51 protein-coding genes and 1 pseudogene (1 of these 52 cut by a window edge) are annotated in these 56,812 nt (G+C 61.2%); 29 read left to right on the forward strand and 23 right to left on the reverse strand.

What is annotated here, in order from left to right; genetic code table 11:
• Positions 1–298: 298 nt before the first annotated feature.
• The 6 genes from ICY20_RS25160 (at position 299) to ICY20_RS25185 (ending at position 5,950) form a co-directional block, all read left to right on the forward strand.
• Positions 299–1,114: an NAD-dependent epimerase/dehydratase family protein gene (locus ICY20_RS25160; protein ID WP_194938898.1), complete on the forward strand. Its 816-nt coding sequence runs from the start codon at positions 299–301 to the stop codon at positions 1,112–1,114.
• A 2-nt stretch (positions 1,115–1,116) separates the two neighbouring features.
• Positions 1,117–1,992, forward strand: a complete 876-nt coding sequence (locus ICY20_RS25165; RefSeq protein WP_194938899.1) for an SMP-30/gluconolactonase/LRE family protein — start codon at positions 1,117–1,119, stop codon at positions 1,990–1,992.
• A 51-nt stretch (positions 1,993–2,043) separates the two neighbouring features.
• Positions 2,044–3,006 carry a TRAP transporter substrate-binding protein gene (locus ICY20_RS25170; RefSeq protein ID WP_194938900.1) on the forward strand — a complete coding sequence of 321 codons (963 nt, stop codon included), beginning with the start codon at positions 2,044–2,046 and terminating at the stop codon, positions 3,004–3,006.
• Positions 3,007–3,081: 75 nt separating this feature from the next.
• Positions 3,082–3,609 carry a TRAP transporter small permease gene (locus ICY20_RS25175; RefSeq protein ID WP_159963360.1) on the forward strand — a complete coding sequence of 176 codons (528 nt, stop codon included), beginning with the start codon at positions 3,082–3,084 and terminating at the stop codon, positions 3,607–3,609.
• 1 nt (position 3,610) lies between these two features.
• Positions 3,611–4,891 (forward strand): TRAP transporter large permease, encoded by a 1,281-nt coding sequence (locus ICY20_RS25180; protein WP_078743481.1) that lies wholly within the window; start codon positions 3,611–3,613, stop codon positions 4,889–4,891.
• A 162-nt stretch (positions 4,892–5,053) separates the two neighbouring features.
• The gene (locus tag ICY20_RS25185; protein ID WP_194938901.1) at positions 5,054–5,950 is read left to right on the forward strand and encodes an aldose 1-epimerase; all 897 of its coding nucleotides are present in this window, start codon (positions 5,054–5,056) and stop codon (positions 5,948–5,950) included.
• A gap of 73 nt (positions 5,951–6,023) precedes the next feature.
• On the opposite strand, the gene ICY20_RS25190 is transcribed toward ICY20_RS25185, so the two are convergent.
• The 12 genes from ICY20_RS25190 to pedF all read right to left on the reverse strand — a co-directional run bounded on the left by ICY20_RS25190 (position 6,024) and on the right by pedF (position 20,178).
• Positions 6,024–7,169 carry an HlyD family secretion protein gene (locus ICY20_RS25190; protein ID WP_194938902.1) on the reverse strand — a complete coding sequence of 382 codons (1,146 nt, stop codon included), beginning with the start codon at positions 7,167–7,169 and terminating at the stop codon, positions 6,024–6,026.
• Positions 7,166–8,812: an MFS transporter gene (locus tag ICY20_RS25195; protein ID WP_159963444.1), complete on the reverse strand. Its 1,647-nt coding sequence runs from the start codon at positions 8,810–8,812 to the stop codon at positions 7,166–7,168. Before ICY20_RS25195 ends, ICY20_RS25190 begins: the two co-directional genes overlap by 4 nt.
• Positions 8,813–9,040: 228 nt before the next feature.
• Positions 9,041–10,504 (reverse strand): DASS family sodium-coupled anion symporter, encoded by a 1,464-nt coding sequence (locus ICY20_RS25200; protein ID WP_159962189.1) that lies wholly within the window; start codon positions 10,502–10,504, stop codon positions 9,041–9,043.
• Positions 10,505–10,701: 197 nt separating this feature from the next.
• Positions 10,702–12,030, reverse strand: coding sequence for an ATP-binding response regulator (locus ICY20_RS25205; protein WP_159962190.1), 1,329 nt, complete (start codon positions 12,028–12,030; stop codon positions 10,702–10,704).
• On the reverse strand, positions 12,014–13,177 hold the full coding sequence (ercA, locus tag ICY20_RS25210) for an alcohol dehydrogenase-like regulatory protein ErcA (RefSeq protein WP_194938903.1): 1,164 nt from the start codon (positions 13,175–13,177) through the stop codon (positions 12,014–12,016). Before ercA ends, ICY20_RS25205 begins: the two co-directional genes overlap by 17 nt.
• Before the next feature lie 128 nt (positions 13,178–13,305).
• The gene (gene pqqA, locus ICY20_RS25215; RefSeq protein ID WP_010209364.1) at positions 13,306–13,377 is read right to left on the reverse strand and encodes a pyrroloquinoline quinone precursor peptide PqqA; all 72 of its coding nucleotides are present in this window, start codon (positions 13,375–13,377) and stop codon (positions 13,306–13,308) included.
• A gap of 244 nt (positions 13,378–13,621) precedes the next feature.
• Positions 13,622–15,142, reverse strand: a complete 1,521-nt coding sequence (gene exaC, locus ICY20_RS25220; RefSeq protein ID WP_159962192.1) for an acetaldehyde dehydrogenase ExaC — start codon at positions 15,140–15,142, stop codon at positions 13,622–13,624.
• A 121-nt stretch (positions 15,143–15,263) separates the two neighbouring features.
• Entirely contained in the window at positions 15,264–17,039 is a 1,776-nt protein-coding gene (locus tag ICY20_RS25225) for a PQQ-dependent methanol/ethanol family dehydrogenase (RefSeq protein WP_194938904.1), read from the reverse strand.
• 106 nt (positions 17,040–17,145) lie between these two features.
• Positions 17,146–18,075: a quinoprotein relay system zinc metallohydrolase 1 gene (locus ICY20_RS25230; protein ID WP_194938905.1), complete on the reverse strand. Its 930-nt coding sequence runs from the start codon at positions 18,073–18,075 to the stop codon at positions 17,146–17,148.
• 16 nt (positions 18,076–18,091) lie between these two features.
• Positions 18,092–18,841: a quinoprotein dehydrogenase-associated SoxYZ-like carrier gene (locus ICY20_RS25235; protein ID WP_194938906.1), complete on the reverse strand. Its 750-nt coding sequence runs from the start codon at positions 18,839–18,841 to the stop codon at positions 18,092–18,094.
• Positions 18,838–19,713, reverse strand: coding sequence for a substrate-binding periplasmic protein (locus tag ICY20_RS25240; protein ID WP_194938907.1), 876 nt, complete (start codon positions 19,711–19,713; stop codon positions 18,838–18,840). Before ICY20_RS25240 ends, ICY20_RS25235 begins: the two co-directional genes overlap by 4 nt.
• Positions 19,714–19,716: 3 nt before the next feature.
• Positions 19,717–20,178: a cytochrome c-550 PedF gene (pedF, locus tag ICY20_RS25245; RefSeq protein WP_159962197.1), complete on the reverse strand. Its 462-nt coding sequence runs from the start codon at positions 20,176–20,178 to the stop codon at positions 19,717–19,719.
• Positions 20,179–20,435: 257 nt separating this feature from the next.
• Here pedF and exaA point away from each other — a divergent pair, with 257 nt between their 5' ends.
• The 3 genes from exaA to ICY20_RS25260 all read left to right on the forward strand — a co-directional run bounded on the left by exaA (position 20,436) and on the right by ICY20_RS25260 (position 24,677).
• Entirely contained in the window at positions 20,436–22,331 is a 1,896-nt protein-coding gene (gene exaA, locus ICY20_RS25250) for a quinoprotein ethanol dehydrogenase (RefSeq protein WP_159962198.1), read from the forward strand.
• Positions 22,332–22,491: 160 nt separating this feature from the next.
• Positions 22,492–23,130: a pentapeptide repeat-containing protein gene (locus tag ICY20_RS25255; RefSeq protein ID WP_159962199.1), complete on the forward strand. Its 639-nt coding sequence runs from the start codon at positions 22,492–22,494 to the stop codon at positions 23,128–23,130.
• A 944-nt stretch (positions 23,131–24,074) separates the two neighbouring features.
• Positions 24,075–24,677, forward strand: a complete 603-nt coding sequence (locus tag ICY20_RS25260; protein ID WP_194938908.1) for an ATP-dependent Clp protease proteolytic subunit — start codon at positions 24,075–24,077, stop codon at positions 24,675–24,677.
• 79 nt (positions 24,678–24,756) lie between these two features.
• Here the strand turns inward: ICY20_RS25260 and ICY20_RS25265 are convergent, their stop codons facing one another.
• Together ICY20_RS25265 and ICY20_RS25270 are read right to left on the reverse strand one after the other, a co-directional pair.
• A complete protein-coding gene (locus tag ICY20_RS25265; RefSeq protein WP_194938909.1) occupies positions 24,757–25,383 on the reverse strand; it encodes a response regulator transcription factor in 627 nt (208 codons plus the stop codon).
• On the reverse strand, positions 25,380–26,642 hold the full coding sequence (locus ICY20_RS25270) for a sensor histidine kinase (RefSeq protein WP_194938910.1): 1,263 nt from the start codon (positions 26,640–26,642) through the stop codon (positions 25,380–25,382). Before ICY20_RS25270 ends, ICY20_RS25265 begins: the two co-directional genes overlap by 4 nt.
• A gap of 152 nt (positions 26,643–26,794) precedes the next feature.
• On the opposite strand from ICY20_RS25270, the gene ICY20_RS25275 reads away from it, so the two are divergent.
• The 6 genes from ICY20_RS25275 (at position 26,795) to ICY20_RS25300 (ending at position 31,805) form a co-directional block, all read left to right on the forward strand.
• Positions 26,795–27,967 (forward strand): ABC transporter substrate-binding protein, encoded by a 1,173-nt coding sequence (locus ICY20_RS25275; protein WP_194938911.1) that lies wholly within the window; start codon positions 26,795–26,797, stop codon positions 27,965–27,967.
• Positions 27,968–27,996: 29 nt separating this feature from the next.
• Positions 27,997–28,956: a YVTN family beta-propeller repeat protein gene (locus ICY20_RS25280; RefSeq protein WP_194938912.1), complete on the forward strand. Its 960-nt coding sequence runs from the start codon at positions 27,997–27,999 to the stop codon at positions 28,954–28,956.
• Positions 28,953–29,684 (forward strand): ABC transporter ATP-binding protein, encoded by a 732-nt coding sequence (locus tag ICY20_RS25285; RefSeq protein ID WP_194938913.1) that lies wholly within the window; start codon positions 28,953–28,955, stop codon positions 29,682–29,684. The genes ICY20_RS25280 and ICY20_RS25285 overlap by 4 nt, the downstream gene beginning before the upstream one ends.
• Positions 29,681–30,472: an ABC transporter permease gene (locus ICY20_RS25290; RefSeq protein WP_159962206.1), complete on the forward strand. Its 792-nt coding sequence runs from the start codon at positions 29,681–29,683 to the stop codon at positions 30,470–30,472. Before ICY20_RS25285 ends, ICY20_RS25290 begins: the two co-directional genes overlap by 4 nt.
• A gap of 100 nt (positions 30,473–30,572) precedes the next feature.
• Positions 30,573–31,112, forward strand: a complete 540-nt coding sequence (locus ICY20_RS25295; RefSeq protein ID WP_194938914.1) for a PQQ-dependent catabolism-associated CXXCW motif protein — start codon at positions 30,573–30,575, stop codon at positions 31,110–31,112.
• Between the two features lie 27 nt (positions 31,113–31,139).
• Complete coding sequence (locus tag ICY20_RS25300) at positions 31,140–31,805, forward strand: response regulator transcription factor (protein ID WP_159962208.1); 666 nt, start codon at positions 31,140–31,142, stop codon at positions 31,803–31,805.
• 131 nt (positions 31,806–31,936) lie between these two features.
• Here ICY20_RS25300 and ICY20_RS25305 read toward each other — a convergent pair.
• The 4 genes and pseudogenes from ICY20_RS25305 to ICY20_RS25320 all read right to left on the reverse strand — a co-directional run.
• Positions 31,937–33,544 (reverse strand): annotated as a pseudogene (locus ICY20_RS25305) (PAS domain-containing hybrid sensor histidine kinase/response regulator); the annotation flags it as partial.
• Positions 33,545–33,821: 277 nt separating this feature from the next.
• On the reverse strand, positions 33,822–34,967 hold the full coding sequence (gene nosP, locus ICY20_RS25310) for a nitric oxide-sensing protein NosP (RefSeq protein ID WP_159962210.1): 1,146 nt from the start codon (positions 34,965–34,967) through the stop codon (positions 33,822–33,824).
• Between the two features lie 244 nt (positions 34,968–35,211).
• Positions 35,212–36,387 (reverse strand): porin, encoded by a 1,176-nt coding sequence (locus tag ICY20_RS25315; RefSeq protein ID WP_159962211.1) that lies wholly within the window; start codon positions 36,385–36,387, stop codon positions 35,212–35,214.
• A 145-nt stretch (positions 36,388–36,532) separates the two neighbouring features.
• Entirely contained in the window at positions 36,533–37,345 is an 813-nt protein-coding gene (locus tag ICY20_RS25320) for a sulfite exporter TauE/SafE family protein (protein ID WP_159962212.1), read from the reverse strand.
• 132 nt (positions 37,346–37,477) lie between these two features.
• Here ICY20_RS25320 and ICY20_RS25325 point away from each other — a divergent pair, with 132 nt between their 5' ends.
• Together ICY20_RS25325 and ICY20_RS25330 are read left to right on the forward strand one after the other, a co-directional pair.
• Complete coding sequence (locus tag ICY20_RS25325; protein ID WP_194938915.1) at positions 37,478–38,341, forward strand: MBL fold metallo-hydrolase; 864 nt, start codon at positions 37,478–37,480, stop codon at positions 38,339–38,341.
• 101 nt (positions 38,342–38,442) lie between these two features.
• Positions 38,443–39,318, forward strand: coding sequence for a tyrosinase family protein (locus ICY20_RS25330; RefSeq protein WP_228758584.1), 876 nt, complete (start codon positions 38,443–38,445; stop codon positions 39,316–39,318).
• 1 nt (position 39,319) lies between these two features.
• On the opposite strand, the gene bkdR is transcribed toward ICY20_RS25330, so the two are convergent.
• On the reverse strand, positions 39,320–39,808 hold the full coding sequence (bkdR, locus tag ICY20_RS25335; RefSeq protein ID WP_005789440.1) for a Bkd operon transcriptional regulator BkdR: 489 nt from the start codon (positions 39,806–39,808) through the stop codon (positions 39,320–39,322).
• A gap of 194 nt (positions 39,809–40,002) precedes the next feature.
• Between bkdR and ICY20_RS25340 the strand changes: the two genes are divergently transcribed.
• The 5 genes from ICY20_RS25340 to ICY20_RS25360 all read left to right on the forward strand — a co-directional run bounded on the left by ICY20_RS25340 (position 40,003) and on the right by ICY20_RS25360 (position 46,159).
• Positions 40,003–41,238: a 3-methyl-2-oxobutanoate dehydrogenase (2-methylpropanoyl-transferring) subunit alpha gene (locus tag ICY20_RS25340; protein ID WP_159962214.1), complete on the forward strand. Its 1,236-nt coding sequence runs from the start codon at positions 40,003–40,005 to the stop codon at positions 41,236–41,238.
• 1 nt (position 41,239) lies between these two features.
• Complete coding sequence (locus ICY20_RS25345; protein ID WP_010209333.1) at positions 41,240–42,298, forward strand: alpha-ketoacid dehydrogenase subunit beta; 1,059 nt, start codon at positions 41,240–41,242, stop codon at positions 42,296–42,298.
• Positions 42,299–43,552: a dihydrolipoamide acetyltransferase family protein gene (locus tag ICY20_RS25350; RefSeq protein ID WP_194938916.1), complete on the forward strand. Its 1,254-nt coding sequence runs from the start codon at positions 42,299–42,301 to the stop codon at positions 43,550–43,552. It begins immediately after the preceding gene.
• 3 nt (positions 43,553–43,555) lie between these two features.
• Positions 43,556–44,935, forward strand: coding sequence for a dihydrolipoyl dehydrogenase (gene lpdA / locus ICY20_RS25355; RefSeq protein WP_194938917.1), 1,380 nt, complete (start codon positions 43,556–43,558; stop codon positions 44,933–44,935).
• A gap of 204 nt (positions 44,936–45,139) precedes the next feature.
• Positions 45,140–46,159 (forward strand): branched-chain amino acid aminotransferase, encoded by a 1,020-nt coding sequence (locus ICY20_RS25360; protein WP_159962217.1) that lies wholly within the window; start codon positions 45,140–45,142, stop codon positions 46,157–46,159.
• 125 nt (positions 46,160–46,284) lie between these two features.
• On the opposite strand, the gene ICY20_RS25365 is transcribed toward ICY20_RS25360, so the two are convergent.
• Positions 46,285–47,169 carry a GNAT family acetyltransferase gene (locus ICY20_RS25365; RefSeq protein WP_194938918.1) on the reverse strand — a complete coding sequence of 295 codons (885 nt, stop codon included), beginning with the start codon at positions 47,167–47,169 and terminating at the stop codon, positions 46,285–46,287.
• 288 nt (positions 47,170–47,457) lie between these two features.
• On the opposite strand from ICY20_RS25365, the gene ctlX reads away from it, so the two are divergent.
• The 7 genes from ctlX to ICY20_RS25400 all read left to right on the forward strand — a co-directional run bounded on the left by ctlX (position 47,458) and on the right by ICY20_RS25400 (position 53,383).
• Positions 47,458–48,384, forward strand: coding sequence for a citrulline utilization hydrolase CtlX (gene ctlX / locus ICY20_RS25370; RefSeq protein ID WP_194938919.1), 927 nt, complete (start codon positions 47,458–47,460; stop codon positions 48,382–48,384).
• Between the two features lie 11 nt (positions 48,385–48,395).
• Positions 48,396–49,442, forward strand: coding sequence for an ornithine cyclodeaminase (locus tag ICY20_RS25375; protein ID WP_159962220.1), 1,047 nt, complete (start codon positions 48,396–48,398; stop codon positions 49,440–49,442).
• A 246-nt stretch (positions 49,443–49,688) separates the two neighbouring features.
• Positions 49,689–50,468 (forward strand): ABC transporter substrate-binding protein, encoded by a 780-nt coding sequence (locus ICY20_RS25380; protein WP_194938920.1) that lies wholly within the window; start codon positions 49,689–49,691, stop codon positions 50,466–50,468.
• Positions 50,469–50,635: 167 nt separating this feature from the next.
• Complete coding sequence (locus ICY20_RS25385) at positions 50,636–51,337, forward strand: ABC transporter permease (protein ID WP_159962221.1); 702 nt, start codon at positions 50,636–50,638, stop codon at positions 51,335–51,337.
• Positions 51,334–52,047 carry an ABC transporter permease gene (locus ICY20_RS25390; protein WP_159962222.1) on the forward strand — a complete coding sequence of 238 codons (714 nt, stop codon included), beginning with the start codon at positions 51,334–51,336 and terminating at the stop codon, positions 52,045–52,047. Before ICY20_RS25385 ends, ICY20_RS25390 begins: the two co-directional genes overlap by 4 nt.
• A 3-nt stretch (positions 52,048–52,050) precedes the next feature.
• Positions 52,051–52,881, forward strand: a complete 831-nt coding sequence (locus ICY20_RS25395; protein WP_200846558.1) for an ABC transporter ATP-binding protein — start codon at positions 52,051–52,053, stop codon at positions 52,879–52,881.
• A gap of 4 nt (positions 52,882–52,885) precedes the next feature.
• On the forward strand, positions 52,886–53,383 hold the full coding sequence (locus ICY20_RS25400) for an Lrp/AsnC family transcriptional regulator (RefSeq protein WP_016974875.1): 498 nt from the start codon (positions 52,886–52,888) through the stop codon (positions 53,381–53,383).
• 67 nt (positions 53,384–53,450) lie between these two features.
• On the opposite strand, the gene ICY20_RS25405 is transcribed toward ICY20_RS25400, so the two are convergent.
• The 3 genes from ICY20_RS25405 to ICY20_RS25415 all read right to left on the reverse strand — a co-directional run.
• A complete protein-coding gene (locus tag ICY20_RS25405) occupies positions 53,451–54,332 on the reverse strand; it encodes a TIGR03915 family putative DNA repair protein (protein WP_194938977.1) in 882 nt (293 codons plus the stop codon).
• Positions 54,329–55,549, reverse strand: coding sequence for a putative DNA modification/repair radical SAM protein (locus ICY20_RS25410; RefSeq protein ID WP_159962223.1), 1,221 nt, complete (start codon positions 55,547–55,549; stop codon positions 54,329–54,331). Before ICY20_RS25410 ends, ICY20_RS25405 begins: the two co-directional genes overlap by 4 nt.
• A 66-nt stretch (positions 55,550–55,615) precedes the next feature.
• On the reverse strand, positions 55,616–56,812 hold the 3' portion of the coding sequence (locus ICY20_RS25415) for a lysine N(6)-hydroxylase/L-ornithine N(5)-oxygenase family protein (RefSeq protein ID WP_194938921.1). 141 nt of this gene lie beyond the right edge of the window; 1,197 of the gene's 1,338 nt are visible here — the last part of the coding sequence; its start codon lies beyond the right edge, outside the window — the gene reads right to left on this strand; the stop codon is at positions 55,616–55,618.

Consider the following 56,812-nt stretch of genomic DNA (forward strand, 5'->3'; position numbering starts at 1 on the left):
TACTTATCGCGTTACAACACCGTTCGGCCGCATAGCTACAACGGCTACCGATCACCAGTCGCTCACGAGCGACTGGTGGGATAAACCGTAAATGGTGTCCAAGATTACTTGACCAGATCAGCTTGCCCCCGATGAGGGAGTGTCAGTTCATACATCTGCATCTGACACACCGCAATCGGGGGCAAGCCCCCTCCCACAGTTGATCTCATTTGTCTGGAGGGGCGTTGACAACCTGGGGAATCAATATCAATACTTCGGCATAGTCATACGACAACCTACAACAAAAATTGGAATCTCAATGACCACCACCACCCCTGCTCCCTTCAACCGCCTACTCCTCACCGGTGCCGCCGGCGGGCTGGGCAAAGTCCTGCGTGAGCGCCTGCGCCCCTACGCCCAGGTGCTGCGTCTTTCCGACATCGCCAACATGGCACCGGCCCAGGCCCACGAAGAAGTCCAACCCTGCGACCTCGCCGACAAACAAGCTGTGCACCACTTGGTGGAAGGCGTCGACGCCATCCTGCACTTTGGCGGTGTGTCGGTAGAGCGCTCCTTCGAAGAAGTGCTGGGCGCCAATATCAGCGGTATTTTCCATATCTACGAAGCCGCCCGCCGCCATGGCGTCAAACGGGTGATCTTCGCCAGCTCCAACCACGTGATCGGCTTCTATAAACAGGGCGAGCAACTCGACGCCCACTCCCCGCGCCGCCCCGACAGCTACTACGGTTTGTCCAAGTCCTACGGCGAAGACATGGCCAGCTTCTACTTCGACCGCTACGGCATCGAGACCGTGAGCATTCGCATCGGCTCCTCGTTCCCCGAACCACACAACCGCCGAATGATGCACACCTGGCTGAGCTTCGACGACCTCACCCAACTGCTGGAACGCGCGCTGTACACCCCCAATGTCGGCCACACCGTGGTCTACGGTATGTCGGACAACCTCGACACCTGGTGGGACAACCGCTACGCCGCGCATCTGGGTTTTTCCCCCAAAGACACTTCCGAAGTCTTCCGCGCCCAGGTAGAAACCCAGCCGCCAGTGGCTGCCGATGACCCGGCCAAGGTCTACCAGGGCGGTGCGTTCTGCGCCGCCGGCCCGTTCGGGGACTGACCATGGACGCTGAACTGATCGTCGACGCCCGCAATGCCGTGGGCGAATGCCCGGTGTGGGTGCCTGAGGAAAACGCCCTGTACTGGGTGGATATCCCCAACGGCGGCCTGCAACGCTGGAGCGCTACCAGCGGCCATGTTGCCGCCTGGACTGCCCCGCACATGCTCGCCTGTATCGCCCGCACCGATGCGGGCAACTGGGTCGCGGGCATGGAAACCGGGTTTTTCCAACTCACTCCGCACAACGACGGCAGCCTCGACACCACGCTTCTGGCCGGCATCGAGCACCCACGCGACGACATGCGCTTGAACGATGGCCGCTGTGATCGCCAAGGCCGTTTCTGGGCCGGCAGCATGGTGCTGAACATGGGCTTGAACGCGGCCGAGGGCACCCTTTACCGCTATGCATCCGGCACCGCGCCCCATGCCGAACTGGGCGGTTTCATTACCCTGAACGGCCTGGCCTTCAGCCCCGATGGCCGCACGATGTACGCCTCGGACTCCCACCCCCTGGTGCAGAAAATCTGGGCCTTCGACTACGACATCGACAGCGGCACGCCGTCCAACCGCCGCGTATTTGCAGACATGAACAACTACTTGGGTCGCCCCGACGGCGCAGCGGTAGACGCCGAAGGCTGCTACTGGATCTGCGCCAACGACGCAGGCCTCATCCACCGTTTCACCCCCGAGGGGCGCCTCGACCGCTCCCTCAGCGTTCCCGTGAAAAAGCCCACCATGTGCGCCTTTGGCGGCAGTCGGCTGGACACCCTGTTCGTCACCTCCATTCGTGATGACCACAGTGACCAGTCGCTCTCCGGCGGCGTATTCGCCCTCAACCCCGGCGTCCAAGGACTGCCCGAACCCCGCTTTACCGTCTAGCTGCATCGCTGTGCCTTGAATACAAAAATAACAAGACAGGAGACGCACCCCATGGACTTCAAACGCACCTTGCTCGCCGCTGCATTCATCACCCTCAGCAGCGCAGCCCATGCGCTGGAAATCAAATTCGCCGACATCCACCCCGCCGGCTACCCCACCGTTGTTGCCGAAGAAAACATGGGCAAAGCCCTGACCAAAGAGAGCAATGGCGAACTGACCTTCAAGTATTTCCCGGGCGGCGTGCTGGGGTCGGAGAAAGAGGTGGTCGAACAGGCCCAGGTCGGCGCCGTCCAGATGACCCGCGTCAGCCTCGGCATCGTCGGCCCGGTAGTACCGGACGTGAACGTGTTCAACCTGCCGTTTGTGTTCCGCGATCAGGCGCACATGCGCAAGGTCATCGACGGCGAAATCGGCGACGAGATTCTCGCCAAGATCACCGACTCCGAGTTCGGTCTGGTGGCCCTGGCCTGGATGGACGGCGGCACGCGCAACCTCTACACCAAAAAACCGGTACGCAAGATCGAAGACCTCAAGGGCATGAAGATTCGTGTGCAGGGCAACCCGCTGTTCATCGAAGCCTTCAATGAAATGGGCGCCAACGGCATTGCCATGGACACCGGCGAGATCTTCAGCGCCTTGCAGACCGGGGTCATCGACGGCGCTGAAAACAACCCGCCGACCCTGCTGGAACACAACCATTTCCAGAACGCCAAGTACTACACCCTCACCGAGCATTTGATTTTGCCCGAGCCCATCGTGATGTCGAAAATCACCTGGAACAAACTCACCCCTGCGCAGCAAGTCATGGTGAAAAACGCCGCCAAGGCCGCCCAGGCTGACGAGCGTGTGCTGTGGGATGCCAAGTCCGCCAGCAGCGAAGCCAAGTTGAAAGCTGCGGGTGTGGAGTTCATCACCGTCGACAAAAAACCCTTCTATGACGCCACCGCGCCGGTTCGCGCCAAATACGGTGCGGCGTACGCCGACATCATCCAGCGCATCGACGCCGTTCAGTAACGCCCTCCTTCCCTAGCAAGGCCCGGCGCGGTCGGCTGTTCTTGTAGAGCGCCGCGCCCGGTTACGGTGAACGCCATGAAGAATTTAGTGCTGCGCATCAACGACCGCATTTACATGACCTGCATCTGGGTCGCCGGCCTCTCGGTATTGGGAGTCGCGCTGATCATCCCCTGGGGCATCTTCGCCCGCTACATCCTCGGCACCGGCTCCAGCTGGCCGGAACCCACCGCTATTTTGCTGATGCTGGTGTTCACCTTTATCGGCGCCGCCGCCAGCTACCGCGCCGGTGCGCATATGTCGGTGGCAATGATCACCGACCGGTTGCCCCCCCAACAACGGCGCATCGTCGGGGTTTTCTCCCAACTGTTGATGGCGACCATCTGCCTATTCATGACCATCTGGGGCAGCAAATTGTGCCTGTCCACCTGGAACCAGTTCATGAGCGCCATCCCCACCCTGCGCGTCGGCATTACTTATATGCCGATCCCGATTGGCGGGCTGTTGACCCTGGTATTCGTGCTGGAAAAACTCTTGCTCGGCGACCAAAGCCAACGCCGCGTGGTGCGTTTCGACCTGGTTGAAGAAAGCGAAGGGGCTGCCTGATATGGACGCATTGATTCTGTTGGGCAGCTTTATCGCCTTGATCCTTATTGGCATGCCGGTGGCCTACGCCCTGGGCTTGTCGGCGCTGATTGGCGCGTGGTGGATCGACATTCCGTTCCAGGCCCTGATGATTCAGGTGGCCGGCGGGGTGAACAAGTTTTCGCTGATGGCGATACCGTTCTTTGTATTGGCCGGGGCAATCATGGCCGAGGGCGGCATGTCGCGGCGGTTGGTGGCGTTTGCCGGGGTGCTGGTGGGTTTTGTGCGCGGCGGGCTGTCGCTGGTCAACATCATGGCCTCGACGTTCTTTGGCGCAATCTCTGGCTCCTCGGTGGCCGACACGGCCTCGGTGGGCTCGGTGCTGATCCCGGAAATGGAACGACGCGGCTACCCACGGGAATTCGCCACGGCGGTGACCATCAGTGGCTCGGTACAGGCGCTGCTGACCCCGCCCAGCCATAACTCGGTGCTCTACTCCCTGGCAGCCGGCGGCACTGTGTCCATCGCCTCGCTGTTCATGGCCGGCGTGGTGCCGGGCTTGCTGATGAGCGCGTGCCTGATGGTGCTGTGCCTGATCTTCGCGAAAAAGCGCGACTACCCCAAGGGCGAAGTCATTCCCCTCAAGCAGGCGCTGAAAATCTGCGCCGACGCGCTCTGGGGCCTGATGGCCATGGTGATCATCCTCGGCGGCATCCTGTCGGGCATCTTCACGGCTACCGAGTCTGCTGCGATTGCGGTGCTGTGGGCGTTCTTTGTGACCATGTTCATCTACCGCGACTACAAATGGAGTGAGCTGCCCAAGCTGATGCACCGCACGGTGCGCACCATTTCCATCGTGATGATCCTGATCGCTTTTGCCGCCAGCTTTGGCTACATCATGACCTTGATGCAGATCCCGGCGAAGATCACCACGATGTTCCTGACGCTGTCAGACAACCGCTACGTGATTCTGATGTGCATCAACGCCATGTTGCTGCTGCTGGGCACGGTGATGGACATGGCGCCGCTGATCTTGATCCTGACGCCGATTTTGTTGCCGGTGGTGCTGGGTATCGGCGTCGACCCGGTGCACTTTGGCATGATCATGCTGGTGAACCTGGGGATCGGGTTGATTACCCCGCCTGTGGGCGCGGTGCTGTTCGTGGGCGCGGCGGTGGGCAAGGTGAGTATCGAGAAGACCGTGAAGGCGTTGCTGCCGTTTTATGGGGTGCTGTTTCTGGTGTTGATGGCGGTGACTTATATTCCGGCATTGTCGCTGTGGCTACCGGGTGTGGTCCTGTAAACCCACTTCATCCGGCAAATGTAGATCCACTGTGGGAGGGGGCTTGCTCCCGATTGCGGTGTGTCAGTGAAGTATGTATTGACTGACACACTGCAATCGGGAGCAAGCCCCCTCCCACATTTTGATCTTCTGTGTTTGTTCTAATTCATATGGCGGGACACCATGCCTTCAGACCTCATTGAACTGCGCGATCACCTCACCCACCTAACCCTCGCCCCCGCCGTGGGTGGCAGCATCGCCAACTGGCACGTCCTCGCCACCGGCCAACCGCTGTTGCGCCATAACGATGAACACGCCCAGCTCCCCGGGAAACTGGGGTGCTATCCGCTGGCCCCCTGGTCCAACCGGATCGGCGAAGGCGGTTTCGACAACCCCGACGGCTGGCTGGCGTTGGCGCCTAATAGCCTGACCGATCCATTGCCGATCCACGGCTCGGCCTGGCAACAGGCATGGCACGTGGTCAGCCAATCGGCGAATGAAGTGGTGCTTGAGGTGGTGTGTGATACCCCGTTTTCCTATCGTGCCGAGCAACGATTCAGGTTGGATAACGGTGAGCTGAGCATCACCTTGCGGGTTACCCATCTGGCAGAAAAGCCCGCCTGGCATGGGTTGGGTTTGCACCCCTATTTCCCACGTACAGCCGGCACCCGCTTACAAGCCAAGGCGTCTGAGGTGTGGCTGAGCGATGCGTCCAAGCTGCCCACCGGCAGGGTGCCTGTGCCGGATGAGTGGAATTTCGAGCAGCTCAAACCGTTGCCGGAAGGCTTGGTGGACAATGGGTTTTGCCAGTGGGATGGGCACTGTCTGATCGAACAACCGGAGTTGGGATACACGCTGGAATGCCAGGCCAGCGGCGCGGATTACTTCCTGTTGTTCTGCCCGCCGGGGTTGGGGTTCTTTTGTGTTGAGCCGGTGAGTCATCCGGTGAATGCGCATCATCTTCCAGCAAGACCGGGGTTGAGATTGCTGGAGCAGGGCCAGTCAGCCCACCTCGAATTTACTTTGAAATACCTTCCAAATGTGGGAGCTGGCTTGCCTGCGATAGCGGTACATCAGTAAAAGATGCATCAACTGACACATAGCTATCGCAGGCAAGCCAGCTCCCACATTTTTGATCACTGTTGTGTCAGTGTCAGGGCGGGCTGTTTTTAAGGCGCCCTGCGGTATCAATACTCACCACCACCGACAACCCCGGCCGCAAACGCTCGCTCTCGGCCTGATCCGGGTCCACCGTAATCCGCACCGGCACCCGCTGGGCAATTTTCACAAAGTTGCCCGTGGCGTTGTCCGCCTGCAACAAGCTGAACTCCGACCCGGTGGCCGGCGAAATATGCTGCACCGTGCCGTGAAACTTGCGGTGGTTCAGCGCATCCACAGTGAACGTCACCGGCTGCCCCACCTGCACGTTATCCATCTGGGTTTCCTTCATATTGGCGATCACCCAAAGCTGCGGCGGCACCAGTGCCATCAACTGCGCGCCGGAGTTGACGTAGGCCCCCAGGCGCACACCAATCTGCCCCAACTGGCCGTCGCGGGGCGCGGTGATGCGGGTGTTGGAGAGGTCAATACGCGCCAGTTCCACCGCCGCATCGGCACTCGCCACCGCCGCTTCCAGGGAGCCACGGTTGACGATCACCGTTTGCAAATCCTGACGGGCGATTTCCAGGCTGGCCTGGGCCTGAGCTACCGCAGCGATAGTCTGCGCATTCGCCGCCCGGGTCACGTCCAGCTCGCGCTTGGACACCGACCCATCGCTGATCAGCTCTTCGTTGCGGCGTAAGTCGGCCAGGCTTTTACGCGCCTGGGCCTGGCTGTCCGCCAATGCCGCCTGACGCAGCTTGATGGTGGCTTCGGCACTGTTGCGCTGTTGCACCACATTGGCCAATGACGCCTTCTGCACAGCCAGTTGCGCCAGGGCTTGGTCCAGGCGCTGCTTGTAGATACGGTCATCAAGGCGCACCAACAGGTCGCCGGCCTTCACGTATTGGAAGTCCTGCACCGGCACTTCAAACACGTAGCCCGCCAGTTGCGGCCCGATGATCGTGACCTGCCCGCGAACCAACGCGTTTTCAGTGGTTTCTACCGCACTGCTGAAGGGCGGCAGTTGCCAGGCATACAGCACGATCAGCACACCGACGATGGCGATCGCGGCAAAGCCCAGGGACGAGATAATCCGCACCCGCAAGGGCCGCAGCTCGGTTGGCACGGCGCCCGGCGGAGTGCTGCCTTCGGGGGTGGAGGCGATGGCGGTGGTGGTGGTGGTTGAAGGTTCGGTCATTGAGGTGCGCCGCTGGGTTGAACGGGAGTGGCTGCTGCTTTGGTGGTGCTCATCAGCCACAGACTGCGGATAAAGATCCAGATCATGGTCAGCATCGCGATGATCGCGATCAGCATGAATACATCGTTGTAGGCCATGACATTCGCCTCACGGGTGGCCGCCGTGGCCAGGCTGCGAATGCCCATCAAGTTGCGCAGCTCGGGGTCGGCGATAACGCCACCGTAGGCCGAGCCGCCACTGCTCACCCGCGCCGCCACACGCGGGTCGAGCAAGGTCAGGTGTTCGACGATCATGCTGGAATGAAACTTCTCCCGCACGATCTGGAACGTGCCCAGAAGCGCGGCGCCAATCAGGCCGCCGAGGTTCTGGCAGATGCCGAACATCACCGAAAAACTCACCAGGTTGCGTGGGTTGGCCAGCACGTTCTTGGTGCCCAACACCATGGTCGGCCCCAGGAAGAACGTACCGCCGAAGCCTAGCAGGAACTGGCTGATGTACAGGTTTTCAGGCCGGGTCAGGTTGCTGGAAAAGCTGTCCATCACCGACCCCGTGGCCATCAACGCCAGGGAAATAACCAAGGGCATCAACAGGTGCGCCGGGTTGATAGTCAAGGCACTCACCACCAACCCGGCAATCGCCCCGGCCAGCATCACCACATACAGCGTGTGCATCTGCTGGTAGCTCATATTAAGCACCTGCATGAACCCCACGGCGCCGGTGGACTGCTCCGACAGCACCATGCGAATCAGGATCACCGCCAGCGCTAGGCGAATCATCACGCCGCTGCCCAGCCAGCGAGTCATCAGCATCGGGTTGGTGCGGTTATGCTCGATGGCCAGGCCGGCCATGATCAGCACCAGGGAACAGGCCGAGGCTACGCCGATCCACGGAGCTTCGAGCCACCAGTCGATACGGCCCAGGGACAACACCGCGCACAGTAACGCAACGCCGGTGGCAAGGATCGCGAAGGTGAGAAAGTCGAGTTTTTCAAAGGTCTTGAAGCGGTCGCCCGGCGGCAACTTGAGCAGGAACACGCAGCCCAGGCAGATCAGTGCCATCCCCAGTTCAAACAGGTACAAGCCTCGCCATTCGGCAATTTGCAGCAAATCTTCTGAGAACAACCGCGCCAGCGGCAACGCCAACTGCGCCGTGCCCAAGCCCAACACCAGCGCCTTCAAACGCCACTTTGCCGGGAATGCCTGGATCATGTAGTACAAACCCAACGAACTCAGCGCCGCGCCCACCATGCCGTGGGCCGCCCGCACCGCAATGGCCGAGCTGAGGTCGTTGACGAACAAATGCCCGAAGGTCACCAGCGCATACAGCACCAGGAACACCTCGGTGAACGCCCGCAGGCCGAACTGTTGGCGAAACTTCACCAGCAGCAGGTTCATGCACACGTTGGTCATCACGTAGGCGGCTGGCAGCCAGGCCATTTCGGCAGTGGTCGCGCCGAGTGCGCCTTGCAGGTATTGCAGGTTGGCGATCACCAGCGCATTGCCCAGGCCGCCGGTGATTGCCACCAACACGCCGACCATCGCAAACAGCCAGCGCTTGTACGTGGGGTGCAAAGGCGTCGACGGCGAACCGGGCAGGTTCGGGCGCTCGTGGGGTTCCCAGGTGCGGGGGGTGTATTTGTTCATTCGATGACTCAGGTAAACCAGTACTCAGAGACAGTAAACCTGAGCGGAGTTCATCTTGCCATCGTGGGGGTACAAATGATTTCTCTGCTGGACACAGTCCAAATGCGGGAGGGGGCTTGCCCCCGATGGCAGTGGGTCAGTCAGAATATTTGTTACTGACCCACCGCTATCGGGGGCAAGCCCCCTCCCACATGGGATCTCCTTTGTATTCAGACGACTCATTCCAGGTCAGATCCAGCCGAGCCAGCTCCAGTAGGTGGCGGCAAACACCAGCATCAGCCCATAGCCAATCAGCGTCACCAGAATCCCCACCTTGGCAAACTGCCGCGCCGTGAACGTCCCGGTCCCCAAACACACCATATTTTGTGGCGCATTGATCGGCAGGATAAACCCGTAGCTCATCACAAACCCCAGCAACATCGTCATGCCCAAGCGGCTGAACTCTCCCGGCAAGGTCTGCAACACCGCGATCAAAATCGGCAATAACGCCGAGGTCAACGCCGTGGCGCTGGCAAACCCCAGGTGAATCAGGATCAGGAACGCGCCCAAAATCGCAAACACGCCCAACGGCCCGACCTGATCCAACCCGGTGTGCGCCACCACGGCAGAACCCAGCCATTGCCCGGCCTGAGTGGTCAGCAGCGCCGTGCCCAAACTGATCCCCACCCCAAACACAATCACCGTGCCCCACGGAATGCGCGACTGCACATCCTTCCAGGTCATCACACCGATACCCGGCATCAACAGGATCACCAAGCCTGCGTAGGTGGTCGAGGTGGTATCGAAGTTGTGCAAGCGCCCTTCTGTTGCCCACGCCAGCAGCAGCAACACCGACACGGTCAGCAAGCGTTTCTGCGGCCCGGTCATGGGGCCTATGTCCACCAGCGACTGGGCCACCGCCTCTTTACCGCCAGGAATGCTGTCGGTCTCTGGTGGCAGCAGCTTGAGCACCAAAAACAACAATACCGCCGACATGATCAGCGCCCACGGCGCCCCCGCGATCAGCCAGTCGATCCACGACACGCGCTGGCCGAGCATCTTGTCCATAAAGCCGACGGTCAGCAGGTTTTGCGCGGCGGCGGTCTGGATGCCGACGTTCCAGATGCTGGTGCCCTGGGCCACCACAATCATGATCCCTGCGGCGATGTTGGAGCGTTTGTCCACGCCAAACGCGGCAATCACCCCCATCATGATCGGCACCACACAGGCACTGCGCGCCGTGGCGCTGGGCACCACCAGGCTGAGCAGGATGGTTACCGCAATCGCCCCCAGCAGAATGCGCCGGGTGCTGGTGCCGACCCGGCTCAAGGTCACCAGCGCGATACGCCGGTCCAGCCCGGTGTGGGTCATGGCCGCCGCGATAAACAACGCACCTGCAACCAGCGCCAACGCCGGGTTGGAGAACCCCGTGAGCGCCATGCTGATGGCCGGGCTGGTGCCGATCAGGTGTGTGGGGTCTTGCAGCGATGGCGCGGTGCCCAGCAAAAAAGCCATCAAGGAGGTGATCATGATCGCGCTGGCCTCATAGGAGACAGCCTCGGTGATCCATACCACCACGGCAAACGCGAGGATCGCCAGCATGCGATGCCCGGCCACCGGCAAATCGACGGGCAGCGGCAACAGCAGCACGCCGGCCATCATCAGCACGGCGATGAACAGGCCCAGGGGTAGTTTGAAGGAGGCTGCGCTCATGGGGGTGCTCCAAGGCTCTAAATCAAGCTTTGAGCATGGGGCAAAAGCGTCTGCGACGTGTTGACTAGTATCAATCGGCTTGAATGTGGGAGGGGGCTTGCTCCCGATGGCGGTGTGTCAGCTACAGATATAGTCACTGACACACTGCCATCGGGAGCAAGCCCCCTCCCACATTGGATTGGGTTTACAGGGCACGTTCAGCCGAGCAACTGGCTCAACACCGCCCGCAACTTCCCGGGCTTGACCGGTTTATTCAGCAACGGTGCTTCCAGGCGGCGCAACGCGCGGCGGCACTGGTCGGTGCGATCGGCCGTGATGATCACCGCCGGGATCTTGCAGGCAAAATGCTCGCGCAAATGCTTGATCACCTCACAGCCCACCACCCCATGGTCCAGGTGATAGTCCGCCAGAATCAGTTCCGGCGCCCTGCCCTGCAACGCGTCCATGGCGCCAGCTTCATCGGTGGCCGTGAGCACTTCGCAGCCCCACTGTTCAAGCAGGGCACTCATGCTTTCAAGGATGCTGGTTTCATTGTCGATCACCAGCAAACGCCGCCCCGGCAACGGATTGCCAGTGGTCGGCTGCACCGGCAGTTGACTGATCGGCAGCGGCATTTCGGCGCTCAGGGGCACTTCGATGCTGAACATCGAGCCCCGCCCCGGCCAGGAACGCACGGCAATCGGGTAGCCAAGGATCTCGGCGATGCGCTCCACAATCGCCAACCCCAGCCCCACGCCCTTGCGGTCCGCCGCACGGCCGACGTCCAGCTGGTTGAACTCCAGAAAGATCGCCTCCAGCCGGTCCGCCGCAATCCCGCGCCCGGTGTCCCACACTTCAAGGCGCAGGCAATCGCCCCGACGTCGCGCGCCCAACAAGACGCAACCCTCGTCGGTGTAGCGGCAGGCATTGCTCAAGAAGTTACGCAGAATCCGCGTCAACAACCGCAAATCGGTACGCACCGCATACCGTCCCATATGCACCCGCAGGTTCAACCCAGCCGCCTGGGCCACCGATTGAAACTCCGACAGCAGCGGCGCAAACACTTCATCCAGGCGGTACAGGGCCACGTCCGGCTTGACCGCCGCCTGGTCGAGCCGCGAAATATCCAGCAAATCGGTGAGCAAATCCTCGGCGCCTTCCAGCGCTTGGTGCGTACGCTCCACCAGTACCTGCTCGACCTCGGGCAATTGTCGCTCGCGCAACGTGGCGATCAACAGGCGTGCAGCGTTGAGCGGTTGCAGAAGATCATGGCTGGCGGCGGCGAGGTATTTATCCTTGCTGCGGTTGGCCGCCTCGGCGGCATCGCGGGCGGCGCGCAGGTTGAGGTTGGCTTCCAGCAATTCATCGGTGCGGGCGGCAACGCGCTGCTCCAGCTCGTCGTTGAGGCGGATATAACGCTTGCGCTCGGCCTCCAGCTCATCGAGTCGTGCGGTCAGCTCCGGGTAGTGGCTTTTGCGTGCCGACTGGTCCCCCAGCCCCAACAGGGCCGACAGCGCACGCTGCTGGTCGTCAGAGTGCTTCGCCATAGACGACCTCGACGTCACGCTGGCTCGACTCCCGAGGGTTGGTGAGGATGCACGGGTCATCCATCGCATGCTCGGACAAAAACGGAATATCCGCCACGCGCACGCCGTGCAGGCCGAGGGTCTCGTGAAAGCCGATCGCATGTTTGAGCGCGATCAAGTGGTCCACCAAGCGCCCGCAGATCTGCCGATGATTCAGGCCGCGACAGTCGATACCAAACGTCTCGGCAATCACCTGGAAGCGCTCCGGCGCCGAGTTGTAGTTGAACGCCACCACATGCTCCACCAGCACCGCGTTGCACAAGCCGTGGGGCAAGTCGAGAAAGCCGCCAAGGCTGTGGGACATCGCGTGCACCGCACCCAGGATCGCATTGGAAAACGCCAACCCGGCCTGCATGCTGCCCAGCATGATCTTCTCGCGCAGGGCAATGTCGGTGGGGTTGGCGATCATCTGCACCAGGTTGCCGTTGATCAGCCGCATGGCCTCCAACGCATGGGGGTCGGTCAGCGGGCCATGGCCGGTGGAGACAAACGCCTCAATGGCATGCACCAGCGCATCGATACCGGTACAGGCCGACAGGAACGGGTCCATGCTGGCGGTGGTTTCCGGGTCGATCAACGACACATCCGGCACCACCGCCTTGCTGACGATGGAGAATTTCATACGTTCCTGCTGGTTGGAGATGATCACGAACTGCGACACATCCGCCGACGTGCCAGCGGTGGTAGGGATCAGGATCAACGGCGGGCTGGGCACGCGAATGGTGTCCACCCCTTCGAACTCAAGGATGCTGCGCCCATGGGCCACCACGATGCCAATAGCCTTGCCGCAGTCCATGGGGCTGCCGCCGCCAATGGCCACGATCACGTCACAGTGGTTTTCGCGGTACACCTCAGCACCGGTCATGACTTCTTCAACGCGAGGGTTGGGCGAGACGGCGCTGTACAGGCAGTAGTCGATACCAATGGCTTGCAGGCTGGCTTCCACATCGGCGACCCAACCGGCGGCGATCACGCCGGGGTCGCTGACCACCAGCACCTTGCGTGCACCAAAGGTCTTCGCGTAATTGCCGACGTTGTGCCGGCAACCGGCACCAAAGATGATTTCAGGAGAAACGAATTTACGCAGGAGGCTCAGGTTTGGGCTCATCGGAAAGCCTGTTTTTATTATTTTGGAAGAATGCGCTCCACACTAACCGATCCGAGGGCGAATGCAATCAGACCAAAGGGGCATCTCCCAAACGGTCCCGGCCAGCGCGCGGCTGGCCGGGGGGTGCATCAACGGCTGGCGAAGTACATGGTCACTTCAAAGCCGATACGCAGGTCGGTAAACGCGGGTTTAGTCCACATGGGGCGTTCCTCTTGTTGTGCCGGTAGATTCCGGTTTGGTCATTAATGCATGGGGGGTGCGGGGGGGTGAATGGTACTTTCGAAGGAGTTGGCTGTATGCATTAGTCTCAGGCACACAGAGATCAAAATGTGGGAGGGGGCTTGCTCCCGATTGCAGTGTGTCAGCCAACCCATGTGTGGCTGACACACTGCAATCGGGAGCAAGCCCCCTCCCACAATGGACTGCATTTCAAGTCTGGGGGGGTTAGAAGAAACCCAGCGGATTGATGTCGTAGCTCACCAGCAAATTCTTGGTCTGCTGGTAGTGATCCAACATCATCTTGTGGTTCTCACGCCCCACACCCGACTTCTTGTACCCACCAAACGCCGCATGCGCCGGGTACAGGTGATAACAGTTGGTCCACACCCGGCCCGCCTTGATCGCCCGGCCCATGCGGTACGCACGGTTGATGTCGCGGGTCCACAAGCCAGCCCCGAGGCCGAATTCGCTGTCGTTCGCAATGGCCAGGGCTTCGGCTTCGTCCTTGAAGGTGGTCACGCCCACCACCGGGCCGAAGATTTCTTCCTGGAACACGCGCATCTTGTTGTGGCCCTTGAGCAGGGTCGGCTGGATGTAATAGCCGCTGGACAGGTCGCCCTCCAAACGCTCGGCCGCGCCGCCGGTGAGCAGCACCGCGCCCTCTTCCTGGGCGATTTTGAGGTACGAGAGGATCTTGTCGAACTGCTGTTCAGACGCCTGGGCGCCGACCATGGTCTCGGTGTCCAGCGGGTTGCCGCGCTTGATCTTGACGATCTTCTGCATCACCACCTTCATGAAGTCGTCGTAGATCGACTCCTGCACCAGCGCCCGCGACGGGCAGGTGCACACTTCGCCCTGGTTGAAAAACGCCAATACCAAGCCTTCGGCAGCCTTTTCGATGAACTGCGGCTCGGCCTGCATGATGTCTTCGAAGAAGATGTTCGGCGACTTGCCGCCCAGCTCCACGGTGGACGGAATGATGTTTTCGGCAGCGGCATGCATGATGTGCGCGCCTACCGGGGTGGAGCCGGTAAAGGCGATCTTGGCGATGCGCTTGCTGGTGGCCAAGGCCTCCCCCGCTTCGCGACCAAAGCCTTGCACGATGTTGAGCACGCCCGGCGGCAGCAGATCATTGATCAGCTCGGCAAACACCATGATCGACAGCGGCGTCTGCTCAGCCGGCTTGAGCACGATGCAGTTACCGGCCGCCAATGCAGGCGCGAGTTTCCAGGCGGCCATCAGCAGCGGAAAGTTCCACGGGATAATCTGCCCGACCACGCCCAGCGGCTCATGGAAGTGATAGGCGGCGGTCAGTTCGTTGATTTCGGCGGCGCCGCCTTCCTGGGCGCGGATGCAACCGGCGAAATAACGGAAGTGGTCAGCCGCCAGGGGCACGTCGGCGTTAAGGGTTTCGCGCACGGCCTTGCCGTTGTCCCAGGTCTCGGCCACGGCCAGTACTTCAAGGTTCTGCTCGATGCGGTCGGCGATTTTCAGCAGCACCAGGGAACGGTCCTGGGCGCTGGTTTTGCCCCAGGCATCGGCAGCAGCATGGGCAGCGTCGAGGGCTTTTTCGATATCGGCGGCGCTGGAACGCGGGAACTCGGCGATGACTTCGCCGGTGACCGGCGAGGTGTTGGTGAAGTAGTTGCCATCGACGGGCGCGACAAATTCACCGCCGATGTAATTGCCATAGCGCGCCTTGAAGCTGACGACGGCGCCAGGGGTGCCGGGTTGTGCGTAGATCATGGTGAGGCCTCTGTCGGGGTCCGGGCCTGTCGGTCAACAGGCGATGACCCGATAGTAAAGAGCCCCCGCTGCCGGGCGAATGCGCCGTTGGCAGGGGGGTTGTTGTCATTTGGTCGTAGAACTAGTGCTTGGCCACCAGCTCCTTGGGCAACTTGAAGGTCCAAAGCATGCCGCCCTGGTTGAAGTCCTTCACGCGCTTGGCCACTTCACCGCCCCACAGCGGCACCGCGCCGCCCCAGCCGGAGACCACCGAGACGTACTGCTCGCCGTCCATGTCCCAGGTCACCGGCGAGCCGAGCACGCCGGAGCCGGTCTGGAACTCCCAGACCTTCTCGCCGGTCTTGGCGTTGAACGCTTGCAGGAAACCTTCCGGCGTCCCGGTGAACACCAGGTTGCCCTTGGTGGTCAGCACCCCGCCCCACAGCGGCGCGAAGTTTTTGTGGCGCCACACTTCCTTGCCGGTTTTCGGGTCGATGGCGCGCAGCACGCCGATGTAGTCCTCGTTCAACGGTTTGATGGTGAAGCCCGCGCCGAGGAATGCCGCGCCTTTTTTATAGGCGATGCCTTCGTTCCAGATGTCCATGCCCCATTCGTTGGACGGCACGTAGAACAGCCCAGTGTCGCGGTTGTAGGCCATCGGCATCCAGTTCTTTGCACCGAGGAACGCGGGTGCGACGAAAACCGACGTGCCCTTGGTTTCACTGCCCGGCGCGCCGGGGCGGCTGGCCTCGTTGTAGATCGGCCGACCGTTCTTATCCAGGCCGGTGGCCCAGGTGATTTTGTCCACGAACGGGAAACCGCGGATGAACTTGCCGTTGGTGCGGTCCAGCACGTAGAAGAACCCGTTGCGGTCGGCGGTGGCTGCCGCTTTGATTTCCTTGCCGCCTTCGGTGTAGTTGAACGAGATCAGCTCGTTCACGCCGTCAAAGTCCCAGCCATCGTGGGGGGTGCTCTGGAAGTGCCATTTGATGGTGCCGTCGTCCGGGTTCAGCGCCAGGCGCGAGGAGGAATAGAGGTTGTCGCCAGGGCGCAGGTGGGAGTTCCACGGTGCCGGGTTGCCGGTGCCGAACAGCAGCAGGTTGGTTTCCGGGTCGTAGTAGCCGCCCAGCCACGGCGCGGCGCCGCCGGTTTTCCACAAATCGCCCGGCCAGGTCTTGCCTGCTTCGCCGCCGGAGATGCCGTTTTCCACCGCCTTGCCGTCTTTATAGACATAGCCCATATGGCCTTCGACAGTCGGACGACTCCACAGCAGGTCGCCGTTTTTCGGGTCGTAGGCTTCGATCTTGCCCACCACGCCGAACTCGCCGCCGGCCACGCCGGTGATCAGCTTGCCGTTGATCACCAGGGGCGCGGCGCTGATGGAGTAGCCTTCCTTGTGGTCGGCGACCTTCTTGCTCCACACCACTTTGCCGGTGTCTTTGTTCAGGGCCACGAGTTTGGCGTCGAGGGTGCCGAAGAACACCAGGTCGCCGTACAACGCCACGCCACGGTTGATCACGTCACAGCACGGGCGGATGTCATCGGGCAGGCGCGCGTCGTATTGCCAGAGTTTCTTGCCGGTGCGCGCATCCACTGCGAACACCCGCGAGTAGGAACCGGTGAGGTACATCACCCCGTCCTTGACCATCGGTTGCGCCTGCTGGCCGCGCTGTTTCTCACCGCCAAACGAAAACGCCCAGATCGGGCGCAGTTCCTTGACGTTGTCCACGTTCAGCGTGTCCAGCGGGCTGTAGCGCTGGCCCTGCACACCGAGGCCGTTGGTGACGATCTGCTCGGGGTTTTTCGGGTCCTGGAGAATGTCCTGGTCGGTGACAGCGGCCAGGGCCTGGCCGGACAACAGGATGGCACCGAGCAACACACTCAAGGCGAAGGGTTGGCGACGTGCGGGTTGGGTCATGACGGCTACCTCTGCGGTTTTTGTTATACCCGGGAAATTTTCCCGGTCTGGTGCAGATTCTTGGCCGCAGGGGCGCTTGTCACAATTGACCGCAGTATCGAGTTTGCTAGTTCCTTAGTAGCGGGTGCATATGCTCGCGCTCGTAGCGCGGGTACAGGTGGCTGACACTGCGGATCAATTCATAGCGGCTCAGGCTGATCGTGGCGAAGCGTTCAGGGATGGAGCTGCGGATCATCTCGGTCATGTCATTGCCGTGGGCGGCGCCGTCGCGCAACAGTTGATCGAGCCAGGTCAGGTAGTCGCGCATTTGTTCGAAGGGTTGCGCATCGGTGGCAATCGGACCATGGCCGGGCACCACCAGGGTCCAGGGCAGGTTTTGCAAGGTGGCAATGTCGGCCAACCACGCAGCGAGTCCGGGGCTATTGGGCGTGGTCAAGGCGCGCTGGTAAAACACCAGGTCGCCAGCGAACAGCACGCCGGTGTTCTGGTCGAATATCGCCAAGTCCGCGCCGGTATGCCCGGTAAGCGCCAGCAGACGCAAATCGTGGTTGCCGAAGCTGCGCACGCCGGGTTCCAGCGTCTGTGTCGGCAGCACCACTTCGGTGCCGCGCATCCAGTCGCCGACCATGCGATAGAGGTTTTCGGCCATGCTTTCGCCCTGCTCATGCAGCAGCTTTGTGGTGTCGGCCAGGGCGCCGATGGGCACGTCCTTGAACGCTTGGTTGCCCAGGGCATGGTCGGGGTGATGATGGGTCAGCAACACCTGGATCACCGGTTTGGGGGTGACGCTGGCGATGGCCTGGCGCAGCGCTTCGCCGTAGCGTTTGGACGGCCCGGTGTCGATCACCACCACGCCCGCCTGGGTGACGATAAAGGCCACATTGACGATATTGCCGCCGTTGGCCTTGGCGAAATTGTCGGTGCTGCCTTCCAGCAGCCAGGTGTCCTCGGCGATCTTCCGGGGTTTGAGGGCGTAGTCCAGGTCGGCCACGGCGGGCAGGCTCAGGGCCAGGCAGAACAACAGTATCCAGCGCATGCCGCGCTCCTTTGGGTCAGGGGATGGCTGCGTCGAACTCGTTGCCGCTGTTGTCACGCAATACCAGACGGGTTTGCCCGGTGCCTTCGATATCAAAGGCCAGGTTGGGGTTCTCGCTGACTGCCGGGAACAGCTCCAGCTCGGCCATCACCTGGCCTTTGTCGCCCAGCAATTGCGCGTGGTTGAGGTAAAACTCAGGGATGCCGCTGACCATGCCGTTGTCCATCGGGTGCGCCACCTGCACCCGCACGCGGCTGTACTCGCCACGGGGGTAACGCCCGCCAAGCACCTCGCCGATATGCTCTTCCCAGCCCGGCTGGGTGCGCACCACGCTCGGCGCAGTACAACCGCCGCCCGCCGCATCGATCAGGGTGGAACCCACATGCCACACGCCGTCATCGGTGAGCACCGCCGCCCGCAACGGCGTGGCCTGCTCGATGCGAATGCGCAGCGACAACCACGGCAACACCCCAGCCTTGGGTTGGAAGTCGACGATTTTCGGCAACGGGTTCAATTCGGCCCAAGCGAAGATGCGCACCACACGGCCCTTGAATGCCCGTGCGTCGATCTCCAGCGGCACCTGGCGCGCATCCTCGGCGAACGGTGGCGCCAGCAGCTTGACCTGATCATCGAACACAAACGGCGCGTTATTGAGCAATTGCTTGTGATAGAACGCCCACATCACCGACGGCACTGGGTCTACCTCGGTGGCCTGCACCGTCCACGGCAACAGGCAAGCCAGCAGGCAGATCAGGCGCCCGTTCATTGGTACATCTCGGGCACTTCGTAGCGCAGGCCGTAGTGGCTGTAGATGGCTTGCAGGCTGCCGTCGCGGATCAGGCCTTCCAGCGCCTCTTCCACCGCATAGGCCAGTTGCCGATTGCTTTCGTGCACCGCCATGCCGATCTCCCAACGTTGTCGGCCCATGTTCGGGTAAGCGTTTTCCGCCAGGGCCAGTTGCGGGTCGTGGGCCTGATGCACCTGCCAATCGATTTCGCCGCGCATGGCCATCACCGCGTCGACCTGCCCGGCTTTCATCGCCGCGAAGGCCTGGGGCACGTTGGGGTAGTGGCGGGTCTTGGCGGCAAGCATGCCGTTGAACACCGAGGTGAGATAGAACGAGGGCACGCTGTCGACTTCGACGCCAATCGGGTGTTCCTGGAACACCGCCACACTGGCCACGGAGTCCAGGCGACGGCGGTCATAGGCGACCTGCCATTGTTCGTTCTGGTACGGCCCGAACATCACCACATGGCCGTTTTCCAGCTCGCCCTGGTCGTTGCGCTTTTGCGTGTATTTGTGATCGTAGGGCGCGCGCATCATCAGGTCGGCCAGTTGCTGGTTATGCAGCTGGCTGCCGCGCCAGATGTAGTCGCGCAGGTCGTCGTCGAGCTTCTCGCCGGCAGGTGCCCAGATCAGTTGCAACTGCACCCCCAGGGCCTTGGCCAGGGCCTGGGCCAGTTCCACGTCCACCCCGCGCGGGGTGCCGCCGTCTTCAAAGCTGTAGGGGGCAAAATCGTTGTACACCGCCACCTTCAACTCACCGGCGGCGATCATCTGGTCATAGCTGCGCACCTGCGCCTGTGCCGCCTGGCAGCACAGCAAGGCCAGGCTTAACACCAGGCTGATCAGGCGCATGGCTTACTCCTCGACGCGCACGGAATCCAGATACGTACGCACCGCCCACAGGGCTTCCTGGCTCAGGTAGTCGGCCATTTTTGGCATGTAGACCCGACCGTCGCGCACTGCGCCGTGGCGCACACGCTCAACGAACCACTCATCCCCGGCGTCGCCTTCATCGAGCATGCGCAGGTCAGGCGCGATGCCGCCGGACTTGGCTTCCAGCCCGTGGCACGCGGCGCAGTTCTGGTTGTACGCGGAGGAACCGATTTCAACGGCTTTGTCGTGCTCGGGGGACTTGCGATAGGGGTTGTTGGCTGCCCACCCATCGGCGTCCAGCGGCACGCCCGCGTCCTTGATCGGGGTCAGGCCCTTGGTCTCCACCGCTTGGGGCACCACGTTGCCATGGGCCCAGACGTTACTCACACCGATTGCACCCATCAGCAGGCCGGCCACCAGCAAGGCGTTGCGTTTTGTTGTCATTATTTTTGTCCTCTCAGATTGCACGCAAACCCCATGGTTCGAGGTTATGGCAACCATCTTAGGAAGCCCCGTGGCCGGGCCGTATGCTGCTTTGGTGGCCGCGCCCTCCTCCCTTGGTAGTAGGGCTTGTGGGGCAGGGCCAAATCAGATGCGGTTCGGGAAGTCTTCCCGGCAACAGCGGGAAGTTTTCCGTATCCAGCCACCGCCCCGGCGCACCACCCTGTGCAGGCCAAAACCTCCACTGGGAACTGCAAACCATGACAATAAGATCGCTCCCCTCCCGCTCCCCCCTAAGCCTTGCCGTGCAAGCCTTTTTGCTGGTGGGCAGCCTGTCCTTCAGTGCGGCAAGCTTTGCCGCCGCCGAGCCTGCTACCAAGCCAACTCGCAACGTCACCTGGGAAGACATCGCCAACGACCACCTGACCACCAAGGACGTGCTGCAATACGGCATGGGCACCAACGCCCAGCGCTGGAGCCCGTTGGCCCAGGTCAATGACAAGAACGTGTTCAAGCTCACGCCGGCCTGGTCCTATTCCTTCGGCGACGAGAAACAACGCGGCCAGGAATCCCAGGCCATCGTCAGCGACGGCGTGGTCTACGTCACCGGCTCCTACTCCCGCGTGTTCGCCCTGGATGCGAAGACCGGCAAACGCCTGTGGACCTACAACCACCGCCTGCCCGACAACATTCGCCCGTGCTGCGACGTGGTCAACCGGGGCGCGGCGATCTTCGGCGACAAGATCTACTTCGGCACCCTCGACGCACGCCTGATCGCCCTCGACAAAAACACCGGCAAAGTGGTGTGGAACAAAAAATTCGGCGACCACGCCGCCGGCTACACCATGACCGGCGCCCCGGTGCTGATCAAAGATAAAGTCAGCGGCAAAGTGCTGTTGATCCACGGCAGCTCCGGCGATGAGTTCGGCGTGGTCGGCCAGCTGTATGCCCGCGACCCGGACACCGGCGAAGAAGTGTGGATGCGCCCGTTCGTCGAAGGCCACATGGGCCGCCTCAACGGCAAGGACAGCACCCCTACCGGCGACGTCAAAGCCCCTTCGTGGCCGGATGACCCCACCACCGAAACCGGCAAGGTCGAGGCCTGGAGCCACGGCGGCGGCGCGCCTTGGCAGAGCGCAAGTTTTGATGCCGAGACCAACACCATCATCGTCGGCGCCGGCAACCCCGGCCCGTGGAACACCTGGGCGCGCACCTCCAAGGACGGCAACCCCCACGATTTCGACAGCCTCTACACCTCGGGCCAGGTCGGCGTCGACCCCAGCACCGGCGAAGTGAAGTGGTTCTATCAGCACACGCCAAACGACGCCTGGGACTTCTCCGGCAACAACGAGCTGGTGCTGTTCGACTACAAGGACAAAGACGGCAAGGTCACCAAGGCCACCGGCCACGCCGACCGCAACGGCTTCTTCTATGTAGTGGACCGCAACAACGGCAAGTTGCAAAACGCCTTCCCCTTCGTCGACAACATCACCTGGGCCAGCCACATCGACCTGAAAACCGGCCGCCCCGTGGAGAACGAAGGCCAGCGCCCGGCCAAGCCGTTGCCGGGTGAAACCAAGGGCAAGCCGGTGGAAGTGTCGCCGCCGTTCCTCGGGGGCAAGAACTGGAACCCTATGGCCTACAGCCAGGACACCGGCCTGTTCTACATCCCGGGCAACCAGTGGAAAGAGGAATACTGGACCGAAGAGGTCAACTACAAAAAAGGCTCGGCGTACCTGGGCATGGGTTTCCGCATCAAGCGTATGTATGACGACCACGTCGGCACCCTACGGGCGATGAACCCGACCACCGGCAAGGTGGTGTGGGAGCACAAGGAACACCTGCCGCTGTGGGCCGGCGTGCTGGCGACCAAGGGCAACCTGGTGTTCACCGGCACCGGCGACGGTTTCTTCAAGGCCTTCGACGCCAAAACCGGCAAGGAGCTGTGGAAGTTCCAGACCGGCAGCGGCATCGTCTCCCCGCCGATCACCTGGGAGCAGGATGGCGAGCAGTACATCGGCGTCACCGTCGGCTACGGCGGCGCGGTGCCGTTGTGGGGCGGCGACATGGCTGAGTTGACCAAGCCGGTGGCACAGGGCGGGTCGTTCTGGGTGTTCAAGATCCCGAGTTGGGATCAGAAAACCGCCCAAAAATAACCATTAGATGATGCGGGGGCTGCCGTTTGTGGCGAGGGAGCTTGCTCCCGCTGGGCTGCGAAGCGGCCCCCGCTTTTCCTCCAGCAACACTGTGCAGCCAGGTTTTGCGCCGGCTGCGCCGTCGAGCGGGAGCAAGCTCCCTCGCCACAGAGGTTTTGCGATGAACTACCTGCCTTTATTACTCCTGCTATCCCTACCCCTCGCCCATGCCGACGACGACACCCTCGTCATCAACGGCTGCACCATCACCGAACACAGCCAATGCCCCGGCGCAAACCTCAAGGGCGCCAACCTACGCAACCAGAACCTCAGCGGAATGAACCTCGCCGGCGCCGACCTGCGCGATGCCGACCTGCGCCACGCCAACCTGGACCTGGCCAACCTGGAAAAAGCCCAACTGCAAGGCGCCAACCTCACCCGCGCCAGCCTGCAACAAGCCAACCTGCGGCTAGCGGACTTCACGAATGCAAACCTGATGGCCGTACAAGGCTGGGGCCTGTTTGCCCAGGGCGCACAATTTGAAAACGCCAACCTCAGCGCTGCGTACCTGCAATTTGCGCGGCTGTCGGGGGCGAAGATGCACAAGGTCAATCTCCGTGCTGCGGACCTGGAAATGACCTGGTTGAGCAAGGCGGACCTGCAAGGGGCAGATTTGAGTGATGCAAATCTGCAAGAAGCCAAGTTCGGTGAAAGCAACCTGGAAAAGGCCACGCTGACGGGCAGCAGGCAGCATTATGCGAATTTTCAGGATGCGAATATGGAGGGGTGTAAGGATTGTCCGACGACGTGGGATCGCTGAAAACACCGCATATCCATGGTGATGACCAGACAGCCATTTGAGCATTGCGCAGGGCCTGTGGCGAGGGAGCTTGCTCCCGTGACGGCCTGGCAGTCGAGCGGGTTTTACCGGGTGTACTCGGGCCAAATGTGGGAGGGGGCTTGCTCCCGATGGCGGTTTTTCGGTGTGCATATCCGTTATTTGGGTAACGGCGGCTATGGGTTCCGCCCTTACGGCGGGTCACTTTGGAAAAGAGCCCCAAAGTAACCAAAGGGCTCTTGCCCCACCACTCGGTGTCTCGCCTAGGCTCGACATGCCCTCACTCCGGCTTGAATCCGTGGGCCGCCGCAATGGGCCATCCATGGCCCAGTGCGGCTAACCCGGCGTCCTGCCGGGTTGCCCACGGATTCAAGCCTGCGTTCGGCCAGCGTGGTTAACGGGGCGCCTAAGATCAAGATCAAAAGCCAAATCAAAAGCCAGAGCCAGAGCCAGAGCCAGAGCCAGAGCCAGAGCCAGAGCCAGAGCCAGAGCCAGAGCCAGAGCCAGCGCAGATCAAGATCTATCAGAAAATGGAGAGCAATTATGGGAAGAGCGGCGTTTGTCCTGTTACCCCGCCACCCCGTATCAATCCCCACATGCACTTACTCGACATGGGAGCTGACCTGCGACTTGCTCTTAAGTGAATAAAACGATGCTATAAGCCGAAACCATCCTAATCCAAACTAAGTGCAAGAATAGTATGAATGCCATTTCCGCCCCACAGGTAGGAAAATTCGGCAGAAGTAGGAAGCATCCTTCAAAAATATAAAACTCCTAGGAATTTTCGGAAAACATCAAAGCTCTTTGACCGACAGGGAGATTGCGATTATAAATTGACAGCACAGCACAACCCAAACAAAGAAACACAGGAGATACGTTATGCGCAATGAAAATGCAATTAACTAAGTCACTCGAGGCCATCTTCCATGACTATAAAAACAAGCTGTGAAAATAATGAACAAAGCCAATACCTTGCAGGCAATACATCCTCAAAAATAGAGGACAGCTTAATTGCTTCAAGGAAAATATTTATAACCGGCGAGATCAATCATATGCTTGCCCGCGAAGTCATAAGACAGCTTCACGCGCTTGCGTATATAAACAACGACCCCATAGTTATCTTTATAAGCTCACCGGGCGGACATGTGGAATCGGGAGACATGATTTATGACGCGATAAAATTTGTTAAGCCCAAAATTATTACAATAGGATCTGGATGGGTCGCGAGTGCTGGCGCGCTAATTTTTGTAGCTGCTGAAAAAGAAAACAGATATTCCCTGCCTAATACACGATTCCTTCTTCATCAACCCTCTGGCGGTTTCCATGGAAGAGCGGAAGACTTTGATGCTTATTCAAAAGAAATCAACTGGATGAAGGAACGCCTAAACAAAATATTTTCTGACGCTACAGGCCAACCCATCGAAACGATCGAACTCAATACCGAGCGTGACTTTTGGTTAAGCGCTCAAGAATCCGTGGAGTATGGTCTTGTTCATAAAATAGTGACTTCAGAACATGAAATCCAATAAAGCACAACAACCCCGCCCCCATCTAGTAAGTGCCCCAATTACCGTCTCAGTCCTAAAGAGGTTGTCTGAAACCGCACTATCACCCCGCCACCCGCACCACCCCCATATCAATCCCCACATGCACCAATTCCGCATGGGAACTCACCTGCAACTTGCTCTTGAGCAAAGTCAGGTGGTTGGACACGGTCTTGCTGCTGATACTCAACTGCTCAGCAATCTGCCTGGCCGGGGTGCCTTTGGCGAGCATCAGGAAGATCTCCATTTCTCGCGGGGTCATGCTGTGCAGGCGGGGGTCGGTGGGTTGGCAGGCCAGTTGGGTGGCCAGGGGTTGTTCGATGTAGGCGTGGCCGTCGAGGATGCGCCGTACGGCTTCGATCAGCACCTGGGGCGCGGAGCTTTTGGTCAGGTAGCCTGAGGCGCCGGCGTCGAGGGCCTGGCGCACCAGGGGCAGTTCGTCGTGCATGCTGAAAAACAATACCCGCAGTTGGGGCAAGCGTTGGCGCAGGCGGCGGGTGGTTTCCAGGCCGCTGATGCCGGGCAGGCCGAAGTCCATGATTACCAGGTTGGGCACCGCTTCTTGCACGCGGGCCAGGGCTTCTTCGCCGCTGGCGGCTTCGCGCACTTCAATCGCCGGTAGCAGCGCGCGCAGCAGGCTGGCGTAGCCCTGGCGCACCACGGCGTGGTCGTCCACCAACAGAATATTCATAGGGCCTCCACAGGCATGTTCAACGCCAGCGCCCAGCCTCTGCCGGGGTGGCTGATGATGGTCAATTCGCCGCCCAGACAGCGGGCGCGTTCGTACATTGAGTACAGGCCCACGCCGGGGCGCTGGGGTTGTTGGGCGCCGTGGCCGTTGTCGCGCACCCACAGGCGCAGACGCGAGCCGCGATGTTGCAGGCGTACGCGTACCTGGCTGGCGTCGGCGTGGCGCACGATGTTGGTCAGGGCTTCCTGGAGCAAGCGATACAGGTGGGTCTTGTTGGCCGGGGACAACGGCGGCATTGCTGCGCTGACCTGGAGTTGGCAGTCGATGCCATGGCTGGCGCGCCATTGCGCTACCAGCATGGCGAAGGCTTCGGACATCGGCAGGTGTTGCAGGGCCACCGGGTACAGGTCGTGGACCAGCACACGAAAGCCCTGCTGCAAGTGTTCGCAGTGTTCTTCCAACAGGCCCACGGTGCGCGCCAGTGTGTCGGGTTGATGAGCGATCAGCGGCAGCAGGCACACTTGGGCGCGAATCCCCGCGAGGTATTGGCCAAGGTCGTCGTGCAGGGTCTGGGCCAGGTGGGTGCGCTCTTGCTCCTGCACCGCCAGCAGGGTTTGGGTCAGCCGGGTGTTGTCGGTGCGGGCCTGTTCGAGGGCAGCGGTCATGCGGTTGAAATGCAGCGCCAATTGCTGGGCTTCCGGCACATCGGCACTGCGCAGACGCACATTGAGGCGGCCGCTGCACACCTGTTGCAGGGCCAGCAGCAGTTCGTCCAGAACGCCCATGCCCCGGCGCACGGCCCAGCGGATGGTCAGCAAGCTCAGGGCCAGCGCCAGGGCACAGAGGCCCAGCAGTTGTTGCAGGGAGTCCCAGACTTCATCGATCTCATCACGCGGGTCAACGGCGATGGACACGCGGCGGCCATCGGCCAAGTCAAGCACTTGGGCACTGTGACGCGCCTGGGCAAATAGCAGGCGCCCTAGCCACGCGTCGAGGCCGTCCTGCTGCGGCGCTTGCGCGGTTTCGCCGGGGGCCAGCCAATGCACGCGCACATGGCGCAGGCTGGCGGTGAGGCGCGGTTGCAGGCTGGCCGGGTCACGCTCGGCGGTTTCGCTGAGGTAATGCACCACCGCTTCGGCCGATTGCAGTTCGCGTTCCACATCCGCCAGGGCCTGGTGCATCAGCAGCGCCGTGCAGGCGCAGGTCACCAGGGCGAAGAAGCCGCAGACCCACAGGTTGATCCGCCACAGCGCCGACATGTCCCACCCCCGAACAGCCTATTGAGGCTCCATGCTAAGACCCAATCGCACGCAGCGAGCTACTACCTTGGTACTGCCCCAGCGCTACTTTCTGCATATTTGCAGGGGTAGCGGGGCTTTATATGCTGACGCCTCCTGTCGTGGAGTGCCTTATGCGCAAGCTGCCCCCTTACGCCGTGATCTGCCTGTTGGCAATCGCCTGGGCCTGCGCCGGCCAGGCGGCCGAGGCACCGTTGCAGGTGCAGATCGGCTACCTGGGCTATCGGCCTGACCCAGGGCCGCTGCTGTCCAACGTCATTCCTGAACCGGCGGATGCCGGGTTGCGCGGGGCTGAGCTTGCGATCATCGACAGCAACAGCACCGGCGCCTTTCTCAACCAGCGCTACAGCCTGATCGACGCCACGGTGGACACACCTGAAGCGTTGCTCGCCGCCGCAAAAAACCAACACGACCAGGGCCTGCGTCTGTTCGTGGTCAACGCCCCCGCCGCCAGCCTGCGCCAACTCAGCGCTGCAATGCCCGACAGCCTGCTGTTCAACGCCGGCAGCCCCGACGACAGCCTGCGCAGCACCGACTGCCTGGGCAACGTGCTGCACAGCCTGCCCAGCCGCGCCATGCTGGCCGATGCGCTGGCGCAGTTTCTGGTGCTGCGCAAATGGCAAAAAGCGCTGCTGATCGTGGGCCCCACCGAAGACGACCAAGCCTACGCCGCCGCCCTGCGCCGCGCCGCCAAGCGCTTTGGCGTGCAACTGGTGGCCGAGAAGCAATGGCGCTTCGACAACGACCAACGCCGCAGCGCCCAAGCAGATATGCCGCTGTTCACCCAAACCGCCGAATACGATGTGGTGCTGGTGGCCGACGAGCGCGGCGACTTCGGCGAGTACGTGCCCTACCAGACCTGGTACCCGCGCCCAGTCGCCGGCACCCAGGGCCTGACCCCCACCGGCTGGCACAAAACCGTGGAAACCTACGGCGCCGCACAACTGCAAAAACGCTTCGAGGCCCGGGCCGGGCGCTGGATGAACGACCGCGACTTCGCCGCCTGGATGGCGGTGCGCAGCGTGGCCAGCGCCGTGAGCAAGCTGCGTCAGGTGGACCCGATGAGCATCCGCCAATTGGCGATAAGCGAGCGGTTGCCCCTCGACGGTTTCAAGGGTCGCAAACTCAGCTATCGCCCGTGGAATGGCGAGCTGCGCCAACCGATCCCCATCGTGCAACCCCGCGCCCTGGTCAGCACCTCGCCCCAGGAAGGTTTTCTGCACCCCTTCAACGAAATGGACAGCCTGGGCTACGACAAACCCGAGGTCACTTGCCGCTTTCCCTAAACACGCACAACAACAATAAGGAATACGCCATGCGCCGCACCCTGCTCTCCTGCGCCCTGCTGCTTGCCGCCGGACACGCCGTGGCCGCCACGGCCTGGGTCTCCAACGAAAAAGACAACAGCCTGAGCCTGATCGACATGCAGACCCTGCAAGTCACCGACACGCTTAAAGTCGGCCAGCGCCCCCGTGGCCTGCTGCTGTCCCATGACAACAAGCTGCTGTACATCTGCGCCAGCGACTCGGACCGGGTGCAGGTGATGGACGTGGCCACGCGCAAGATCATTAAGGAACTGCCCTCGGGCAAAGACCCCGAGCAATTTGCCCTGCACCCCAATAACCGCTGGCTGTACGTCTCCAACGAGGACGATGCGCTGGTCACCGTGATCGATACCGAAACCTCCAAGGTGCTCGGCCAGATCAACGTCGGCGTCGAGCCCGAAGGTATGGCGGTAAGCCCGGATGGCAAGTGGGCGGTCAACACCAGCGAAACCACCAACATGCTGCACTGGATCGACACCAGCACCCAGACCCTGGCCGACAGTACCCTGGTGGACCAGCGCCCGCGTTTCGTCGAGTTCAACCACGATGGCACACAGCTGTGGGCCTCGGCGGAAATCGGCGGCACCGTGACCATCCTCGATGTGGCCAGCCGCGCCATCCTCAAGACCCTGACCTTCAAGATCAAAGGTGTACACCCCGACAAAGTGCAGCCGGTGGGCATCAAGCTCAGCGCCGATGGCAAATACGGTTTTGTCGCCCTGGGCCCGGCCAACCACGTAGCGGTGATCGACGCCAAGACCTACGAGATTCTCGACTACCTGCTGGTGGGTCGCCGCGTGTGGCAGCTGGCATTTACCCCGGATGAGAAACAACTGCTGGCCACCAACGGCGTGAGCGGCGACGTGTCGGTGATCGACGTGGACAGCCTCAAGGTGATCAAGTCGGTCAAGGTCGGGCGCTACCCGTGGGGCGTGGTGGTTACGCCATGAACGCCCTGGACGCCAGCGCCATCAGCTTTGCCTACGGTGCGCGCAAAGCTTTGGTGGATGTGAATTTCAGCCTGGCGCCCGGGCGGTTTGCGGCATTGCTGGGGCCCAATGGCGCGGGCAAATCGACGTTGATTGCCTTGCTCACGCGCCTGTATGACTTGCAAAGCGGCGACATCCGCGTGGGCGGCCATTCACTGCGCGAAAAACCCCGCGAAGCCCTGCGACAGCTGGGCGTGGTGTTCCAGCAAAGCACCCTGGACCTGGACTTGAGCGTCGAACAAAACCTGCGCTACCACGCTGCGCTGCATGGCCTTTCACGTCGCCAGACCGGCCTACGGGTAGACGCCGAATTGGCGCGCCAGGCCCTGGGCGAGCGACGCAGGGAAAAGGTCCGCGACCTCAACGGCGGCCACCGTCGCCGCGTGGAAATCGCCCGCGCCTTGCTGCATGAACCGCGCCTGCTGCTGCTCGATGAAGCCAGCGTCGGCCTCGACCCGGCCAGCCGCCTGGCGCTGAACCAACATGTGCGCACGCTGTGCCTGGAACAAGGCATCGGCGTGTTGTGGACCACTCACCTGCTGGATGAAGTACAACCCGACGACGCCTTGATGATTCTGCATCAGGGCCGCCTGGTGGCCAGCGGGCAACTCGACAGCCTGCTGCTGGAGCAAGGCGGCGATCTGGGTGGTTTGTTTGCGCGATTGACCCGAACAGGAGCCCTGGCATGAACGCCTACTGGCAATGCTTCAACGGCATCGTACTGCGCGAATGGCTGCGCTTTGTGCTGCAACGCACACGTTTTCTCAGCGCCCTGGTGCGCCCGTTGCTGTGGCTGTTGGTGTTCGCCGCAGGCTTTCGGGCGGCGTTGGGCATTTCGGTGATCGAACCCTACGACACCTACATTCCCTACGAGGTCTACATCATTCCGGGGCTGGCCTGCATGATCCTGCTGTTCAATGGCATGCAGGGCTCGCTGTCGATGGTCTATGACCGCGAGATGGGCAGCATGCGCGTGCTGCTCACCAGCCCGTTGCCGCGCACCTTTCTGCTGTGCAGCAAGTTGTTGGCGACCTCGTTGATCTCGTTGTTGCAGGTCTACGGTTTTCTGGCGATTGCCTGGGTGTACGGCGTGCAACCGCCAGCCATGGGCTTGTTGGTGGCGTTGCCGGCGTTGTTGCTGGTGGCGTTGATGCTCAGTGCCCTGGGGTTGTTGCTGTCCAACGCGATCCGGCAACTGGAGAACTTCGCCGGAGTGATGAATTTCGTGATCTTCCCGCTGTTCTTCATGTCGTCGGCGCTCTACCCGCTGTGGAAGATGCGCGACTCCAGCGAGTGGCTGTATTGGCTGTGTGCGATCAACCCGTTCACCCATGCCGTCGAGCTGGTGCGCTTTGCCCTGTACGAACGTTTCGCCGGCCTGGCGTTGGCGGTGTGCCTGGGGCTGACCCTGGTGTTTAGCGTACTGGCGGTGCTGACCTTCAACCCGCAGCACGCCGCACTGCGCAAAAAAGGCTGAAAACCTACTACTTTGGTACTGGTTTTCCTGTCTATCGTCGCATTCCCAAGGCAGCAGGACTGGCGTGTAATGGGCGCATAACGATAAGGATTGCCCCACCATGCTGCCCGTCCGACTGCCCTTGCTGGCCTTGCTGTGCCTGCTCTGCCTCAACGCCCAGGCTGACACGCCGTTGTTTTCTGCCGATGGCTACCGCATCAGCCTGTACCGCAGCCCCACGCCCGACCAAGTGAGCGGCGCGACCATCATCGACACCCCTGCCCTGCAAGCCCTGCTCAACCAGGCGACCACACCGGTATTGATCGACGTGTACCGCCGCCAATACCTGCAAGGCCGCTTCATCGAAGACCAGCCCCACGCCAACTTGCCCGGCAGCCATTGGCTGGCCAATACCGGCGACGGCGACCTCACGCCCGAGTGGCAAAGCTACTTGGTGCGCCACCTGTACAAGTTCACCGGCGGTCAGCTCGCGCGCCCGCTGGTCTTCTATTGCCGCTCCGATTGCTGGCTGAGTTGGAACGCGGTAAAACGAGCCACCCAATTGGGCTATACCTCTGTGTATTGGTATCGCGACGGGCTGGATGCATGGGAAGCGGCAAAACTGCCAGTGACGGCTGCAACACCCGAACCCTTTGAATAAAAAACCACAACAAGAAGGTGAACGGCCATGTACAAAATCCTGATCGCCGACGATCACCCGCTGTTTCGCGAAGCGATCCACAATGTGATAAGCGACGGTTTCCCCGGCAGTGATGTGATGGAAACCGCCGACCTGGACAGCGCCCTCGCCCTGACCCAGGACCACGACGACCTCGACTTGATCCTGCTGGACCTGAACATGCCCGGCATGCACGGCCTCAACGGGCTGATCAACCTGCGCAACGAGTCACCGACTATCCCCGTGGTGATCGTCTCGGCCGAGCAAGACAAGCAGATCGTGCTGCAAGCCATCACCTATGGTGCCGTGGGCTTTATCACCAAGTCTTCGCCACGCCTGCAAATGACCGAGGCGATCCAGCAGATTCTCAACGGCAACGTGTACCTGCCGCCAGACATCATCCGCACCCAGAAGAGCACCAGCCAACGCCGCCTCAACGACAGCCCGGGCTTTGCGCCGGAGCTGTTGCAGGCGCTGACCCGCAAGCAATTGCTGGTGCTGGAGCGCATGACCAAGGGGGAGTCGAACAAGCAGATTGCCTATACGTTGGAGATTGCCGAGACCACGGTGAAAGCGCATGTGTCGGCGATATTGCGAAAGTTGAATGTGCATAATCGGGTGCAGGCAATTCTCAGTGCTGGGGACATTGATTTCGGCTCGTACCTGCGCCGCTGACCTCTCAGACATAGGGAGATCAAAATGTGGGAGGGGGCTTGCCCCCGATTGCTGAGTGTCAGTCAACATCTACTTGGCTGACACACTGCCATCGGGGGCAAGCCCCCTCCCACATTTTATTCGGTGTTTTGTCAGGGGCGTCCGAGCAGGTGGCTCATCGCTGTTTTCAACTTCATCGGCCGCACCGGCTTATGCATCAACGTATGCCCCAACTCCCGAATCTGCTGTTTTAGCTCATTGCTGTAGTTGGCGGTAATCATCAACGCCGGCACCGCACTCCCTCGCCGGGCGTTGATGCGGGCCACGGCATCCACACCGTTCTGGTCATCATCGAGGTGGTAGTCGGCAATCAATAAATCCGCCTCGGCATGATAGTTGTCTACCTGCCGCGCCAAATCCTGCTCTGACAACGCGGTGATCACCTGGCAACCCCAGCCCTCCAGCAACGTACGCATACCGGCGCAGATCGCCGCGTCGTTATCCAGCACCCACACCCGCGCGCCTTGCAGGCGCTCAAGCAAGACTTCGCTCATGCATGGCATGGGCAGTGACTTGGGCGCGGTGGCGCTCAGGGGCACTTCCACGCAAAACATCGAGCCCTTGCCCGGCCAGGATTTGACGGTGATGCGGTGGCCGAGAATCCCGGCGATTTTTTCGACAATGGCCAGGCCCAACCCCAGCCCGCGATCCTGGTCGGGGCGCTGCACATCGCCGCGCTTGAACTCCTGGAAAATCTCTTCCAAACGGTCTTCGGCAATGCCCATGCCGCTGTCCCACACTTGGATCAGCAGCCGCTGGTTCTGACGCCGGCAACCCAACACCACCCGGCCCTTGTAGGTGTAGCGCAGTGCATTGCTCAACAGGTTGCGCAGAATGCGCGCCAGCAGCTGGATATCGCTGCGCACCAGCGCCGAGCAACCGACAAAGTGCAATTGCAGGCCTTCGGCGCGTGCCAGTTCGGTGTATTCGGCGGCGAGGTTGTCCAGCAGTTCGCTGAGGGCGAACGGGGCGATATCGGCCTTGATCACGCCGGCGTCGAGCTTGGAAATATCCACCAGGGTGCCCAGCAAATTCTCCACGTCTTCCAGGGAGTTGCTCACGTTGCGCACCAGGGTTTCGCTGGGGCGTTCGAGCAAGGCGCTGGTAAACAGGCGGGCGGCGTTCAGCGGTTGCAGCAGGTCGTGGCTGACGGCGGCGAGGAATTTGGTTTTTGACAGGTTGGCCTGTTCGGCTTCCTGCTTGGCTTCGCGCAGGCGGGTTTCCATGCGGCGACGTTCGTCGATTTCCTTGAGCAGTTGGTCGTTGAGGGCGGTGAGCTCTGAGGTGCGCTGGGCCACGCGCTGTTCCAGGTGCTGATAGGCCTGGTGCAGGGCTTCGGCGGTGCGGCGGCGTTCAGTAATATCGCGGATCAGCACAAAGATGCCCACCACTTCGCCCGTCGCCAGCAGGTTGGGCACGTAGGAGCGCAGCATGTAGCGCTCCTGGTTGTTGATATTGGTTTCGGCAAACTCAAAGGTCACGCTCTCGCCCGCCAAGGCGCGGGTGACGTAGGCATCCAGGCGCTGGCAGTGCTGCTCGCTGTGCACTTCCCGCAGGCTCTGGCCGAGCATCATGCCGCGCGGCCAGCAGTACCATTCTTCATAGACCTTGTTGGTGAATTCGTAGACCAGGTCGGCATTCAGGTAGCCGATCAGGGCCGGTACGTTGTCGGTGATCAGGCGGATCCAGCGTTCGCTTTCCTGGGCTTTTTGTGCGGCGGCCTGTTCGCCCCGCAGGGTTTCGGCGCGCAGGCGGGCGTTGATCAGCAGGTGGTTGCTGGCCTTGAGTTCGGCCATCGCCTGGTTGAGCGCATCAGTGCGTTCGCGCACTTGCTCGGCGAGCACCACCGAATGCTGGAAGGTGGTGTAAGGGTTGTTGCCTTGGGTCATGCCGGATTCGATGCGCTCGATCAGCGCCGCGTTGATCCGCGTCAGCTTCTGGTTGGCCTGTTGCAACTGCGCAACCTGCGCGTGCAGTTCAGCGTCGGCCACGGGCAATGGCGACCCCAGTGAAGGTCTGGTTGATGTGCATGCCATTGAACTGTTCTCCGTAGGTGTTGAAGCCCAGCACCCGTTGGTCGCGCAGGTAGTTGCCGATCTGCTCCAGATCGCCGTTGTCTTCGAGCTCCATGCGCCGCAAAAAACAATCGCAGCCAATGGTCAGCAACAGATCGCCAAGGCGCGCTTGCAGGCCGTCGAACAAGGCTTCGAGGTTCGGCAGGATCGGGCCGGGCTTCATCACCGTCAGCACGATGCCGTTCTCTACCGCGCAGTAGAAGCTCAGGCTCAGGTCTTCGTGCACCTGCTGGATGGCACGCACGTAGTACTGGTCGTGGATGCGCACCGCCAGCGGGTGGGCGGCGAAGGTGCGATGGTCAAGGTCGGCCACCGCCACGCCGATATGCCGCGCGTATTCTTCGGCGGCGGGTTCGGCGTTGAGTTCATACACTCGACGTGACGGGCTGTCGGCGCCGGTGACCACCAGTTTTTCCGTGCGCGGCAGGATGTGGTGGGTGGTGAACACCTCAAAATCCAGCCAGGTATTGACCAGCACCACTACCGCCGCGCCGCTGTGGAACACGCCGTTGAAGTACACGTGGGTGTGGGTCAGGAAGTTGTCATCGCCGGCCGAGCCGCCGAAGTGCGGAATATCCCCCAGGGCTGCGCTGAGGGCGGCGAGTACCATTTCTTCGCGGCTGGACAGGCCGTCGAGCAAGGTCAAGGCGAAGGTGTTGCCCTTGATCGGCGCCAGGGTGTTGCTGCGACAGCCACCGACCAGCCGCTCGACCATGTCCTGAGCGCCGATCAGGCTGAAATGCTCGACCTCATCGATCAGTTCCGTGGCGATGGAAAAATGCGCATGGTTAAAGCCCATCGCCGTGATGCAATTGCGCCCGTAGCCTTGGGGCGTGATCTCGCCAGCACTGGTGCAACCCACCACGCGCACGTTGCCAAAGCACTGTTGCAGCGCTTGGCCGAGGGCCTGGAGGTTGTAGGAGGCGGAGCAGAAAAACAGCACGAAGCCCAGGTACGGATGTAGCAGTTGGCGGGCCAACTCTTCAGCGGCCTGCCCTGGGTCGGTGGCCTGGGACATGGCGCTGACTACGCCTTCACTGTTGTGCATCGTTGGTTTCCCCCTCTGAAGTTTGAGTGTACGAAGGCTGGGGGGTTGGACCTATGCTACTTGGGTACTGGGTGGGGGGATGCGATGGGATGAATATCTCAAGACTACTCTCTCAAAAGCAGTGGAGATCAAATGTGGGAGGGGGCTTGCTCCCGATGGCAGTGTGTCAGTCACTGCATTAGTTGACTGATGTTCCGCTATCGGGAGCAAGCCCCCTCCCACATTTTGATTGCATTTCAGATGACTACCAAGTCAAGACAGCACCTACTGCAAAGGTGTCCGTGTCTTCATTCTGCGCACTGGTGTCATGCCCCTTGATCTGAAACTGGTTGTACTCCGCCACCAGCTTCAGGTTGGCATTCACATCATGGAACAACGCAATGCCACGGGTTTCATAATCCGCCCCGCTGCCCACCACGCCGTTGCCGTCATCCTTGGTCTTGCCATAGGACAGCGCCAAACGGTTCTTGCCCAGCTTGTACGAGCCCTGCACCAGGTAGCCGTTGCTGTCGACATTGCGCAGAGTGGCTTCGCCAGCGTTGTTGGTGAAAAACGGGTTGATGCCTTTGGCCTGGAAGCCCGAGCCGGTCAGCGACAAGCCGCCCATTTTTGCCTGCACGCCGTAGCCCAGGCCCTTCGACGTAACGCTGGCCACGGTGGAGTCGGTGTTGTCGGAGGTCTGGTAGCTGCCGTTGAGCCAGCTGTAGATCTTCGCCCCGCCCACGTCGAACTGGTAGGTGATCTCGCTCTCGGTGCGTGGGTTCTTCTGGTAGGCCTTACCCAACGCACTGCTGTCGTTGGTGTCGACCGGGTCCATGATGCCGACGGCCACGCGCAGGCCGTCCATCAACGGGGTGCGGTAGGTGATCTGCGAGGTGGGGAATGGGTACGGGTAGCCGCTGCCGATATTGCCGAACGACACGCCGCCGCCGTCCACCAGGCCCAGGCTGTCGCTGACCTGGCCGTAGCCTGCGAGCAGTTCGTCCAAGAGGATGTTGGAGCGGGCAAACAGGCCGAAGTCCTTGCCGATCAGCACTTCGCCCCATTCGGGGTTGGCCACGGTGCCGTAGAACTGGCGCACGTCGATGGCAGTGTCGGTGCCGTTGGTTTCGCTGTCGTTGATGGTCACCCAGAACGACGCACGGGCGCCGAGCTTGAGATCGTCAACCTGCTTGCCCATGTTGAAGCCCAGGTAGTTGGGCAAAAAGCCCATTTTCACGCGGGACTGGCGACGGTCGTATTGGTCACCGGCGCGGTCGACGTCGCTGTTGACGTAGAAGGCGTTGATGTAGCCATCGGTGGAGAAGGTGGTTTCGTCCTTGTCGTACAGCATGATTTCGGCGCTGGCGAACGGGCTCAGGCCCAGGCCGACGATAAAAGCTGGCAACAGACGCAGGGGGACATTCTTATTGTTATGCATGGCGCGCTCCGCAACGGGGACTTGATGTCGGAGGCGATTATCGAAAGCCCGAAGGCCACGGCCTACGCTGCCTTGGCCGTGGTTTCGGAATGCTTTGGGCGGGCCGTGGGTGCCCGGCAAGTTCGGCGTAAGCCGGGCCCGGCACTTAGTGCGTAAGACCGGCCTTGGCCAACATGCCCACAGCCACCAGTACACACAGGCTGGCAAACCCCACTTGCAAGGTGCGCGCCGGGATCACCGAACACAGGCGCCGACCGACGAGCATGCCGACGATGCTCGCACCGATAAACACCCAGCCCACCGGTTCGATGCGCACCCCGGCATGGAACGCGCCGGCCACGCCGATCAGGGAAATCAGGCTGATCACCATCAGGGAAGTGGCGACGATGCCGCGCATCTGCACATCAGTGAGTTGCTTGAACGCCGGCACGATCAGGAAGCCGCCGCCCACGCCCAGCAGGCCGGACACGGCGCCGGTCACCGCGCCCAACGCCGCCAAGGTGGCGCTGCACTTGGCGGTCCAGGCCAGGCGGCCGGTCTGTTGGTCGAGCATGCAATTCTTCTGGCCCCAGGACGCGGTGCCGTGGTCACTCGGCCCCGGCTCGGTTTTTTCGCGCTGCAACATGCGCCAGGCCACCAGCACCATCAGCGCACTGAACAGGCCCATCAGCACGGCTTCCGGCAATTGGTGGGCGAAGAACACCCCGACTGGCGAAAACAGCGCGCCCAACAAGGCGATCAATAGCGCGGCGCGATAACGCACCAAGCCGTGGCGCAAACCGTCGATGGCCCCTACCGCCGCTGCCGCGCCTACTGCGAGCAGCGACACCGGTGCGGCCTGGGTCATGCTCAGCCCTAACCCCAACACCAACGCCGGCACCCCGAGGATGCCACCGCCCGCACCCGTCAGGCCCATCACCAGGCCCATCAACAACCCCAAACAACTTGCCAGCAACATTCAATTCACCTTAGGCAGGAAGCTGCCGTGTGGCGTCACATCCCGCAGTAGCGATCCTTTGCCCAGGACCGTTTGTTTCACTTAAGCTGGCAAGCCTATGTGCAAATCACGTCGATACCAAGGACCACCGTCATGCCAGCTCTGATCCAAGCCTTTTTGGACGAAGCGTCGTCGACCTACACCTACGTCCTGCATGAGGCCGATAACGGCCCCTGCGCCATCGTCGATTCGGTGCTCAACTACGACCCCGCCTCCGGGCGCACCGACACGCGCCAGGCCGATAAGGTGATCGCCTATGTGCGCGAACATCGCCTGCAGGTCGAGTGGCTGCTGGAGACCCATGCCCACGCCGACCACTTGTCTGCCGCGCCCTACCTGCGCCGCACCTTGGGCGGCAAGATTGCAATTGGCCAGTCCATCAGTACCGTGCAGGACGTGTTCAAAAACCTGTTCAACCTGGAGCCCGAATTTCGCGTGGACGGCTCGCAGTTCGATCACCTGTTTGCGCCGGATGAAGTGTTTCATATCGGCAACATCAAGGCCCAGGCCCTGCACGTGCCGGGGCATACGCCGGCAGACATGGCCTACTTGATCGACGACCGGTTGATCCTGGTAGGCGACACGCTGTTTATGCCGGACGTGGGCACTGCGCGTTGTGACTTCCCGGGTGGCGATGCGCGGCAGTTGTTTGCGTCGATGCGCAAGTTGCTGGCTTATCCGCCTCAGACGCGACTGTACGTATGCCATGACTACCCACCCGAGGGGCGGGAGGCAAAATGCCTGACGACGGTAGCGGAGCAGCGAGCGGGCAATATTCATGTGCATGACGGCGTGGATGAGGCGCAGTTTGTCGAAATGCGCACCCGCCGTGATGCAGGGTTGGGAATGCCCACGCTGCTGCTGCCGGCGATCCAGGTGAATGTGCGTGCGGGAAATATGCCGCCAGCGGAAGACAATGGGGTGGTGTACCTGAAGATCCCGGTCGATCGCCTTTAAGGGGGGGTTAACCGTTATTGAAATATCAACCTTCGCACAATGACTATGTAAGTAACGCCCGCGACGGATAGCCACTGACAAAATCCAGGGACAACCATCCTATGGAGAACTTGCTGAACATGGACATCCGGCGCAACCACCGCGATCTTTCAACCGAACAAAAAGCCACCTTGGTCAAAGCCATTTGGGCGCTCAAAAATCACCTGCCGAGCATCCTCAAGCTCGGCGAGCAAAAACGCTACGATGACTTTGTGCAAATCCACCGCAACTCCATGGGCGGGGCAAATCCGCTGGTGCCCAACCCACATGGAAACCCGCTGTTTTATCCGTGGCACCGCATCCTTATCCGTCAGTTTGAACTGGCGCTGAAGGAAGCCGCCCAAAACCCGGATATCACCCTGCCCTACTGGGATTGGCAGCTAACAGGGCGCAGCAACCCCTTCACCCCCAACTTCATGGGTGGCAACGGCGACAGCATGCAAAATCAACGCGTCACCACCGGACCTTTTGCGTATTCGAGCCAGATGTTTCCCATCCGTGTCTGGGACTCTGCCAAAGGCGATGAGGGGCTGCGACGCAACCTGGGGGAGGAGCGGGATCGTGCACTCCCCCGCCCCGAGGACGTCATTTCTGCCTTGGCCAGAACCCCCTATTGGGGAGAGGAAGGATGGGAGAACGTCAGCGAGGACACGCTGCACAACAGAGTCCACAGTTGGATCGGCGGCAACATGGGCGAGGCGTCGTCTTCCAACGACCCAATCTTTTTCCTGCACCACTGCTATCTGGACTACTTGTGGGAGCAATGGCGTAAGCAACATCCACTCACTGAACCGTTCCAACCCAGAGCCGACGCTCCAAACGGCGTGCTGGGCTCCAGGCTGGTTTTCAACCCACCCGACGAACCAGCACCCTGGCCACAAACCTGGGCTGTAGAGCAAACGCTGAGCACTGAAGCGCTCGGTTACAGATACGAATGACTCAGTTGCCCAAACTGATGCCATTGGCCGGCAGGGGTAACGCCGTCTTGTAACGCACCTGCTTCAAGGCAAAGCTTGAGCGGATGTTGGCCACACCGGGCACTTTGGTCAAAAAATCCATCATGAAGCGCTCCAACGACTGGATCGTCGGCACCAGCACCCGGATCAAATAGTCCGGGTCGCCGGCCATCAGGTAGCACTCCATCACCTCCGGTCGGTCGGAGATCGCGCCTTCGAACTGCTGCAACGCCAGCTCATTCTGTTTTTCCAGGCTCACGTGGATAAACACGTTCACGTGCAGCCCCAGTAAATCGGCGTCCAGCAGGGTGACTTGCTCGCGGATCAGGCCTAACTCTTCCATCGCCTTCACCCGGTTGAAACATGGCGTGGGCGACAGGTTGACCGAGCGGGCCAGGTCGGCGTTGGTGATGCGCGCGTTCTCTTGCAGGGCGTTGAGAATGCCGATATCGGTACGGTCCAGTTTGCGCATGAGACAAAATCACCTGCATATTATGTTTATGCAGATTTTTTATCCGCAAATGATCTTAAGCGCAACGAAACAGAGATAAATATTCTTCTACGCCCCGCCTATGATTGTTGTAGGACAAGATTTCCCCTACCCGGGGACTGACTGTCAGCTAGCGCGCCCACTACAAGAAATTCACAAGATAGAGCGTAGAAGCCATGACCCAGCAGTATGAACCACTGCGCCTGCACGTCCCTGAACCCTCGGGCCGCCCAGGCTGCAAGACCGACTTCACTTACCTGCGCCTGACCGACGCCGGCACAGTGCGCAAACCTGCCATTGACGTAGAACCCGCCGACACCGCCGACCTGGCCAAGGGCCTGATCCGGGTGCTCGACGACCAGGGCCAGGCCCTGGGGCCGTGGGCCGAAGGCGTCCCCGCCGAGATCAAGCGCAAAGGCATGCGCGCGATGCTCAAGACGCGCATCTTTGACAACCGCATGGTGGTCGCCCAGCGTCAGAAAAAAATGTCGTTCTACATGCAAAGCCTTGGCGAAGAAGCCATCGGCAGCGCCCAGGCCCTGGCCTTGAACATCGACGACATGTGCTTCCCCACCTACCGCCAGCAAAGCATCCTGATGGCGCGCGAAGTGCCCTTGGTGGATTTGATCTGCCAACTGCTGTCCAACGAGCGCGACCCGCTCAAGGGCCGTCAGTTGCCGATCATGTATTCGGTAAAAGACGCAGGCTTTTTCACCATTTCCGGCAACCTCGCCACTCAATTCGTACAAGGCGTGGGCTGGGGCATGGCCTCGGCGATCAAGGGCGATACCAAGATCGCCTCCGCCTGGATCGGTGACGGCGCTACCGCTGAGTCCGACTTTCACACCGCCCTCACCTTTGCCCACGTCTACCGCGCGCCGGTGATCCTCAACGTGGTCAACAACCAATGGGCCATCTCCACCTTCCAGGCGATTGCCGGCGGTGAAGCCACGACCTTCGCCGGACGCGGCGTCGGTTGCGGCATCGCCTCCCTGCGTGTGGACGGCAACGACTTCATCGCGGTGTACGCCGCCTCTGCCTGGGCTGCCGAGCGCGCGCGCCGCAACCTGGGGCCGACGCTGATCGAGTGGGTCACTTACCGTGCCGGCCCGCACTCTACGTCCGATGATCCTTCCAAGTACCGCCCCGCCGACGACTGGAGCCACTTCCCCTTGGGCGACCCGATTGCCCGCCTCAAGCAGCACCTGATCCAGATTGGCCAGTGGTCCGAAGAGGAGCACGCGGCGGTCAGCGCTGAGCTTGAAGCCGAAGTGATCGGCGCACAGAAAGAAGCCGAACAGTACGGCACCCTCGCCGGCGGCCAGATTCCAAGCGCCGCGACCATGTTCGAAGATGTCTATAAAGAGATGCCGGAGCACTTGAAGCGCCAGCGTCAAGAGTTGGGGATCTGACATGAACGATCACAACAACAGCATTGAAGTGGAAACCGCCATGACCACCACGACCATGACCATGATCCAGGCCCTGCGCTCGGCCATGGATGTGATGCTCGAACGCGACGACAACGTGGTGGTATTCGGCCAGGACGTCGGCTACTTCGGCGGCGTGTTCCGCTGCACCGAAGGCCTGCAAACCAAGTACGGCAGTTCGCGGGTGTTTGACGCGCCGATTTCCGAAAGTGGCATTGTCGGCGTGGCCGTAGGCATGGGCGCCTACGGCTTGCGCCCGGTGGCCGAAATCCAGTTCGCCGACTACGTCTACCCTGCCACTGACCAGATCATCTCTGAAGCTGCACGCTTGCGGTATCGTTCGGCCGGCCAGTTCACGGCGCCACTGACCATGCGCATGCCCTGCGGTGGCGGCATCTACGGCGGCCAGACCCACAGCCAGAGTATCGAAGCGGTGTTCACCCAGGTCTGCGGCCTGCGCACGGTGATGCCGTCAAACCCCTATGACGCCAAGGGACTGCTGATCGCCTCCATCGAAAACGATGACCCGGTGATCTTCCTTGAGCCCAAGCGCCTGTACAACGGCCCGTTCGACGGCCATCACGACCGCCCGGTGACCCCGTGGTCGAAACACCCCCAAGCACAAGTGCCGGATGGTTACTACACCGTGCCGCTGGACGTGGCCGCCATCGTGCGCCCAGGTTCTGCCGTCACCGTGCTGACCTACGGCACCACCGTGTATGTGTCCCAAGTGGCCGCCGAAGAAACCGGCATCGACGCCGAAGTCATCGACCTGCGCAGCCTGTGGCCACTGGACCTGGAAACCATCGTCAAATCCGTGAAAAAGACCGGCCGTTGCGTGGTGGTGCATGAAGCCACCCGCACCTGCGGCTTTGGTGCCGAGTTGGTGTCGCTGGTGCAGGAGCATTGCTTCCATCACCTGGAAGCGCCGATCGAACGCGTGACCGGTTGGGACACCCCCTACCCCCACGCGCAAGAGTGGGCGTATTTCCCAGGGCCGTCCCGTGTGGGCGCAGCGTTGAAACGGGTTATGGAGGTCTGAATGGGCACGCACGTTATCAAGATGCCGGACATTGGCGAAGGCATCGCGGAAGTTGAACTGTCGGTCTGGCATGTGAAGGTCGGCGACCTGGTGGTTGAAGACCAGGTGCTGGCGGATGTGATGACCGACAAGGCGATGGTAGACATTCCCTCGCCGGTGCACGGCAAGGTGATTTCCCTCGGCGGCGAGCCAGGTGAAGTCATGGCGGTGGGCAGTATTTTGATCAGCATTGAAGTGGAAGGTGCGGGCAACGCCAAGGATGTGCCGGTGGTGAAGGAGGCGCCGAAGGCTGAACCTGTCGCAGAAGCCAAGCCCGCGCCAGTGGCTGAAACCAAACCAGTCATAAAGGCTGCTGCGGCGCCAGTTGCCCGCGATGCCGACGAACGCCCGCTGGCCTCCCCCGCCGTGCGCAAGCACGCATTGGATGCTGGCATTCAGTTGCGTCTGGTCCAGGGCACAGGCCCTGCGGGCCGAGTTCTCCACGAAGACCTCGACGCGTACTTGCAACAAGGCACGGCGAAGGCTTCATCCACAGCCAACCCTTACGCCGAACGCAATACCGAAGAACAGATCCCGGTGATCGGCATGCGCCGCAAGATCGCCCAGCGTATGCAGGACGCCACCCGCCGCGCCGCACATTTCAGCTACGTGGAAGAGATTGACGTCACCGCCCTGGACGAGCTGCGCGTGCACCTCAACGAAAAACACGGCGCCGCCCGCGGCAAGCTGACCCTGCTGCCGTTCATTGTGCGTGCCATGGTCGTCGCGCTGCGAGACTTCCCGCAGATCAACGCCCGTTACGACGACGACGCCCAGGTCATCACCCGCCTCGGCGCGGTGCATGTGGGCGTCGCTACCCAGAGCGATGTTGGCCTGATGGTGCCGGTGGTTCGCCACGCCGAAGCCCGCAGCCTGTGGGGCAATGCCGAGGAAATCGCGCGTTTGGCCACGGCCGCACGCAACGGCAAGGCCAGCCGTGACGAGCTCTCCGGCTCGACCATTACCCTGACCAGCCTGGGCGCGTTGGGCGGCATCGTCAGCACGCCGGTGCTGAACTTGCCGGAAGTGGCCATCGTCGGCGTCAACCGCATCGTTGAACGGCCGATGGTGATCAAGGGCCAGATCGTGGTGCGCAAGATGATGAACCTCTCCAGCTCGTTCGATCACCGGGTGGTCGATGGCATGGACGCGGCGCAATTCATCCAGGCCATTCGCGGCCTGCTCGAACAACCCGCCAGCCTGTTCCTGGAGTAAGTCATGTCTCAGACTTTAAATACGACGCTGCTGATTATCGGCGGCGGCCCTGGCGGGTATGTGGCCGCGATTCGGGCCGGCCAGCTCGGTATCCCGACGATCCTGGTGGAAGGCCAGGCACTGGGCGGTACCTGCCTGAATATCGGCTGCATCCCGTCCAAGGCCCTGATCCATGTGGCTGAGCAGTTCCAGCAAACCATCCACCATAGCCAGGGCTCACAACTGGGTATCGAAGTGGATGTGCCGACCCTGGACATCCGCAAAAGCGTGGAATGGAAAGATGGCATTGTCGACCGCCTGACCACCGGTGTTGCGGCGCTGTTGAAAAAACACAAAGTGCAGGTGATCCACGGCTGGGCCAAGGTGGTGGACGGCAAGACCGTCGACGTCGGCGAGCAGCGTATCCAGTGTGAACACCTGCTGTTGGCGACCGGTTCTACCAGCGTCAACCTGCCGATGCTGCCGATTGGCGGGCCGATCATTTCGTCCACCGAAGCGTTGGCGCCGACCCGCGTGCCTAAACGTCTGATCGTGGTGGGTGGCGGCTATATCGGCCTGGAGCTGGGCATTGCCTACCGCAAGCTCGGCGCCGAGGTGAGTGTGGTCGAGGCGCAGGACCGTATCCTGCCGGCCTACGATGCCGAACTGACAGCGCCTGTGAACGAATCCCTCAAGCAACTGGGCGTGAAGCTGTACCTCAAACACAGCGTCACCGGGTTTGCAGATGGCAACCTGCAAGTGCGCGACCCGAACGGCGACACCGTGTCGCTGGCCACTGATCAGGTGCTGGTGGCCGTTGGTCGAAAACCCAATACACATGGCTGGAACCTCGAAGCGCTGAACCTGACGATGAACGGCGCAGCGATCAAGATCGACAACCATTGCCAGACCAGCATGCGCAACGTGTATGCCATCGGTGACCTGAGCGGCGAGCCGATGCTGGCCCACCGCGCCATGGCCCAGGGTGAAATGGTCGCCGAACTGATCAGCGGCCTAACTCGTGAATTCAACCCGGCGGCGATCCCGGCAGTCTGTTTTACCGACCCGGAACTGGTGGTGGTCGGCAAGACGCCCGATGAAGCCAAGGCTGCTGGGCTGGACTGCATCGTGTCGAGCTTCCCGTTCGCCGCCAATGGCCGGGCCATGACCCTCGAGTCGAAAACCGGGTTTGTTCGGGTGGTGGCGCGGCGCGATAACAACCTGATCGTCGGCTGGCAAGCGGTCGGGGTGGGTGTGTCGGAGCTGTCCACCGCCTTCGGCCTGAGCCTGGAAATGGGTGCGCGCCTGGAAGATGTGGCAGGCACCATTCATGCCCATCCGACCCTTGGCGAAGCCGTGCAGGAAGCGGCTTTAAGGGCGCTGGGGCACGCGTTGCATCTGTAAATCCGTGGCGAGGCCATCGCGGGCAAGCCCGGCTCCCACAGGGGAATGCATTCCAACTGTGGGAGCTGGCTTGCCTGCGATAGCGATGGATCAGCCAATACACAGGCTGAAGGTGTCCACCCGGTGGCTCCCACACAAGCCAAGAATGAAGTATTGTTGCGCCCATTCAGAAAAAAACCGACTTGACCAACGATAGAGGGTGTCATGGGTAACGAAAGCATCAATTGGGACAAGCTGGGCTTTGACTACATCAAGACCGACAAACGGTTTATCCAGATTTTCAAAGACGGCGAGTGGCAAGAAGGCACCCTGACCGACGACAACGTGCTGCACATCAGCGAGGGCTCCACCGCCCTGCACTATGGCCAGCAATGCTTTGAAGGCCTGAAGGCCTACCGTTGCAAGGACGGTTCGATCAACCTGTTCCGCCCCGACCAGAACGCCGCCCGCATGCAACGCAGCTGCGCCCGCCTGCTGATGCCGCATGTGCCGACCGACGTGTTCATCGACGCCTGCAAACAAGTAGTCAAGGCCAACGAGCGGTTTATCCCGCCGTACGGCAGTGGCGGCGCGCTGTACCTGCGCCCGTTCGTGATCGGCACCGGTGACAACATCGGCGTGCGTACCGCACCGGAGTTCATCTTCTCCGTGTTTGCCATCCCGGTTGGCGCCTACTTCAAGGGCGGCCTGGTGCCACACAACTTCCAGATCTCCACCTTCGACCGCGCCGCGCCACAAGGCACCGGTGCCGCCAAGGTCGGTGGCAACTACGCCGCCAGCCTGATGCCAGGTTCCGAAGCCAAGAAAGCCGGCTTCGCCGATGCGATCTACCTGGACCCAATGACCCACTCCAAGATTGAAGAGGTCGGTTCGGCCAACTTCTTCGGGATCACCCACGACAACCAGTTCATCACGCCGAAGTCGCCTTCGGTACTGCCAGGCATCACCCGCCTGTCGCTGATCGAACTGGCCAAGACCCGCCTGGGCCTGGACGTGGTTGAAGGTGAAGTGTTCATCGACAAGCTGGACCAGTTCAAGGAAGCCGGCGCCTGCGGTACCGCTGCGGTGATCTCGCCGATCGGCGGCATCCAGTACAACGGCAAGCTGCATGTGTTCCACAGCGAGACTGAAGTGGGCCCGATCACCCAGAAGCTTTATAAAGAGCTGACCGGTGTGCAGACCGGTGATGTTGAAGCGCCAGAGGGTTGGATCGTCAAGGTCTAAGCCACGCAGCGTTTACCCATGTGGGAGGGGGCTTGCTCCCGATAGCGGTGGTTCAGTCAATATTTCAGTGACTGACACTCCGCTATCGGGGGCAAGCCCCCTCCCACATTTGATCTCCGGTGTTTTCAGGGGATGTTCTCGACAATCTTCTTGCCCATGCTAATCCTCGGCTCCACCCCATACCCCAACGCCTCGTAAAACCCCGTCACCGCATCATTGCCACTGGTGATCTGCAGGTTGATCTTCATACAGCCCAAGGCCGTCAACGCCTGCTCTGCATGTCGCACCAACGAAGACCCCAGCCCATGACGCCGATAGTCGGCGTGCACCGCCACCGAATACAGCCAACCACGATGGCCGTCGTAGCCGGCGAGAATGGTGCCGATCACGGCTTTTTTATCTGTCGCTACAAAGAACAAACCATCGTTGACGGCGAGCTTCTTGTCGATCGCCAGAGTGGGCAGGTTATGGGCGGTGTCATAGCCAAAAGCCTCCTGCCACAAAGCCACCACTTGAGCGCGATGCTGACGGTCGCGATACAGCCCAATGGGATGCCGCGACAGCAACGCCTTTTCCATCACCAGGGTACGTTCATTGCCGTGGTAAACGTCGCGCACGCTGTGAAACCCCAGCTTGGTATAGAACGGCTCGGCAGTCAGTGAAGACGGCACGCTCAGTACCGTCACGCCAGATTCGCGGGCACGCAGTTCGATCTCGATCATCAAAAGCCGACCGATCCCCTGCCCCTGCAGCGCCGGGTTGACGAACACCGAGCGCACGACGTTGGCATCCAGCGCTGCTGTGGCCACGATGACCTCGCCCTGCACCGCCACCAGCACAACCCGTCGCTTGAGCAAGGCCAGCACCGCTTCAGGGGTGAAGTTACTGGCAACCCGGGCGATCACATCCGCCGGGTAATCCTGCGCATTGCTGCTGTGCAGGGCTGCCAGGATCACCTGGCTGATGCTTTCGGCGTCAAAGGGTTGGGCGGGGCGAACGGTGGTCGACATGCAGGGCTCCTTGCTGAAAACAGATATCAAAACCACCCCCATACTAATGTGGGAGCTGGCTTGCCTGCGATAGCGGTCTGTCAGTCAACACATCTGGCACTGATACACCGCCATCGGGGGCAAGCCCCCTCCCACATTTGACTGCATTTCAAAGCCGGCAGCCGATTCGGTTGTACCACCTCCCCTTTCAGCTTTCCCGGCTGAGCGCCCCCGCTGTTTCAGCCGGGATTCATCCCGCACAACCGACAAAATACTCCTCACCGCCCAACCCCATGGACCCGTGCCCCCATGCAAACCACCAACACCGTCTTGATGATCCGCCCGGCGCGCTTTGCCTTCAACCCGGACACCGCGATCAACAACCGCTTCCAGCGCCAGCCCCTCGACCCGCTCGGCGCGCAACAGAAAGCGCTGCAAGAGTTCGACGGTTATGTCGACACCCTGCGCCAGCATGGCGTGGAAGTGTTGGTGGTACAGGACACGCCTGCGCCCCACACCCCCGACTCGATCTTCCCCAATAACTGGTGGAGCAGCCACGCCGACGGCAGCCTGGTGCTGTACCCGATGGAAGGCCAGAACCGCCGGCTGGAACGCGACAAAGGCGTGCTTCAAGTGCTGGAACAACGTTTTGCGATCAACAGCACCATCGACCTGAGCCACCTGGAGCAACAGAACATCTTCCTCGAAGGCACCGGCAGCATGGTGCTCGACCGTCAACACCGCATCAGCTACGCCTGCCACTCCGGGCGCACCCACCACGACGCCCTGCGCCAGTTCGCCGAACGCCTCGACTATCAGCTCTGCGTATTCCACGCCGTCGACCGCCACCACGCGCCGATCTACCACAGCAACGTGATGATGAGCGTGGGCCGCGACCTCTCGGTGGTGTGCCTGCAAGCCTTGCCCGATGCCGATGAGCGCCTGGCCCTGGAGCGCTCCCTGCGCGACACCGGCAAAGACATCCTTGCCCTGAACTTCGACCAACTCGAAGCCTTCGCCGGCAACATGCTTGAAGTGCACGACCGCGACGGGCAGCCGTTGCTGGTGATGTCTGCCAGCGCCTGGGGCGCCCTGCAACCGGCGCAGCGCCAGCATGTCGAGCGCCACACGCGACCAGTGGTGGTGAACATCGACAACATCGAACGCATCGGCGGTGGCAGTGCCCGCTGCATGTTGGCGGAAGTGCACCTGCCTGCCCGCCCCTCATTTCAATAAGGAGTCTTGCCATGACCCGTTATATCGACGTCAACGACCTCAGCTACCTGGTTTCGCAAAAAAGCCTGCAAACCTGCATCAGCGAAATGGCCGAGTACATCCGCGCCGACTACCTGCGCTGGCAGGACTTCGAAAAGTGCGCACGCCTGGCCAACCACTCGCCCGATGGCGTGATTGAGCTGATGCCGGTGTCGGATGCGTCGCTGTACGCCTTCAAGTATGTAAACGGCCACCCAAAAAACACCCTGGCCGGGATGCTCACGGTCATGGCCTTCGGCGCCCTGGGGGATGTGGACACCGGCAAGCCCGTGCTGCTGGCGGAAATGACCCTGACCACCGCGATCCGTACCGCCGCCACCTCGGCCCTGGTGGCACGCTACCTGGCCCGCGACAACAGCCGCAGCATGGCGCTGATCGGCAACGGTTCCCAGAGTGAATTCCAGGCGCTGGCCTTCCACGCCATGCTCGGCATCAATGAGATTCGCCTGTTCGACATCGACGCCAAGGCTACCGCCAAGCTGGCAGCCAACCTCAAGGCGTTCCCGGCGATCAAGGTCATTGTGGCCGCCAGCGTGGCCGACGCGGTGAAAGGTGCAGACATCGTCACCACCGTCACGGCCGATAAAGCGTACGCCACCATCCTGACCGACGAGATGATCGAGCCCGGCATGCACCTCAACGCCGTGGGCGGCGACTGCCCCGGCAAAACCGAGCTGGACCGACGTATCGTTGAACGCGCCCGGGTGATCGTCGAGTACGAGCCACAAAGCCGTATTGAAGGTGAGATCCAGCATATGCCTGAAGACTCGCCGGTGACGGAGCTGTGGCAAGTGATCAACGGCCAGCAACCCGGGCGTGAGAACGCACGCCAAATCACCCTGTTCGACTCCGTGGGCTTTGCCATCGAAGACTACTCGGCCCTGCGGTATGTGCTGGACGTCGCCAAAGCACTCGATATCGGTAGCGAACTGGAGCTGGTGCCCGACCTGGCCGACCCCAAAGATCTGTTTGCGCGCCTGGCCCAGCAACCAGCGCTACAGCACAAAAAGCGCGCCTGAGACCGCTCTGGTCTGCCCCTTTGCGTGGGGGGCGGGCCAGATTCAGCGAACCGCAAAGCCGATTCAGCGGGTTCCACAGCCGATTCCGCTGCATTGCACTTTTTAACAGCGCAATTTGCGCTTCGTGCGAGGGGTAAACGACACAAAAAACGCACCACCATGAAGCATTCTCTCCCCCAACAAAAACGATTTGTTTCAACCTTATTACTGCCCCTGACATCAATTACAAAATATAGGGACCACACCATGACTCCATTGCGATCACTGTTCGCTGCGTTGCTGTTGCCACTGTGCGCCACTGCCGCCCAGGCCCAAGAGTGGAAAGAAATCCGCTTTGGCGTATTCCCCGAATACCCGCCTTTCGAATCCGTGGCCGCCGACGGCAGCCTGCAAGGCTTCGATATCGAATTGGGCAACGCCATCTGCGCCAAGCTCGAAGTCAAATGCACCTGGGTACACAACGAATTCGACGGCATGATCCCGGCCCTGCGCGCACGCAAGTTCGACGCCATCATGTCGTCCATGGCCGTGACCCCGGCGCGTGAAAAAGTTATCGACTTCACCGACCGCCTGTTCCTCAGCCCGACGTCGGTGATCACCCGCAAAAGCGCCGAGTTTGGCGACACACCTGAATCGCTCAAAGGCAGGCAAGTCGGCGTGCTGCAAGGCTCGTTGCAAGAAGCCTATGCCCGTGCGCACCTGGCCAAGCTTGGCGCGCAGATCAAGGCGTACCAGTCCCAGGAACAGAACTACGCCGACCTGCAGAACGGGCGCCTCGACGCGACCCTGACCGACAAGCTCGAAGCCCAGCTCAACTTCCTGTCCAAGCCCGAAGGCGCCGACTTCAAGACCGGCCCGGCGTTCAAAGACCCGACTTTGCCGCTGGACATCGCCATGGGCCTGCGCAAGAACGACCAGGACCTGCGTACGCTGATCAATAAGGGCATTGCGGCCGTGCAGGCGGATGGCACTTACGCGCAGATCCAGAAGAAGTACTTCGGGGATCAGGACATCTACAACGAGTAATGCCACTGCCTTCCAGTGGGCACTGGCTTTGGTGGGAGGGGGCTTGCCCCCGATAGCGGTGGGTCAGCTGATACACCTGTTACTGACACACCCTCATCGGGGGCAAGCCCCCTCCCACAAAAAGCCTCTTGCACAATAAATCTGTGCGCTCCATCGAGATGCTTCCCATGAATGAACTCCTCAACCTGCAAGGCTACGGCCCCATGCTGGCCCAGGGTGCCTGGATGACGCTCAAGCTCGCGTTCCTCGCCCTGGCCCTGAGCCTCACCCTCGGCCTGATCGCCGCTGGCGCCAAACTCTCCAGCGCTAAATGGCTGCGGGTTCCGGCCACGCTCTACACCACGCTGATTCGCAGCGTGCCAGACCTGGTGCTGATCCTGCTGATCTTCTACAGCCTGCAACTGTGGCTCAACGACCTGACCGAAATGTTTGGCTGGGACTACTTTGAAATCGACCCCTTTACCGCCGGTGTAGTGACCCTGGGGTTTATCTACGGCGCGTATTTCACCGAGAACTTCCGAGGCGCGATCCTCAGCGTGCCGGTGGGCCAGCTGGAGGCCGCCACTGCCTACGGTTTGAGCCGCTGGCAGCGATTTCACCTGGTGCTGTTCCCGCAGCTGATGCGCTTTGCCCTGCCGGGCCTGGGCAATAACTGGCTGGTGCTGCTCAAGAGCACGGCGCTGGTGTCGATCATCGGCCTGTCGGATTTGGTCAAGGCTGCGCAAAACGCCGGCAAGACCACCAACGAGCCGTTGTATTTCCTGATCCTCGCGGGCCTGGTCTACCTGGTGATCACCACCCTCTCCAACCGCATCTTCAAGCGCCTCGAACGGCGCTATAACCTCGGCATCAAGGGGATGGCGCGATGATCGAACTGTTCCAGCAATACGGCCTGGCTTACCTGTTCAGCGATGGCGCGGGGTTGTCAGGCGTGGCCATGACGTTATGGCTGTTCATTGTCTCGGTGGTGTTCGGTTTTTTGCTGTCGATCCCCCTGGCCCTGGCACGGGTTTCGGAGCACTTCTGGCTGCGCTGGCCGGTGGAGGTCTATACCTACCTGTTTCGCGGCACGCCGCTGTATATCCAATTGCTGATTTGCTACACCGGGCTATACAGCCTGGAGGTGGTGCAGGACAACGCCCTGCTCAACCAGTTTTTCCGCAATGCACTGAACTGCACCCTGCTGGCCTTTGTGCTGAACACCTGCGCCTACACCGTGGAAATTTTCGCCGGGGCGATTCGTAATATTCCCCATGGTGAGATCGAAGCGGCCCGCGCCTATGGCCTTCACGGCTGGCGGCTAAACCTGTTTGTGGTCGTACCGGCAGCCTTGCGCCGCGCATTGCCGGCCTACAGCAATGAAATGATCCTGATGCTGCACGCCACATCGCTGGCGTTTACCGCCACCGTCGCCGACATCCTCAAGGTGGCCCGCGACGCCAACGCCGAAACGTTCTTGACGTTCCAGGCTTTCGGTATCGCCGCCCTGCTCTACATGCTGCTGTCCTTTGCACTGGTGGGCCTGTTTCGACTGGCCGAACGTCGCTGGATGCGTTTTCTTGTTCCTACCCGAGGCTAACCCATGAATCAGTCCGCGCAGGCCCTGGCCGCTTATCCTATTGATGTAACCGCTGCAAAACCCGTCACCGCCGCCGTCAAGCTGCAAGTCGAAGGCATCCACAAGCGTTATGGCGAACACGAAGTGCTCAAGGGCGTATCCCTCAACGCCCGCAATGGCGATGTGATCAGCCTGATCGGCGCCAGCGGCTCGGGCAAAAGCACGATGCTGCGTTGCATCAACTTCCTCGAACAGCCGGACGCCGGGGTCATCACCCTCGACGGCATCAGCATCGAAATGCAGCAAGGCCGCGCCGGCACCCGCGCACCGCACCAGGCCCAGTTGCAAAACCTGCGTACACGCCTGGCGATGGTGTTCCAACACTTCAACCTGTGGAGCCACATGACCGTGCTGGAAAACATCACCATGGCCCCGCGCCGGGTGCTGGGCGTCAGCGCCGCCGACGCAGAAAAACGCGCGCGCCTGTACCTGGACAAAGTCGGCCTGCCAGGTCGCGTGGCCGATCAATACCCGGCGTTCCTCTCGGGTGGCCAACAGCAGCGCGTGGCGATTGCCCGTGCGCTGGCCATGGAACCGGAGATCATCCTGTTTGATGAGCCCACCTCAGCCCTCGACCCGGAGCTTGTAGGGGAAGTCCTCAAAGTCATACAGACGTTGGCCGAGGAAGGTCGTACCATGCTGATGGTCACCCACGAGATGGGCTTTGCCCGCCAGGTGTCCAGCCAAGTGCTGTTCTTGCATCAGGGCCGAGTCGAGGAACAAGGCGGCGCCGAGATCCTCGACCACCCTCAGAGCGAGCGCTTGCAGCAATTTCTTTCCAACCGTTTGAAGTGAACCCATGGATACCAAGGCCAACGGACCCCATTCTTCCCCTGCGCTGGATCGCATCGATGAAGCCATCATCGAAGTGTTGCGACACCAGGGGCGCATCACCTACGAAAAGCTTTCCTCGCTGGTGCACCTCACGCCCAGGCCTTGCCTGGAACGGGTGCGCAAGCTGGAACGGCGCGGGGTGATCCGTGGGTATGGGGCGATCATCGATGTGCAGATGGTGTCACCGGGGTTATCGCTGCTGGTGCTGGTGGCCTTGTCCAATCAAAGCGGGCGTTCGGCGCAAAAGGCCTTCGAGGCCTGTGTGAAGGCGTGCCCGCAGGTGTTCGAATGCCAGTTGATCAGCGGGCCATTCGATTACAGCCTGCGCATGCGCTGTCGGGATATGGAGCATTACCGGGTGCTGACAGAGACCTGGTTGAACAATGATGAGCTGCATATCGATAAGTTGGTGGCGCATCCGGAGTTGGCGGTGGTCAAGAACACTGCTACAGAGCTGGCCTGACCTCCTATTTCCAAAACAATGAAGATCCAACGTGGGAGCTGGCTTGCCTGCGATGGCGGTGTCTCAGTCAGCCTTGATTTGACTGACCCACCGCCATCGCAGGCAAGCCAGCTCCCACATTGATCGGGTTCGCAATTTTCTTGCCGGGCTTGGCCCCAATCAACTTCGCCTGCCCATCCTTCTGCTTCCCCGTCCGCGCCTCGCTGATCAACCCCGGGATCAACTTGCCCTCCGGCAAGTTCTTCCAGAAGCGGCTGGGCAGGTGCCCTTCCATCACCTTGGGGTTCAAGCGTGCCGGGTTGAAGATATGGCTGTAGTAGGTCAACCACATTTCACTGTGAGGGTCGTCGACATTTTGGGCCAGTTGGCGCCAGGCCTCAGGGCACTCGCGTTGATGAATCAACTGCACGCCGTCGTAATACACCCCATCCAATGGCGTGGCGATCATCCAGCGATGGCGCCCCATGCGCCCAACAAAATGCTGGCTGGCAGATTTCAGTATGTCGTGCGCCGGCTCATGCCAGGCCACGTATTGCGGCAGCTCCAAGCCAGCCTCAGCCGGCAGCGCAATAAACCGCACAAACGCATGCAGGTGGTGGGCTTCGCGGCTCACTTGCTTGATGCGCCGTTGCAACTCGCTGCCCAGTCGGTCCCCCGCCAGCATCGCCGTGCGATCACCATGGCTGACCCGCCACAACACTTCATACAACAGGCTCCAACGTTGGTCGCCGTGATAACAGGCGGCCGACTCCAGCAACTCCAGCAGCGCCTTGGGCACTCGCGTCTGGAACGGCCCAAGGCCTTCGGGGATCGGCTGATCGGTGGCAAACAGATCCGCCACTTCAGCTTCGCCCCAACTGACCTGACTGGGGTCTACCTGGTGGCTGAGCAGCCAACGCGCCTGTTCGCGCCAGGTGCTGAACAGGTTGTCGCACTCCAGGCTGATCACCCCCATAACCCCATTTGTTGCGGTTGCGGGCGGTCGCGCAGTTGCTCGCGCAGCAGCACGCTGGTGCTGTCGGCCTGTTGCGGGTGGTAGTCGCTGGTGATGAAAAACGGCTTGGCCTTGGCCAGTACGCAACGCATGCGGGCCAGGTCTTCAAAGCGGATCTTGCGTTCGCGGCGCAAATCTACCAGCCGTTGGGTGGTGCGCAGGCCAATGCCGGGGATACGCGCGATCAAGGTGGGTTCGGCGCGGTTCAGGTCCAGGGGGAATACGTCGCGATGTTCCAGCGCCCAGGCCAGCTTGGGGTCGATGTCCAGGGCCAGGTGGCCGGGGCCTTCGAACAATTCGTTGGCGCTGAACCCGTAGCTGCGCAGCAGAAAGTCGGCCTGATACAGGCGGTGCTCACGCATCAGCGGCGGTGCCGCCAGGGGCACGCTTTTAGGGCTGTTGGGAATCGGACTGAACGCCGAGTAATACACCCGGCGCAGTTTGAAACTGCCGTACAACGCCTCGGCACCATGGAGGATGGTGCTGTCGTCTGTATCGTCGGCACCGACGATCAATTGCGTACTTTGCCCGGCCGGGGCGAAACGCGGCGCACGCGGCTCGTTGAGCACGGTCTGCTCGCCGGTGTAGATGGTTTGCATGGCCTGCTTGATCGACACCACCGTTTTTTCCGGCGCCAGGGTCTTCAGGCTGGCCTCGGTGGGCAACTCAAGATTGACGCTCAGTCGGTCGGCATAACGCCCGGCCTCGGCGATCAATGCCGGGTCTGCATCGGGGATGGTCTTGAGGTGGATATAGCCGCGAAAGTCATGCTCTTCGCGCAGCAGCTTCGCCACGCGCACCAGCTGCTCCATGGTGTAGTCGGACGAACGAATGATGCCGGAGCTGAGAAACAGCCCGCTGACGCAATTGCGTCGATAGAAATCCAGGGTCAGGGTGACCACCTCCTCCGGGCTGAAACGAGCACGAGGCACATCGCTGGAGCGGCGGTTGACGCAGTATTGGCAGTCGTAGAGGCAGAAGTTGGTGAGCAACACCTTGAGCAACGAGACGCAGCGCCCGTCAGGTGTGTAGCTATGGCAAATGCCCATGCCATCGGTGGAGCCAAGCCCTGCCTTGCCCTCGGAGCTGCGCTTGGGCGCACCACTGCTGGCGCAGGAGGCGTCGTACTTGGCGGCGTCGGCGAGGATGCTGAGTTTTTCGATCAACTGCATGAGGGGCTACCGATACTGGTTTTTTGTACAGTATCAGGCAGCCCCGCCTGTCACAAGCGCAGCCCGTCAGCTGGCAGTGGCCAACAGCACATCCTGCACCGAGCGGCCTTTGCCACGATGGCGGTCGTTTTCATACAGCGACGCAGCAATTTCATCGGCGCGAATCGGCAAAATCGACAGCAACGTGTCGCTCAAACCGTGGCTGGCCTGGCTGAAGCCCTGGATATAGATACCGGCCTTGCAGCGCTCGTCAGTGACGATGCGGTAGTCGCGCGCCACTTCGAAGTCGCCCATGTACTCTTCCAGCGGCGCCAGCAATTGACGGTGGGTCTGACGTTCATAACCGGTGGCCAGCACCACGGCGTCGTAATGATTGACGCTGGTGTCACCGTTGGCGTTGTTGCGCAAGGTCAGTTCGACACCCAGTGGGCCGGCCACGGCCTTCTCGACCACGGTCATGGTGCGGAACGCGTGACGGGCGATGCCGGAGACTTTCTGGCGGTAGAAAATCCCGTAGATCCGTTCGATCAGGTCCAGGTCCACCACCGAATAGTTGGTGTTCTGGTATTCGGCCACCAGGCGCTCGCGCTCAGCACCGACCTGCTGAAACACCAGGTCGGTAAAGGCCGGCGAGAATACTTCGTTGACGAATGGGCTGTCATCGGCCGGCTTGAGTGCCGAACCGCGCAAGATCATGTCGACCTGCACCGAAGGGTAGCTGTCGTTCAGGTCGATAAAGGCTTCGGCCGCGCTCTGGCCACCGCCGATGATCGCGATGCGCATCGCCTTGCCTTCCACGCACGGTTGTTGCGCCATACGCGCCAGGTACTGGGAGTGGTGGAACACACGGCTATCGTCCTTGAGCCCCTTGAACGCCGCCGGCACCCGCGGTGTGCCACCGGCACTGACCACCACAGAACGCGTGGTGCGAACATGCTGCTCGCCCTGAGCGTCCCGGGAGATCACCCGCAGCGCCTCTACCTGCTGCTGATGCAGGATCGGCTCAATGGCCAGCACTTCCTCGCCATAACGGCCCTGGCCCTGGAACTGCGCGGCGACCCAGCGCAGGTAGTCGTTGTACTCCATGCGGCACGGGTAGAAGGTGCCCAGGTTGATGAAATCTACCAAGCGGTCGTGGGCTTTGAGGTAGTTGACGAAGGAGTACGGGCTGGTGGGGTTACGCAGGGTGACGAGGTCCTTGAGGAAGGAAATCTGCAACTCGCTCTGAGTCACCAGGGTATTGCCGTGCCAGCGGTAGTCGGC

Origin of the sequence: Pseudomonas pisciculturae (assembly GCF_015461805.1) — a bacterium.
GTDB classification, from domain to species: Bacteria; Pseudomonadota; Gammaproteobacteria; order Pseudomonadales; family Pseudomonadaceae; genus Aquipseudomonas; species Aquipseudomonas pisciculturae.

Excerpts from the sequence above, each read along its gene's own strand:
- ICY20_RS25160 (WP_194938898.1), top strand. The coding sequence starts at position 299 with ATGACCACCACCACCCCTGCTCCCTTCAACCGCCTACTCCTCACCGGT.
- ICY20_RS25165 (WP_194938899.1), top strand. The coding sequence starts at position 1,117 with ATGGACGCTGAACTGATCGTCGACGCCCGCAATGCCGTGGGCGAATGC.
- ICY20_RS25170 (WP_194938900.1), top strand. The coding sequence starts at position 2,044 with ATGGACTTCAAACGCACCTTGCTCGCCGCTGCATTCATCACCCTCAGC.
- ICY20_RS25175 (WP_159963360.1), top strand. The coding sequence starts at position 3,082 with ATGAAGAATTTAGTGCTGCGCATCAACGACCGCATTTACATGACCTGC.
- ICY20_RS25180 (WP_078743481.1), top strand. The coding sequence starts at position 3,611 with ATGGACGCATTGATTCTGTTGGGCAGCTTTATCGCCTTGATCCTTATT.
- ICY20_RS25185 (WP_194938901.1), top strand. The coding sequence starts at position 5,054 with ATGCCTTCAGACCTCATTGAACTGCGCGATCACCTCACCCACCTAACC.
- ICY20_RS25190 (WP_194938902.1), bottom strand. The coding sequence starts at position 7,169 with ATGACCGAACCTTCAACCACCACCACCACCGCCATCGCCTCCACCCCC.
- ICY20_RS25195 (WP_159963444.1), bottom strand. The coding sequence starts at position 8,812 with ATGAACAAATACACCCCCCGCACCTGGGAACCCCACGAGCGCCCGAAC.
- ICY20_RS25200 (WP_159962189.1), bottom strand. The coding sequence starts at position 10,504 with ATGAGCGCAGCCTCCTTCAAACTACCCCTGGGCCTGTTCATCGCCGTG.
- ICY20_RS25205 (WP_159962190.1), bottom strand. The coding sequence starts at position 12,030 with ATGGCGAAGCACTCTGACGACCAGCAGCGTGCGCTGTCGGCCCTGTTG.
- ercA (WP_194938903.1), bottom strand. The coding sequence starts at position 13,177 with ATGAGCCCAAACCTGAGCCTCCTGCGTAAATTCGTTTCTCCTGAAATC.
- exaC (WP_159962192.1), bottom strand. The coding sequence starts at position 15,142 with ATGATCTACGCACAACCCGGCACCCCTGGCGCCGTCGTCAGCTTCAAG.
- ICY20_RS25225 (WP_194938904.1), bottom strand. The coding sequence starts at position 17,039 with ATGACCCAACCCGCACGTCGCCAACCCTTCGCCTTGAGTGTGTTGCTC.
- ICY20_RS25230 (WP_194938905.1), bottom strand. The coding sequence starts at position 18,075 with ATGCGCTGGATACTGTTGTTCTGCCTGGCCCTGAGCCTGCCCGCCGTG.
- ICY20_RS25235 (WP_194938906.1), bottom strand. The coding sequence starts at position 18,841 with ATGAACGGGCGCCTGATCTGCCTGCTGGCTTGCCTGTTGCCGTGGACG.
- ICY20_RS25240 (WP_194938907.1), bottom strand. The coding sequence starts at position 19,713 with ATGCGCCTGATCAGCCTGGTGTTAAGCCTGGCCTTGCTGTGCTGCCAG.
- pedF (WP_159962197.1), bottom strand. The coding sequence starts at position 20,178 with ATGACAACAAAACGCAACGCCTTGCTGGTGGCCGGCCTGCTGATGGGT.
- exaA (WP_159962198.1), top strand. The coding sequence starts at position 20,436 with ATGACAATAAGATCGCTCCCCTCCCGCTCCCCCCTAAGCCTTGCCGTG.
- ICY20_RS25255 (WP_159962199.1), top strand. The coding sequence starts at position 22,492 with ATGAACTACCTGCCTTTATTACTCCTGCTATCCCTACCCCTCGCCCAT.
- ICY20_RS25260 (WP_194938908.1), top strand. The coding sequence starts at position 24,075 with ATGACTATAAAAACAAGCTGTGAAAATAATGAACAAAGCCAATACCTT.
- ICY20_RS25265 (WP_194938909.1), bottom strand. The coding sequence starts at position 25,383 with ATGAATATTCTGTTGGTGGACGACCACGCCGTGGTGCGCCAGGGCTAC.
- ICY20_RS25270 (WP_194938910.1), bottom strand. The coding sequence starts at position 26,642 with ATGTCGGCGCTGTGGCGGATCAACCTGTGGGTCTGCGGCTTCTTCGCC.
- ICY20_RS25275 (WP_194938911.1), top strand. The coding sequence starts at position 26,795 with ATGCGCAAGCTGCCCCCTTACGCCGTGATCTGCCTGTTGGCAATCGCC.
- ICY20_RS25280 (WP_194938912.1), top strand. The coding sequence starts at position 27,997 with ATGCGCCGCACCCTGCTCTCCTGCGCCCTGCTGCTTGCCGCCGGACAC.
- ICY20_RS25285 (WP_194938913.1), top strand. The coding sequence starts at position 28,953 with ATGAACGCCCTGGACGCCAGCGCCATCAGCTTTGCCTACGGTGCGCGC.
- ICY20_RS25290 (WP_159962206.1), top strand. The coding sequence starts at position 29,681 with ATGAACGCCTACTGGCAATGCTTCAACGGCATCGTACTGCGCGAATGG.
- ICY20_RS25295 (WP_194938914.1), top strand. The coding sequence starts at position 30,573 with ATGCTGCCCGTCCGACTGCCCTTGCTGGCCTTGCTGTGCCTGCTCTGC.
- ICY20_RS25300 (WP_159962208.1), top strand. The coding sequence starts at position 31,140 with ATGTACAAAATCCTGATCGCCGACGATCACCCGCTGTTTCGCGAAGCG.
- nosP (WP_159962210.1), bottom strand. The coding sequence starts at position 34,967 with ATGCACAACAGTGAAGGCGTAGTCAGCGCCATGTCCCAGGCCACCGAC.
- ICY20_RS25315 (WP_159962211.1), bottom strand. The coding sequence starts at position 36,387 with ATGCATAACAATAAGAATGTCCCCCTGCGTCTGTTGCCAGCTTTTATC.
- ICY20_RS25320 (WP_159962212.1), bottom strand. The coding sequence starts at position 37,345 with ATGTTGCTGGCAAGTTGTTTGGGGTTGTTGATGGGCCTGGTGATGGGC.
- ICY20_RS25325 (WP_194938915.1), top strand. The coding sequence starts at position 37,478 with ATGCCAGCTCTGATCCAAGCCTTTTTGGACGAAGCGTCGTCGACCTAC.
- ICY20_RS25330 (WP_228758584.1), top strand. The coding sequence starts at position 38,443 with ATGGAGAACTTGCTGAACATGGACATCCGGCGCAACCACCGCGATCTT.
- bkdR (WP_005789440.1), bottom strand. The coding sequence starts at position 39,808 with ATGCGCAAACTGGACCGTACCGATATCGGCATTCTCAACGCCCTGCAA.
- ICY20_RS25340 (WP_159962214.1), top strand. The coding sequence starts at position 40,003 with ATGACCCAGCAGTATGAACCACTGCGCCTGCACGTCCCTGAACCCTCG.
- ICY20_RS25345 (WP_010209333.1), top strand. The coding sequence starts at position 41,240 with ATGAACGATCACAACAACAGCATTGAAGTGGAAACCGCCATGACCACC.
- ICY20_RS25350 (WP_194938916.1), top strand. The coding sequence starts at position 42,299 with ATGGGCACGCACGTTATCAAGATGCCGGACATTGGCGAAGGCATCGCG.
- lpdA (WP_194938917.1), top strand. The coding sequence starts at position 43,556 with ATGTCTCAGACTTTAAATACGACGCTGCTGATTATCGGCGGCGGCCCT.
- ICY20_RS25360 (WP_159962217.1), top strand. The coding sequence starts at position 45,140 with ATGGGTAACGAAAGCATCAATTGGGACAAGCTGGGCTTTGACTACATC.
- ICY20_RS25365 (WP_194938918.1), bottom strand. The coding sequence starts at position 47,169 with ATGTCGACCACCGTTCGCCCCGCCCAACCCTTTGACGCCGAAAGCATC.
- ctlX (WP_194938919.1), top strand. The coding sequence starts at position 47,458 with ATGCAAACCACCAACACCGTCTTGATGATCCGCCCGGCGCGCTTTGCC.
- ICY20_RS25375 (WP_159962220.1), top strand. The coding sequence starts at position 48,396 with ATGACCCGTTATATCGACGTCAACGACCTCAGCTACCTGGTTTCGCAA.
- ICY20_RS25380 (WP_194938920.1), top strand. The coding sequence starts at position 49,689 with ATGACTCCATTGCGATCACTGTTCGCTGCGTTGCTGTTGCCACTGTGC.
- ICY20_RS25385 (WP_159962221.1), top strand. The coding sequence starts at position 50,636 with ATGAATGAACTCCTCAACCTGCAAGGCTACGGCCCCATGCTGGCCCAG.
- ICY20_RS25390 (WP_159962222.1), top strand. The coding sequence starts at position 51,334 with ATGATCGAACTGTTCCAGCAATACGGCCTGGCTTACCTGTTCAGCGAT.
- ICY20_RS25395 (WP_200846558.1), top strand. The coding sequence starts at position 52,051 with ATGAATCAGTCCGCGCAGGCCCTGGCCGCTTATCCTATTGATGTAACC.
- ICY20_RS25400 (WP_016974875.1), top strand. The coding sequence starts at position 52,886 with ATGGATACCAAGGCCAACGGACCCCATTCTTCCCCTGCGCTGGATCGC.
- ICY20_RS25410 (WP_159962223.1), bottom strand. The coding sequence starts at position 55,549 with ATGCAGTTGATCGAAAAACTCAGCATCCTCGCCGACGCCGCCAAGTAC.